The organism is Actinobacillus lignieresii (assembly GCF_900444945.1).
Taxonomy (GTDB): Bacteria; Pseudomonadota; Gammaproteobacteria; order Enterobacterales; family Pasteurellaceae; genus Actinobacillus; species Actinobacillus lignieresii.
On the sequence record NZ_UFRM01000001.1, the window covers coordinates 1,585,172 to 1,642,842 of the forward strand.

The window sequence follows — 57,671 nt, forward strand, 5'->3', positions numbered from 1 at the left end:
AAGAGGCAAATCGACTTATTTTTTAACAATTTTCGCTAAAATTTCAACAAAAACAGACCAACTATTTTATATGGATCCAAAATGATCCCCACTGAAATACTATTTGCCGCTTAATACGACTTAAGCGATAGCCCTAAACGCTCGCCACAATAAGATCCATCAAGTACAGACTGCCACCACTTTTGATTATTCAAATACCACTTGACTGTTTTCCGTAATCCCGATTCAAACGTTTCTTTAGGAGTCCAACCCAGCTGATTTTCTATCTTGCTCGCATCAATCGCATAACGAACATCGTGACCGGGGCGATCCGCCACATAAGTGACTAATTCCTCATATTGCTCGATACCGCTTGGCTTATTCGGCACTAACTCATCTAATAAACGACAAATTGCTTGTACTACCTCGATATTCGTTTTTTCATTATGACCACCAATATTATAGGTTTCCCCCACTTTGCCTCTGCATAATACTTGATAAAGTGCAATAGCGTGATCCTCGACAAATAACCAATCCCGAATTTGCAAACCGTTTCCATAAATAGGCAAAGGTTTACCCGATATTGCATTTAAAATCATTAGCGGGATCAGTTTTTCCGGAAATTGAAAAGGCCCATAATTATTCGAACAATTGGTCACTAAAGTCGGCAAGCCATAGGTACGAAACCACGCCCTTACCAAATGATCACTTGCAGCTTTCGATGCGGAATAAGGACTGCTTGGCGAATATGCGGTATTCTCGCTAAATAATTCATTTGAATCATTCAAATCACCATATACCTCATCCGTTGAAATATGTTGAAAACGAAACGTTTGCTTTCTCTCTAACGGCAAACTCAACCAATATTGGCGACTTGCTTCGAGTAAGGTATAAGTACCGATAATATTGGTTTGCATAAATGTCGCAGGCCCGTCAATCGAACGATCTACGTGGCTCTCCGCCGCAAGGTGCATCACCACATCCGGCTGATATTTGCAAAAAATCTGCGAAATTCGACCGCTATCGCAAATATCCACTTGCTCAAAATGGTAACGTGAACTGTTACTCACACTTGCTAATGAAGTAAGATTTCCGGCGTAAGTCAACTTATCCACATTCACAACTCTATCTTGAGTATTTTGGATAATATAACGAATAACGGCGGAACCGATAAAACCGGCTCCGCCAGTGATAAAGACTGTTTTCATAATCCTATACCTAATTGCATAGATATCCATCGGAACAAAAAAGCAGAAAGAAATCTTTCTGCTCTTAATCCTTATAATTTAATAGGCACCAGCCCGTTTTCGTATGGCAGTAATTGTTTTAAAAAGAATCGCAATATCGTTCCATAGCGACCAATTCTTAACATACCAAGAATCAAAATAAACTCGAGTATCGTAATCTACATCATTACGACCGCTTACTTGCCATAATCCCGTCATACCGGGCTTCGCCATTAAATAATAATCTAAATTTTCTTTATAATAAGCTAATTCATCGGCAATAACAGGACGAGGACCAACTAAGCTCATCTGTCCAATCAAAACATTAAATAATTGAGGTAATTCATCTAAGCTGTTTTGTCGTATAAAAGCACCTATTTTCGTTACTCTAGGATCATTCTTCAATTTAAAATCTTTTTCCCATTCAGCTCTAGCCGCCTCATCACAAGCAAGCAAATCATCTAGAACTTGCTCTGAATTTACTACCATAGAACGAAATTTTAAACATTTAAACGGTTTACCGTTTTTTCCTATACGCAGATGACCGTAAATAGCATTTCCGCCATCTTTCTTAATCGCAAAATAAAGCCAGATTAAAATAGGCGATGTTAAAATAATTAATAAGATAGAACCGACAATATCCATAGTACGTTTCAATACCCTCGAAGATCGTTTAGCTAAGTTATTATTGACACGTAATAACATCACCTCATAGCTAAACAAAAACGACATATCCGTACTATATAACGGCAAGCCTCGTAAAGTAGGAATAACCGAAACCGAACGATAACATTGTTTAGATAAATGCCTTAGCCAACTATCTCGTTGATCATTCTCATAATCTTCCAAAGCAATAATAAATTGATCAGATTTTTTTGTAACCAATTCCCATAAACTCTGACGAGTTTCATTAATAACCGGTATACCTAACTTATCTAAATCAGGATGTTTATCCAAAGCAACAAAATATTTTACTCTAAAACCTAAATAAGGTTCACTTACCAGTGCATGATAAGCATCTATGGCATTTTTACCGCCACCAATAATAATCGTATCTTTTAAATATAATTTAGTTTTAATCAAATAATTTTTAACGAGAATACGTCCTAAAGGCACGAGTATTAAAGAAATAGACCACGTTAATACCCATAAATAACGAGAAAAATAAAGTTTAGAAAATGCGATAGTCGCCAACTCAACAATAGCCAAAATAGCCAATGTTCTAATTATTTCCTTTAATTCAAACCAAAAAGGTTTACGGTAGGTATAATGTCTTAGTCTAAGTGCAAACCAAGATACGCATACAATACCAAGAAATAAATGAATTAATAATCTATCATTAATCTGTTCCGTTGGGAAATATTGATTCAAATCCCCTGTCCATAAGTTTAAAAATTCTAAGGACAATAAAAAAGAAAAATAAAACAGTAAGAAATCAGTAAATGCAAGAATATATTTACATAACGTCTGCTTTTTCATTCTAATATCCCTACTCTCTTATTTAATCTTTCGTGAGAATTTTCTCTTTAAAAGCCCTATAACTTTAAAAAGTATTTTTTCTTTTTCCAGAGATACAACCATTAATTCTTTTTTAGATAAATTATTTTTTAACAACCAAACATTAAATAGACGCTCCGCTAAAAAACCAAAAACACGTTTCTGGTAATTATCATAATCGGTGACATCTATTTGCTTCTCCAATTCAAATAAAATAGAAAATAACCAATTGCAATACTGTTCGAAATATTCTTTTTTCATTACAAACATATTAAATAAATGTAACGAGCTACTTGACATCACTTGATCAAACGCAGAACAATAATCTGGGAAATCCTGAGCAATAATTTCTCTGGTTAAATCTAAATCTTTAATATAATGTGCATTTTTATAATGGCTATAAATCGTTTCAATATAATAATTTCTTTTTTTTGCAACAATAACATCATATTCAACTAGATACGATAATAATTCATTTTCCGAGGCTATTTCTTGATCTTTTAACCGAAGATCCGATCCTTTAAAATAACGGCGATAATGTACTAAACCGACATAATCACTTTCCGCAAAAAAATTATTTCTCCATGCCCAATATAATGCGGTCAATTCACAGAAAGAACCATTTTTTACTGAAATATTATCACCCGTATCATCACCTTGAATAGCTAATTGCTGTCGATGTAATGCTTTTCCGACATAAATCGGCACATAACAAGCCGTATTAGGAAATTCATAGTTTTTATGGGTTGCAATTAGAATTTTAACTCTGCTCATAATTTTTATAAGTATTCTCTATGATGGAAAAAATTCTTTGTTAAACCATGCCAAATGCCTCTTATACCGATTTTTAATTTAGTTATATTCGGCTTAGTAAATAGGAAAAACCAACATACTTTAATACAAAATAAGACTGAAATTAAACTTCCTTTATAATCCAAAAGATTACGAATATTATTTCGACACATACAATAGAGCTTTAATTTAGATTCGGTATCATTAAATTTTAATAAATTAAAAAACATTGGCGTACCTAACGTTAGCTCCTTCGGATGATAAAATTTAGAAGATGTTACGGTAAATATCTTAAACCCGGTTCTCCTAGCTCTCCAAGTATATTCCATATCATCGCCCCAAATAAAATAATCAGCTTTAGGGAAGCCTATTTCCTCTACCATCTTTCTCGAAAATAAAATCCCATTAAATGGCATCACAATATCAGGAATAATATTATCTTTTGTTGCTGTTTCGATATCAGCTAAAGTCGTTAAGACCTTTTTACTATTTGGTAAACGTAGCGTAAACGTTAATTCCTCAGGATTCTTATTATTTAAAACTAAAGGACCGATATAGCTATCTTCACTAGCATACGGTATTAACTTAAATAAACTATCCTTAGCAGGCAATCCGTCATCATCCATTAACCAAATATAATCAAAATCACGTTGATAGGCAAGCTCAATACCGGCATAAAATCCCCCCGCGCCGCCTTGATTAGTAGCTAAAGTTACAAGAGTAAATTTATCATTATCCAACCAGCCTTTATCGCGTAAAAAATCCACAGTCCCATCCGTACTGGCATTATTTACCACCACAATATGAGAAAGTGGATAAGTTTGAGCTTGCAAAGCTTGTAAACAATTTAATAATAATTCTTTTCGGTTGTAAGTGACTACAATGGCACAAATAGATTTATTCTGCATAAGTGATCTATCAATAAAAGACCGCTTCAAAACAAGCGGTCTATTTTCTAAAGAATTTTACACATCCATATTGACATAGAATGGTTTTAAATTCTTATTACTCGCTAATGATTGTTTAATCTCATCAACGGTTTCTAATGCTTCCTTAATGGTTACATCCATATCTAAATAACGATATGTCCCTAAACGTCCGACAAAAGTTACTTGCGTTTCTTTGTTTGCTTTTTCAACATATTGTTGCAATAAGGCTTTATCTTTCACTAAACGAATAGGATAGTATGGAATATCCTTTTCTTCGCATAAACGGCTAAATTCTCGATAGCAAATCGTTTTTTCGTGATTTTCCCACGGTGCAAAGTGTTTGTGTTCCGAAATACGCGTATACGGTACTTCTTCATCGCCATAATTGATGACCGCATTACCTTGGAAATCGCCTTCGGCACGGAACGCTTCAAAATCCAACGTACGATAACCTAAACGCCCCAACTCAAAACCAAAATAAGCATCTAACGGACCCGACCAGAAAATATGATCAAATTCCGCTTTCATACTTTCAACAAATGGGGTCGCTAACCGTACTTCAATATTCTCGTGTTTCAGAATATTTTCTACGATAACGGTATAACCATCCTTCGGCATACCTTGGAATTTATGCGCAAAGTAGTTATCGTCATAATTAAAACGCACCGGTAAGCGTTTTAAGATACTTGCCGGTAACTCTTTCGGCTCTACGCCCCATTGTTTTTTAGTATAGCCGTAGAAAAACGCTTTATATAAATCGTGACCGACAAAACGCATCGCTTGTTCTTCAAACGTTTGCGGATAGGTAATCGACATATCCGCTTGGCTTTCAATTAACGCTTTCGCTTCACTTGGTGAACAAGTTTTACCAAAGAACTGGTTAATCGTATGTAAATTAATCGGCAACGAATACACAGCCCCTTGGCTAATCGTTTTTACTCGATTAACAAACGGCATCCACTCACCAAATTGATTCACATAATCCCATACACGTTCATTATCAGTATGGAAAATATGTGGACCGTAAACGTGAACCATCACATTCGTTTCGGCATCACGTTCAGAGTGGCAGTTTCCCGCCACATGATTACGTTGATCAATTACCGTTACTTGATAACCTTGCTCTGCAAGCCCGCGTGCAATAACCGCATTTGAAAAGCCAGCGCCGACTAGGAGAAATTTTTTCATCATTTGATCCTTAATTATTGATCTTGTTTAAATTGTTTTTTCCAAAATTCTGTACTTGTCAGTTCATCGTATGATGAACGATATTCGTTTTCTAATCTATTATAATTTTTATATAAATTATAAATCGCTTTAGTATAACGTATTAAATGATTAAAGAATTTCTTCTTATCATGTTTAAGAATAAAACCTTTGTTACTAGTCCAATGTATATATAAAACATCATTATATCGGTAAACTTCTCGTAAATTTCCACCAAATCCTTTATGTTGCCATACTCGACCTTTCTTAAAAAACATTTTGGGTAATAAGTGACCATTTAGTGTCAACAATCTGACACATCTTGAGATTCTTGTTTCATGAGGATTTCCATTAATAGCTTGAGAAGCTACATCTAGAAGAATATCTTCCGGCTTCTCATTAATAACCAAACTACTAATTTCTTTTCTCTTATCTGACATACTAACATTATCAATCCAAAAATTTTTTCCTTTTGTACAGTCTTCTACTGCTATAATTGCTGCAAGTGCAGTTTCATAGTGATAAGTAAATAAATTTCGTAAACACATTTTCATAGTAGTTTTCAATATTCCTTTAAATCCTCCGTCTACTAATCCATGGAAATGTTGCATAATATGATTTCTTACATCTAAATAGTATGGTAAAGGTCCGTTTTTTAATGAAAAATCATCACCCCAAGTGGAAATACCATTTAATGTAATAATATTAAATTTATGTTTTAAACCAAAACCAATATCATCTCCTCTCACAAAATAAGGAAATGCTAGATTTGTTACTTTTGATATAGGGAAAGCTAAGAACCACCATCCCCCATAATCAATATGTTCCTCTAATTCATTAACAAGTAAATCATGTTTATTTCTTAAATCCAAGTTACACTTATTTGGTTTACAAATGCCATCAAATCTAGCTCCATTCTCAAATTGCCTAAACATTTCTGCTTCTCTAAGCATCGCCCCAGCTATAGCAGCACTAGGATCTTTAGCGAATTCCAATAAAGAAACCGTTCTTCTAATACTCTCAACTTCACAGGAAGCATCATCATCCATAAATAGACAATGAGTATAATTACCTTGTTCCTTCAGATGAATTAGTCCCCTTGTAAATCCTCCTGATCCTCCTAAATTTTCATTTGAAATAATATTCACACCTAAAAATCCAGGGAGATTACTACTATTATCTACCACATTTAAAGACACTTTATCTCTAAATTCTTCTTGAGTTAATAATTGACTACTTAAGCGTTCAATAGCAGGAATAACATATTGTTGACGATTAAAATGAGTAATAACTATTCCTAACTTTATAGAATTATTCGGAACATCAGATGTTGAAAAACTAAAGTCCTTAATATTGGATTTTGATGATAATGACTCTACATCAAAAAATAACATTCCATCTTCTAAAGCTTTCCAGAAATCTAAAGGAATAGATATTGTTTCCACATCTGTAGAATTTAGATAATTTTCACCTACTATACGATCACTAAAGTTTAATCTATGTACATGCCAAGTTATTTTAATTTGCCCTTTGAATGTTAAATTAAACGTCAATTCTTTAATAGAAGTATGACGTTTCCATTTACCAATACTGATACTATTAAAATAAGTATCAGTATATACTCTGCCCCCTCGACGTAAATCTACTTGTGATTCAGCAATATTTAAAATAGCATTACTATTATGCTTAAAATATAGATCTGTTTGACTACATAAATTAAATGATGGATAAACAGACCTTTGAATAATAACTGACATATTGACTACCTTTAATTTAATTTAAGAATTGTTATACCATTAACATCATACACACCTAAATGATTAGGAACATAATTGCATTCTGCTACTTCTTCTGAGTGTAATACAATATTCTGTCTTTTAAGAAAAGATAAAGATATTGCATTTATATCCCTTGTTACTCCTGTTCCTACTAGTTTACCAATATCTCCACATATAAAAACATCCTTCCTAGGTTGTAAACTCAATAAATTTAATAAATTATTTTCTATCTTAGCAAATTTTGATTCCGAAGTATAAAACTCGTTCCAAGAATTAGCCCCATAAAAAATAAAAAACAAAGGAATTACATAATATAATTTACCTAAATAATTAAAATTCAACATAAAAAATAATAAATTAGAAACTATAATAAATATATCATTTTTTATATATACATATTCTTTAACCAAAAAAGACGAATATACCCATGAAAAGAGAGAATAACCTAAAATAAAAATTATATAATTTGCATTTATAGAAAGCTCTTTTGCTTGATATGACCATAAGAAATTTATCCATCTTCCTTCCCATAAAGTTTTATCCCAAGGGGTTCCATGATGATTCATATTAGGTAATAAATGAGTCATAAATTCCCAATCATCATGCCTAATATAGGTATCAGTAAATTGTCCTGTCGAGTAAATAAAACATATAACTAGAATAAAAAAGATAGGAAACCCATCAAAAATTCTTTTTTTATTAAATTTATCCATTTCTACTCTCTACTTTAATAATTTCTCAATAAAAAATTTAGGTCTATTCTTGCTTTCAATATAAATTTTCCCAACATACTCACCTATCACACCTAAAGAGAGCATTTGTACTCCACCTAAAAAGAAAATCGCAATCATGAGGGACGTCCAACCTTCTACTGTATTGCCAAGTAATTTATCAATAAGGACGTAAAAACCAGCTAATGCTGTAATTCCACAAGTCAAAAATCCAACAATAGAAATTAAACGTAATGGAGTAATTGTTAAAGAAGTAATACCCTCTAATGCTAAGGCTAACATTTTCTTTAAAGGATATTTTGATTCACCTGCAATCCTTTCACTTCTTGAATAAAAAACTTGCTCGCTCTTAAATCCAATTAAAGGAACCATTCCTCTAATATAAACATTCTATTCTTTATATTGTAATAAAGCATTTAAAGCTCGTTTACTTAATAAACGATAATCAGCATGATTTTCTACTTGCTCTACACCTAATTTACTCATTAATTTATAAAATAAACCTGCTGTTCCCCGTTTAAAGGAAGTATCTGTCGAACGATCATTTCTGACTCCATATACAATATCAACTCCTTCAAGATATTTATCAACCATTTGATATATACAATTTGTATCATCTTGAAGATCTGCATCTATACTAATGCAGATATCTGTATTTACTACAGATAATCCTGCCATTAATGCTATTTGGTGTCCCTTATTTCTAGATAATTTTATCCCTTTTACTAAAGTACTACTTTCAGCTGATAGCTCTATCTGCTTCCATGTATCATCTTTAGAACCATCATCAACAAATAATAGACAGCTATCCGATGAGATTTTATTTTTGGAAATTAAATCATTCAAAATTATTGTTAATTCTGTTAAACAAAAGCTAAACACCTCACTTTCATTATAACAAGGTACGACAATCGTTAATGAAGGTATAATATTTTTATTCATTATTTCATCACCCATAATTTATTTAAAAAGAACCCTGAAACTGTATACATAGCCATTCCACATAATTGAGAAATATACATATATATTATATCTTGTGAAAAACTTAAAATAATAGAAATCGTAATAACATTTACCAAATAACATACACTACAGTTTAGTATAAATTTTATAAATCTTATTGTGGTTAGAGTAGTAGAAAAGGTAAACTTAGAATTAATTATAAAACTAACTATAATTCCAATGCTATACCCAATAACATTAGAAATATAAACATCCAATCCCCAATACATTAATATAAAAATAATAAACACTGTTATAACAGTATTTAATAACCCAACTAATATATACTTAGAAAACATTATTTAATATCTCTAATAACGCCATGCTCTAAATAAACATGTTTATTACATACTCGTTCTGCTAATTGATGATCATGCGTAGCCATTACTAAGATACCTGCTTTATCAACAAATTCCGTAAGACGTTTTTCTGCTTTATTTTTAAACTGTTCGTCCCCTACGCTCATCCATTCATCCATCAATAAAATTTCAGGATGTACACAAGTTGAGATTGAAAATGCTAATCGTAATACCATACCACTTGAATATGTTCGTACTGGCATATTGATAAAATCACCAAGTTCACTAAAATCAATAATTTCATCTACTAATTTTTCCGTATCTTTAGGCTTTAATCCTAAAAATAATCCTCGTAATTTAATATTCTCTAACCCAGAAGCCTCTCCATCCATACCCAACATAGAATCAAGCAAACTTGTAATTTTTCCTTGCACGCTAATTCTACCTGTCGTTGGAGCATATACACCTGATAAAACTCTCAATAAAGTTGTTTTACCTGAACCATTATGTCCAATTAGAGAAACTCTATCGCCTTGTTTAATATCTAAATTAATATTTTTCAATGCTTCAATTTCGGTATTATTATTGTTAGCAATAATCCGTCCCCCCGTTGCAGCATTTAATAAAGTTTGTTTAAATGAGCGTTGTTTCGCATCATAAATAGGAAATCTGACCGAAACATTTTCTAATTTAATATGCATATAGATTTCCTTATAACCAATAAGTAATTTTATTTCTTGTTTTTGCTAGTACAATAATTGAAATAACCCCTAAAATAATCGCACTTACAACAACAGTTAGCCATTCTACATTAGCAGGCATTACACCAAGCAGTGGTTTTCTCATTAAATCTAAATAAGTCGCAAAAATATTCCAAACAACAAATCCTTGACGCTCTACTGGTAGCTGTTCCATTCGCCAAATTATAGGGGTAATAAAAAATAGTAATGAGGTGATACTCGTTACCATTTGAGCCATATCTCTGTATCTTGCACAAAAAATAGAAATAAGTAGACTAATAAAAACAAGGTTAACTGTTACTAGAACTACTGCAGGCACTGATAATAAAATTAAGAGTGTAACATCTCTCCAAAGCACTAACATAATAATAGGGTATAGTATCATATTGTGAATTAACACAATTAATTGCCTATATACCACTCTTAATATAAAGATAGGTACGGGAATATAAGTCTGCTTCATAAAGTGAGCTGACTCAGCAAAAGTATGAACAGAATCATTTATTACGGAAGACATTAAAGCCCAAAAAATTAAACCCAATGCTAAATGAGGAATGAAGTCAGAGGGATCGAAATCAAAAAGTGAGCCATATAAAGGCCCCATAGCAGAAATAGTAACTGCCATGCTTAATGTAATCCAAATTGGACCTAATACAGAACGGCGATATCGCCCTAAAATGTCATACCATGCTAAAGTTCTCCATAAATCATGCTGTTTAGCTGATTCACTAAAATCTCTCACGGCAGCAAAAATACTCATTATATATTCCTTAATAACCTTTGAAGAAAAGTTCAATACGCTAATAGTATATTATAGCATTAAGACAGAATTAAATTTGTCCTTTTCAACAATTTACATTTAAAGATTGCTCATAATCTCTTATTGTTAGATAATAATTAAAATTTCTCCAAATTCTTAGATAGAGTATAAAATGAGCGATATTCAAATTCCTCTTATCTTTACCGACGCGGCGGCGAAGAAAGTTAAGAGTTTAATCGAGGGCGAGGATAACCCGAATCTTCGTTTACGAGTGTATATTACGGGGGGCGGTTGCAGTGGTTTCCAATATGGGTTTACCTTTGACGACCAAGTGAATGACGGTGATTTAACCATTGAGAACCAAAACGTTGGTTTAGTGGTTGATCCGATGAGCTTACAATACTTAATCGGTGGTACGGTGGATTATACCGAAGGTTTAGACGGTTCTCGCTTTGTAGTAAATAATCCGAATGCGACTTCAACCTGTGGCTGCGGTTCATCTTTTAGTATCTGAAAGATTTTTGTAAAAAAAGACTGCTTGTTTGCGATATTTCATCCAACAAGCGGTCTTTTTTTGTTTAGAATTTACTCTTATCCCAAGAAAATCCCTAAACTGAATAATAAATTGGTAATCAAAGCCAATCCTGCCATTTGTCCTAAAATCGGGCGTAATTCAATCGGATCTTTATGACGATAGACAAATAAGCCGTGTTTAGCAAGTAACGGGACGGCAAGTAAAAATAAGTAGCTATACCAATTCTGAAATTCACTCATTGCAAAAATCAGATAAGAAACGACCGCTAGCACTAATAACATCACGTGGTACACTCGTCCGTTTTGACTACCGATACGTACAATTAAGGTATTTTTACCGGCTTGTTTATCTTGGTTAATATCTCGTAAATTATTGATATTTAAGACGGCAACCGATAACAAACCACATCCAAAGGCAGGAATAAAAATCATTGCCGGAATACTATGAGCTTGTAAGTAGAACGTGCCGATTACCGCAACAAATCCAAAGAAAATTAGTACAAATAAATCGCCTAAGCCTAAATAGCCATAGGCTTTTTTGCCGACCGTATAGGTAATTGCCGCCACAATCGAAATAACGCCTAAACTAATAAACACTACGACATCTTGAATAGATTGATAAGCGTAAACCGTCAGCCCTACGCCGGCAATAAAGGATAAAATACTGAGTAAAATAACCGCATTTCTTAATTGCCCGCCGGTAATTGCCCCGTGCTGAATCGCTCGTAACGGTCCGATACGCTCTTTCGTGTCGGAGCCTTTGACATGATCGCCATAATCGTTGGCAAAATTAGACAGCACTTGTAATAAAATAGTGGTAATAAAAGCAAGTAACGTAGTGATTATATCGAAATGCCCTGCCCAATATGCCAATGCCGAGCCGACGATAATAGAGGCTAATGCTAAAGGCAATGTTCTTGGGCGAGCGGTAGTAAACCAAATTGAAAAAGCGGAATGTTTATCCATTAATCGTTTTCTTCCTGTTTTTGTTTGAACTGTTGAATCTCTTTCTGAACTTCTTCTAAAAGCCGCTGCTCACTCGGTAGATAGAGCTGATATTGACTCGCATAAATTTGTTGCTGATGTTCAGGCAGCGTAAATTTTACCACAGCATCGTTTTTATGCGTACAGAGTAAAATACCAATTGTTGGTGTTTCATGAGGGAGTTTTTCAATTCGATCAAAATAATTGACATACATCTGTAATTGCCCGATATCTTGATGCGTTAATTTATGTGTTTTGATTTCGACCAGCACAAAGCACTGCAATAAACGGTTATATAATACTAAATCAACAAAAAATTCATCGCCTTCAATATGTAATCGTTTTTGACGAGCCACAAAAGAAAAACCGTTGCCCAGTTCCAATAAGAAGTCTTGTAAATGAGTTAAAATGGCACTTTCCAAATCTTTTTCATAGTAAGCACTTTCTCGTTTCAGCCCGAGGAATTCCAATACAATCGGGTCTTTAATAATTTGTTTCGGATCATTAGGGATAATTTGATTTTTCGCCACGGCTAGAACGCTTTCTTTATCATTACTTAATAATAAACGTTCATAAAGGTTACTATAAATTTGGCGTTCAAGTTGTCGAGAAGACCAATTATTTTTTACTGTTTCCGCAATGTAGAATTCTCTCTTAACTTCATCCGGAATACTTAAAAGTAGCTTATATTGGGTCCAGTTTAATTGCGTCCGCAGTGCGGACACAATTGGGAATGTACGATAAAACTGACGATAACGTTCTAATTGTCTTTTAGAAAATCCACTGCCATATTCGGGTTCTAATTGTGCGGCAAGTGATTTAATTAAATATTTGCCATATTCGGCTCGTTCTTTTTCTTGTTGTTCTTCTTTAAATATACGTTCTCCGATATGCCAATACATAATGACTCGCTGAAAATCAACCGAACGAATCGCCTGCTCACGAGCCCGATGAATAATGGTTTTAATATCGCTAACAATAAGCTGATTTGCTAACATAATTGTCTCCTTTTAATTTTTTAATTATATTGTAAATAAATACAGTCCATGAGTTTACCACAATTAACCCTAAATCCTATCGGGATTATCCATAGCCCTTATGATGAAAAGTTCTCTGTGCCGCGCCAGCCGAATTTGGTGAAAGAAGGCAAAGGCATATTAAAACTGCTTCCGCCTTATAATTCGCCGGATGCGGTACGAGGTATCGAGCAATTCGGTCATTTGTGGCTTATTTTCCAATTTCATCAGATTCCCGAACGTGAATGGCATGCTACGGTGCGCCCGCCTCGTTTAGGCGGAAATGAACGTATCGGCGTTTTTGCCAGCCGAGCGACCCATCGTCCGAATCCGATCGGTTTATCCAAAGTAGCGTTGGAAAGTGTTGAGGTAAGAAACGGAGAAGTCTTGCTAAAACTAGGTAGTGTGGATTTGGTGAACGGTACGCCGATTTTAGATATCAAGCCTTATATTGCGTATGCAGACAGCGAACCTAATGCTCGTTCCGGTTTTGCGCAAACCCAACCTCCGGCAAAACTTGAAGTGGAATTTTCGGAGCAAGCGTTACAAACGGTCGAATTTTGCCGAAATTTTGCAACATTCGGTATTGAGCAACCGCTTACTTTTATTCGTCATGTGATTGAACAAGACCCACGCCCCGCTTATCAGCAAGGTAAGGCGACAGAACGTATCTACGGCATGAATCTGGCCGGATACAACATTCGTTGGCAAATTTGCACGAATAACGTCAATAAAGCTATCGTACTGGATATTGAAAATGAACTTAATCGGGAAATATCGTTCTAAGCAAACACTTTGAGCCATGCTCGTCATATCAAGGACATATCATGAAACTATCAAAAGCCTTTATTATCTTACCGCTGTTCATCGCAAACTTAGCGAGCGCTTCAGAAACTATAGCCGATAAGAATACCTCGGTAGGATCTTCTTTTGAATTTTCAACCGAAGTTCGTCGAGAAGTTGAAAAAGATTTAATGCAAGCAACCGTATTCAGCCGTAAAACCGGTAAATCTTTAGCCGACTTAAGAAAATCCGTTTCAAAAAATCTAAATCAAACCATAGAAAGCGTAAAGCAATACTCTACAATTCAATTGGAATCTGACGGTATAAGAAACGTCGTGAATTACTCGAATAACGGAAAAATTGACGGTTGGATTACCGAAGGGAGGATTCACTTAAAAAGTAAAGATTTTGAAGCTATGGCGAAAGTATTGGAAAATTTAAGCTCGGAAATGGCGATAGACGATATTTATTTTAGCGTTTCACCTGAAAAAATCGCTTCTTTGGAAGATGAAATGACTTTAGAAATTATCAAACAATTCCAACACAAAGCGGACGTAATTCAAAAAGGGTTAAAGCTGGACAAATACCGCTTAACTAACGTACGACTTGAAACGCCAAACGGTGAAGAAAGCTATTTTAACGCCAGACCGTTAGCCGCAATGGCAAAATCAGCCGATTCGTTTGAAAAAGAACGACTCCCTTTGGAAGCGGGTAAAGCAACTATTTCGGCGCGGGCAACCGGTCAAATCGTATTTGAGTAAATGCTATTTTACTCTCAGGTTCAAAAAGAATGTTTAATTTCCTCAAACTATTAAGCATTCTTGGAGATAAACTATCTTAACGGATAGTGATTGGAAAGCACTGGCACTTAAGTGCCATTTAATCTTTAATATTAAGGAAAAAAGAATGAAAAAATATTTTGCCGAATTTTTCGGTACGTTTTGGTTAGTTTTCGGCGGCTGCGGTAGTGCGGTTTTAGCGGCGGGTATTCCTGAGTTAGGCATCGGTTATGCCGGCGTATCATTGGCATTCGGTTTAACCGTATTAACGATGGCTTATGCGGTAGGTCATATTTCCGGCGGCCATTTTAATCCGGCGGTATCTATCGGTTTATTGGTCGGCGGTCGTTTTAACGCCAAAGACTTAGTGCCTTATATCGTTGCACAAGTTATCGGTGCAATTGCAGCGGCGGCGGTGTTATACACGATTGCTTCGGGCGTAGCAGGCTTTGATGTTACGGCAGGTTTTGCAAGCAACGGTTTTGCGGAACATTCGCCGCACGGTTATTCAATGGCTGCGGCATTAGTAATTGAAGTCGTATTAACCGCATTTTTCTTAATTATCATTATGGGTGCGACCGATAAACGTGCACCGGCCGGTTTTGCACCGATTGCGATCGGCTTAGGCTTAACGTTAATTCACTTAATTTCCATTCCGGTAACCAATACTTCGGTCAATCCGGCTCGTTCAACCGGTGTCGCCTTATTCCAAGGTTCTTGGGCGATTGAGCAATTATGGTTGTTCTGGGTCGCGCCGATTTTAGGTGCGATTATCGGCGCATTAGCCTATCGTTTTATTGCCGAAGAAAAATAGGCTCTAATCTCTTATAATACAGTGCCGTTTCGGCACTGTATATCGAACATCGGACAAATAGGATAAAAATGAAATCGCTATTCAAAATCTTTATCATAGCTACGTGTTGTAGTGTATTAAGCGGTTGTTTAGTGACTTCCGTAGTAGGCGGCGTAGTCGGTACCGCCGTTGATGTGGTGGATACGGTTACGCCGGATATTACCGATTAACTTTGCAAATTTCGTGCAAAATCAGACCGCTTGTTTTAACGAAGCGGTCATTTTATTTCTATTTTTTGCAAACCTTTTGCAAATCTACGATAAACCGCTACAATGAATCGTATTTTTACCTAAATAGAAAAAAGGAATCCTTAATGAAAATCGCAAAAAATGTTGTTCCAAGCATTGCTTACCAAGTTCGTACGCAAGACGGTGTGTTAGTTGATGAAGCGCCGGTAAACCAACCGTTAGAATATTTACACGGTCATAATAATCTTGTTGAAGGTTTAGAAAAAGCACTTGAAGGCAAAGCAGTAGGTGATGTTTTTGAAGTTCGCGTTAAACCGGAAGAAGGTTACGGCGAATACAATGAAAACATGGTTCAACGCGTACCGAAAGACGTCTTTATGGGTGTTGATGAATTAGAAGTCGGTATGCGTTTTATCGCAGATACCGATTTAGGTCCGTTACCGGTTGTTATCACTGAAGTGGACGGTGACGAAGTGGTGGTGGACGGTAACCATATGTTAGCCGGTCAAGAATTACTCTTCTCTGTTGAAGTGGTTGCAACCCGTGAAGCGACATTAGAAGAAATCGCACACGGTCATATTCATTCCGGTCATGAACACGAAGGTTGCTGCGGCGGTCACGGTGAAGAAGGCGGTTGCGGTTGTGGCGGTCACCACCACTAATTCTTTTTTATTTCATCATTGGCGCAAGCGTTATCGCTTGTGCCTTTTTAGTTTTTCTTTAAATAATAACCTGACGTATCCTTCAATACGCCGATATAAAAGCATAATAAAATACAGAGCAGTGTTATGAGCAATCCGACAATTCAATCCGGCACCGATTATCTGCGTGCTATCCTCAGTTCAAATATCTACGACCTAGCGCAAGTGACCCCGCTACAAAAAATGGAAAAACTCTCCGAGCGTTTAGGCAACCAAATTCTGATCAAACGTGAAGACCGCCAACCGGTACACAGCTTTAAACTGCGCGGTGCCTTTGCAATGATTTCAAACCTCTCGGCAAGCCAAAAAGCCGCCGGTGTGATTACCGCTTCGGCAGGTAACCATGCGCAAGGCGTGGCGCTTTCATCCAAACATTTAGGATTGCGCGCCTTAATCGTAATGCCGCAAAATACGCCGGCAATCAAAGTGGATGCGGTAAGAGGATTCGGCGGCGAAGTTTTACTGTTCGGCGCAAACTTTGACGAAGCCAAAGCTAAAGCCTTAGAACTTTCCGCCGAATTAGGCATGACCTTCGTACCGCCTTTCGATCATCCGATGGTAATCGCCGGTCAAGGCACCATCGGTATGGAATTGGTACAACAAAGATCCGATTTAGATTATGTATTCGTGCCGGTCGGCGGCGGCGGTTTAGCCGCAGGTATAGCGGTATTAATCAAACAAATTTTACCGAATGTCAAAGTAATTGCGGTCGAATCCAAAGATTCCGCTTGTTTGCAACATGCGTTAAAAGTCGGTAAGCCGGATAACTTGGAGCGAGTCGGCTTATTTGCGGACGGTATCGCGGTAAAACGAATCGGTGACGAAACTTTCCGTTTATGCCAGCAATATATCGATGAAGTGGTATTGGTCGATAACGACCAAATTTGTGCGGCGATGAAAGATATTTTTGAAAACGTACGTGCGGTTGCCGAGCCTTCCGGCGCGACGTCGTTAGCCGGCTTAAAAAAATATGTTAAAGAACATCAACTGGAAGGTAAAAACCTAGCTTGCGTACTTTCCGGCGCAAACTTAAATTTCCATACGTTACGTTATGTTTCGGAACGTTGTGAAATCGGTGAAAAACACGAAGCCCTCTTAGCGGTGACTATTCCGGAGAAAAAAGGCAGTTTCTTAAAATTCTGTGAGATTTTAGGTAATCGTGCGGTTACCGAATTTAACTATCGACACGCGGACGACAGTAAAGCCTGCATTTTCGTCGGCGTTCGTATTACCGGCAGTGTGGAAAAAGCGGACATTATCCGAGATTTACAGCAACACGGCTATGATCTGGTTGATCTTTCGGATGACGATATTGCAAAAACGCATATTCGTTATATGGTCGGCGGTCGTCCTAACACCATTTCCGCCGAACAGCTTTATAGTTTCGAATTTCCTGAGCAAAAAGGCGCATTATTAAAATTCCTACAAACGCTCACCGATTGGGATATTTCTTTATTCCATTACCGTGCGCACGGGGCGGATTACGGCGATATTCTCGCTGCGTTTACTTTAGATGAAAGCGATAAGCATCGCCTTAATCAGCATTTGGATCAACTTGGTTATCGTTACCAAAACGTAACGGATAGCCTTGCATATCAATACTTTTTAAAATAAATCGCAGGAATTATTGGTTAAATCGGCTGTCTAATCGGCAGTTTTCACTCTTCTTTTTTAAGGATCTAACAATGGCAGAACGTAAATATTTCGGTACGGACGGTGTACGAGGCAAAGTAGGACAATTTCCTATTACTCCCGATTTTGCATTAAAACTCGGTTGGGCGGCAGGTAAAATTTTGGCAACCCAAGGTACTAAACAAGTGCTAATCGGTAAAGATACCCGTATTTCAGGTTATATGTTGGAATCGGCATTAGAAGCGGGGCTTGCAGCGGCAGGTCTTTCCGCTGCATTTGTCGGTCCAATGCCGACTCCCGCAATCGCATATCTTACGCGTACTTTCCGTGCCGAAGCGGGTATTGTGATTTCCGCATCACATAACCCATATTACGATAATGGCATTAAATTCTTCTCAAGTGTCGGGGAAAAATTACCGGACGAAGTGGAAGAAGCAATCGAAGCGTTATTAGATCAACCGATGGATTGCGTTGAATCCGCGCAATTAGGTAAAGCCATGCGCATTAATGACGCAGCTGGTCGTTATATCGAATTCTGCAAAGGAACATTCCCGGCAAATGCCAGCCTGAAAGGTTATAAAATCGTGGTGGACTGTGCAAACGGCGCAACTTACCACATCGCACCGAATGTAATGCGTGAACTTGGTGCGGAAGTAATTGAAATCGGTACCAAGCCGGACGGTTTAAATATCAATGAAAAATGTGGTGCGACTGATATTAAAGCGTTACAAAAAGTGGTGGTTGAATCAGGTGCGGACGTCGGTCTGGCTTATGACGGTGACGGCGACCGCATTATGATGGTGGATCACTTAGGTAATAAAGTGGATGGCGACCAAATTCTGTTTATTATTGCGCGTGAGGCATTGCGTTCAGGTAAATTACACGGCGGTGTGGTCGGCACCTTGATGAGTAATATGGGCTTGGAAGTAGCGTTAAAACACTTGGCGATTCCGTTTACTCGTGCGAACGTCGGCGACCGTTACGTGCTTGAGCAGCTAAAAGAAAAAGGCTGGAAATTAGGCGGCGAAAACTCCGGTCATATTATCGTGTTAGATAAAAACACCACCGGTGACGGTATCATCGCTTCGCTTGAAGTGCTTGCCGCAATGGAAGCGCATAAAATGAGCTTAAATGATCTTGCGCGTGCCGTGCCGCTATTCCCGCAAGTGTTAATCAACGTCCGCTTTGAAGGCGGTAAAAATCCGTTGGAAAGCGATGCGGTTAAAGCAGTAGCGGCAGATGTGGAAAAACGTTTAGCCGGTAAAGGACGTATTCTTTTACGTAAGTCCGGCACCGAGCCGTTAATTCGTGTGATGGTGGAATGCGAAGACGGTGCGTTGGCACAAAGCTGTGCGGAAGAAATCGTCGAAGCGGTTAAAAGCAACTAACTGATGACAAGCGGTCGAATTTTTGCAAAAATTTGCGGAAATTCGACCGCTTTTCTTATCACTAACGACTGATGTTTGTACGATAACGAACAAAAGTATCGTGTTTACCTATATCTTAAAATAATACTAATTAAAAAGGATGGATTATGACCCAACAAGAAATGAAAAAAATTGCCGCTCAAGCTGCGCTTCAATTCGTCAAACCGGATACCATCGTGGGGGTGGGTAGCGGTTCTACCGTAAACTGTTTTATCGATGCGTTAGCCTCTATGAAAGATCAAATTAAAGGTGCGGTTGCCGCCTCCAAAGCGTCCGAAGAACGTTTACGTGCGATCGGCATCGAAGTATTCAATGCAAATGAAGTCAGCGAATTGGACGTTTATATCGACGGTGCGGATGAAATTACCCCTCAAGGCGCAATGATTAAAGGCGGCGGTGCGGCATTAACCCGAGAAAAAATCGTTAGCTCGCTGGCGAAAAAATTCGTTTGTATCGTGGACGGTTCAAAACAAGTGGACGTATTAGGCACAACCTTCCCGTTACCGGTCGAAGTGATCCCGATGGCACGTTCGTATGTCGCCCGTCAATTAGTGGCATTAGGCGGCTCGCCGGAATACCGTGAAGGCGTGGTCACCGATAACGGTAATGTAATTTTAGACGTGCATAATTTCCACATTATCGAACCGCTTAAAATGGAACATACCATCAATAACATCGCCGGTGTGGTCACTAACGGAATCTTTGCGCAACGCTATGCGAACGTAACCATTGTCGGTACGCCGGAAGGTGCGAAAATTATTGAATAAATTCGCTATTCACTATCTTAAAACACACGAAAATTTTTCTTGATTTGTTATGACGATAACTTCTATCAAATTCAAAAATTTTTCGTGTGTTTATCTTTATAAAATGGTAAAACAACAAAAGACAAGCACAACAGGAATCTAGTATGACAGTTCAAATTGATAAATCAAAAATTAAATTTCTCTTACTTGAAGGTGTACACCAAAATGCGTTAGATGTGTTACAAGCGGCAGGTTATACCAATATCGAATATCATAAAAAAGCGTTGGACGGCGAAGAATTAATTAATGCGATTAAAGATGCGCATTTCGTCGGCTTACGTTCTCGTACTTACCTAACCAAAGAAGTTCTCTCACACGCCAAAAACCTCGTGTCGATCGGTTGTTTTTGTATCGGTACCAACCAAGTCGATTTAAAAGAAGCGAAACGTCTCGGTATTCCGGTATTTAACGCACCGTTTTCAAATACACGTTCGGTAGCGGAATTAGTGTTAGCGGAAATTATTCTTTTGATGCGTCAAGTGCCGAAAGCGAATGCCGAAGTACATCGCGGTGTGTGGAACAAATCTGCTGCCGGCTCAAACGAAGTGCGCGGTAAAAAATTAGGGATTATCGGTTACGGTCATATCGGATCGCAATTAAGTGTGATGGCGGAATCTATCGGTATGCAGGTTTATTTTTACGATATCGAGAACAAACTGCCGTTAGGTAACGCACAACAAATTGCAAGCTTAAACGAGCTGCTTGCCGGCTGCGATGCGATTTCGCTACACGTACCGGAAAACGCCTCAACCAAAAATTTAATGAATGCGGATCGTATTGCGCAATTAAAAGAAGATTCGGTATTAATTAATGCCGCTCGCGGTACGGTGGTGGATATTGACGCTTTAGCGGCACGCTTAGCGCAAGGTACGTTACGTGGTGCGGCGATTGACGTATTCCCGGAAGAGCCGGCTTCAATCAATGATCCGTTTGAATCACCGCTACGCCAATTCGATAATGTGATTTTGACACCGCATATCGGCGGTTCAACCGCAGAAGCGCAAGCGAATATCGGTACGGAAGTGGCAAACAAATTCGTGAAATATGCGGATAACGGTTCAACCCTTTCCGCGGTGAACTTCCCTGAAGTATCATTACCGATTCTGCATAGCGATGCGAAACGCTTGTTACATATTCACGAAAACCGTCCGGGTATTTTAAATAAGATCAACCAAGTATTCGTCGATGGCAACGTGAATATCGCCGGTCAGTATCTACAAACCGATCCGAATATCGGTTATGTGGTTATTGATGTGGAATTGGACGATGCAAGCGAAGCGTTAGAACGCTTACAACAAATTGACGGCACAATCAAAGCCCGTGTGATTTCATAATATTTATACAAAATGACAAGCGGTGAAATTTGCAAAGTTTTATGCAAATTTCACCGCTTATTTTTTATCTGCCGATTATTTCAAGCACTGGCTGAATTCATCGGCAATCGCTTGTAAGAATTGCGAGTAAGCCGTTTGGCTTAATTCGATTTTCGCACCAAGCGGATCTAATTGTCCGACTTTAACTTGCGTACCTTTGCTGAGACTTTCAATCACTTTCGGGGTAAATTGAGGTTCAGCAAATAAACATTGCGCTTTATGAGCCGCAACATTTTTCTTAATTACGCTTAACGTTTTCGCCCCCGGCGCTACGCTCGGGTTAATCGTAAACGACCCTAATGAGGTTAATCCGTAAGCACGTTCGAAATAGCCGTAAGCATCATGGAAAGTATAATAACCTTTACCTTTTACTGCTGCTAATTGATTGCGAATTTGTTCGTTTTTAGCGATTAAATTTGCTTTAAATGTTGCAAGGTTTTCCGCAATTTTCGCTTTTTGTTCCGGTAATTGTGCGCTTAGACGTGCTGCGATTTGTTCCGCCGCGGCAAGGCTTGCTTCCGGTGAGAACCAAATATGCCAATCTTTATCATGGCTATGCCCTTCGTGATCATGGTGATGATCATGCCCTGCATGGTCGTGTTTATGATCGTCGTGATCATGTTCATGTTTTTCAGTCGCATCAACAATCGCTTTAATTGCCGGTACACCGTCTAAACTAAGCACTTTCTCTTTCGGTAATTTGTCGATACTTTTTTCTAAAAACGTTTCTAAATCTTCACCCACCCAAACTACGAGTTGCGCTGATTTTAACTGTTCTACGTCAGACGGTTTTAAACTGTAATCGTGCGGAGAAGCGGTCACCGGTAATAAAACCTTGCTTTCCGTTACGCCTTCCGTAATTGCGCTTGCAATAAAGCCTAACGGCTTTATCGTTGTGAGTACGTCTGCATTCGATACCGCAGTTGCTCCTAACATGGCTAACGCCAACGTAGTTTTTTTAAACATAGTATTCTCCTCTTAGAATAAAGTTGAGCGATTCTATCAAACTTTTATGAAATTATCATACACTTTCTCATAATTTTTTTATGGGTATTTTTCATTGATTGTTTTCTATATACTAGCGGTCGAATTTTTCTGATTTTTTACCTATATGAAATACAAAGATTTACGTGAATTTTTAACATTACTGGAAGGCCAAGGCGAACTGGTTCGTATAAAACAAGAGATCGATCCTTATCTTGAAATGGCGGAAATTTCCGACCGCACTTTACGTAAGGGCGGGCCGGCGATTTTATTTGAAAACCCGAAAGGCTACCGAATGCCGGTGCTGTGTAATTTATTCGGCACGCCGAAACGTGTCGCATTAGGTATGGGGCAAGAAGATACGCACGCCTTACGAGAGCTGGGGAAATTATTGGCGTTTCTCAAAGAGCCTGAGCCGCCGAAAGGTTTTAAAGAGCTGATCGGGCAATTACCGCAATGGAAACAAGTGCTGAATATGCCGAGCAAAGTCTTGGGTAAAGCGGATTGCCAACAAGTGGTATTAAGCGGCGATGAGGTGGATCTGTATAAATTACCGATTATGCATTGTCACCAAGGCGATGTCGCACCGCTTGTCACTTGGGGATTAACCATTACTCAAGGGCCTTATAAAAAACGCCAAAATCTTGGGATTTATCGCCAGCAGCTGATCGGCAAGAACAAGCTGATTATGCGTTGGTTATCGCATCGTGGCGGGGCGTTGGATTTCCATGAATGGAAGGAAACCAATCCGGATAAACCGTTTCCGGTTTCGGTCGCTATCGGTGCTGATCCGGCAACCATTTTAGCGGCGGTTACACCGATTCCCGATACCTTATCGGAATATGCGTTCGCCGGTTTATTACGCGGTCAGAAAACCGAGGTAACCAAGTCCATTAGTAATGATTTGGAAATACCGGCAAGTGCAGAAATTGTATTGGAGGGTTATATCGACCCGAATGAAACGGCACTGGAAGGCCCTTACGGTGATCATACCGGCTATTACAATGAACAAGAGTATTTTCCAGTATTTACCGTTACGCATATCACTATGCGTCGTGATGCGATTTATCACTCGACTTACACCGGTCGCCCGCCGGATGAACCGGCAGTTCTCGGCGAAGCGTTAAACGAAGTGTTTATTCCGATTTTGCAAAAGCAATTTCCGGAAATCGTGGACTTCTATCTACCGCCGGAAGGCTGTTCCTACCGCCTTGCAGTAGTGACGATAAAAAAACAATACGCCGGTCATGCAAAACGGGTGATGATGGGTGTTTGGTCGTTCCTTCGCCAGTTTATGTACACCAAATTTGTGATTGTTTGCGATGACGATGTAAACGCAAGAGACTGGAAAGACGTGATTTGGGCGATTACCACGCGTTGTGACCCGAGCCGAGATACCACCTTGATTGATCATACACCGATTGATTATTTGGATTTCGCTTCACCGATTGCGGGCTTGGGCTCAAAAATGGGCATTGACGCAACCAATAAATGGCCGGGCGAAACCAGCCGTGAATGGGGTACACCGATTAAAAAAGATCCGAATGTTGTTAAACGTGTTGATGAAATTTGGGATCAATTAGGGCTATAACTTTAACAATACGGTGAAAGATCTGCTGAAAATCACAAGAGCAAGCGGTTAAATTTCCTTAAAAATTTACCAAATAAAAACAGCTTATTTCAGCAGCTTTCGCCGTGTTTGATTTTTATTTTCTATTACCATTTATTAAAGGAGAACTTATGTTACTGGTAAATCTTACCTTTATTAGCTTTTTTATTGTCCGTTTGTATAGTTTGAGCATTTCGATTAGAAATGAGAAAGCACTTATCCAAAAAGGTGCTACGCAACACGGCAGTAAAAATTCAAAACTGTTATCTATTGTACATGTATTGTTCTATTTTTCTACATTATTTGAAGCGAATTATTTTGCTTATCATTGGGATTATCTCAGCACGATCGGTGCAATTACCTTATTTTTCGCCTATATTGCGCTCTTTTGGGTGATCAACGAATTAAAAGAAATTTGGACGGTAAAACTCTATATTTTACCAAACCATAAAATTAACACTTCAACCTTATTCAGAACGATTAAACACCCTAACTATTTCCTCAATATCATTCCGGAATTAATTGGCGTGGTGCTACTTTGTCATGCATGGAACACATTGATGTACTTATTCCCTATTTACCTCGTTGTGTTAGGTATTCGCATTTATCAAGAAGAAAAAGTGATGAAGCCGCTGTTTGAGCAGGTAAAATAAGTAAGGGGACGATATGTCCCCTCTCTTATCACGCTTTATTATCTATATGTAATAATCGATTACTCAGTTCATTTTTTTCTTCAAGTAATAAATTGCGGATAAAACGTATGAGAAATTCCGTGTTTTCATAAATGCCTTTAGCAAGATTATTATAGTTTGCTCGTACCAAGGCATTACGGAAATACCATGCATTTTCGGCAAAAATATCATTGGTTGCATTGAAGCCCAAAGTATGAAGATATTTGATAAAGAATACGGCGGTAGTTCTGGTATTTCCTTCTTCAAAACAGTGAATTTGCCATAATTGTGCGATAAATTGTGCCAAATGCTCAATAATTTGGTCGATTGATAGCCCTTTATAGCTGAATTTACGTTCTTGAGCTAAATCGTATTCTAAAGTTGCCAACAATTCGGAAGCCATGCCGTAAGTCACTGTAGCGCCGTCTAATACCCACTCTTTTTTCGTGATGTTATAAGTTCGCAATTGTCCGGCGTGTGGATAAATATCCTGAAACAGATATTTGTGAATGACTAAATATTGATTCGCATTGAATGAAAAAGCTGGCTCAGAGAGCAATTTGGCAATGCGTACCGAAACTTTATCCGCTTCTTCGGTACGATTTTCAATTTCTTTTGTCGGATTTGCTTGGTAATAACCTTCGATCCACTGTTCCGCAGTTTCAAACGAGATTTGGCCTTCAATATGTTTAATCGCCGTTTCTCGTAAATAGGGAGAAGGTTTTAGCCCATCGACATCTTGTAAACCAATAGCGGTTTGCCAAGCATAGCTTTTCTCTCGTTTGGAAGGTTCGAGATGGCGGATATATTCAGCGAAGGGATCTTGGGTCATATCAGGATTCTCATAAGTTTGAATAGCGATATTTTAATTGGAACAAGAGTAAAGACAAGCGGTTAAATTTGCAAAATTTTCTGCAAATTTGACCGCTTGCTTTTATGGTTTAATTACTCATTCTCGGCTTGGATATGATCTGGGGCTAAATCGTAGCCGTCTTTCGGTTTACGTTGATATTCCGGATTAAGTAACTGATTGATTTCGTACCAAGGCACGGTCAGGCTGATCTCACCTTCAGCGAATGAACCTAACGCATACGGCGGATAAATAAATTTCACCCCATCATCGGTAAACAGGAAATCTTCCGAAACGTAAAAGTCTTGTTTCGGCGTAAATGTTTCGCGCTTACCGTTTACATCCGGTAGAGTACGTTGTTCATAATAACCCCACAACATAGCGAATAATTCCACTTGTTTTGCCGGCGAAAGTAAATCATCCAGTAAAATAATCCGTTTTTTGTTCACATCGACATTAAAATACTTGGTATGGTAATTGTTATGTGCACCGCCGCTGTATTCGTCATAGTTTTGGAAAAAAGTCACGATATTATGACGTTGTCCTAAATAAATGGTTTCGGCGGTGCGGGAAATGCCGAGTGTCATTCCTTCTTTTAAAGTTTCTAAACTTTCCTGATAATCTTTTTCTAATACCGTTTTCAACTGATTTAACTCGTCACCGGTTATTGCATTGCGATCAATTTTACTGTCGGCATCCGCCGTAACAGGCTGGTAGCTGATTAAAATCTGTTTCGCCAATAAATTATCCAACCATTCAAAACCGGTTTTAGCAAGACTGACAAAATAATATTGTTCGGCGGAAAGAATCGCTTGTTCTTGCTTGGCTTGCGACTTGAATTTTACTCGTTCGGTTTTGGCAAAAAACGGATAGATTTCAACATTTAATGCAGGAAAAGAAGCTAATGCGGAATCCGCTTTTCCCGCAATCGATTGCCGAAAAGCGGTCAATTCTTGCTGAGATTTTGCAAGTTGTTCATCTAATTGGATAATTTTTTGTTCCGCTTGTTGTAATTTCTCGGTTAATGCCTGCGTATTTTTATCATCACAAGCGGACAGTACGAATATCCCTGAAAACAGTAGCGCAAGTGCCGTTTTGTTCATCATAAACTCCTTAATTAAAGCGGTTAAATTACCGACAAAAATAACAAAAACACCATAAATTGCAATCATTTTCCTATTTTTCACGCAGCCGAACCTACGATATTTACCTTGCCTATTACAGGGTTAAAATGCGATAATAAAACGCTTTTTTGTCCGGCGAAATTGTCGGACTATTTGCAAAAAACAATGAAAAAAGCACCGCTTGCCAATCAGCAAATACGCAAGTCTAAGTGATTGATTTTGCAGTTCGTTCGAGACAAGAAAAATGAAACGTAAGACAAAAACGTCACCTTGAGCCGGCTTAATTAAAACCTACTTTCGACAGTCGGGAGACTGCCCCTCAAATCCGAGAAGAATACACAGGTATTCTATGTAACAAAATGGATTTAACTTTGCGCATTACTGCCATATAAAAGGACGTTTAATTCTGCCGGCAATCTAAAAACAAAAATGAAAAATGAGAACACAAAATGAAAAGAATGTTAATCAACGCAACGCAAAAAGAAGAGTTGCGTGTTGCGCTCGTTGACGGGCAACGTTTATTCGATTTAGATATCGAAAGCCCGGGACACGAACAAAAAAAATCCAATATCTACAAAGGGAAAATTACCCGTATCGAGCCAAGTCTTGAAGCCGCATTCGTAGATTACGGTGCGGAACGTCACGGTTTCCTTCCGTTAAAAGAAATCTCTCGCGAATACTTCCCTGCGGATTACGTATTCAACGGTCGCCCGAATATCAAAGATATTATCAAAGAAGGGCAAGAAGTGATCGTGCAAGTGAGTAAAGAAGAACGCGGCAATAAAGGCGCTGCGCTCACCACATTTATCTCGCTTGCCGGTAGTTATTTAGTGTTAATGCCAAATAACCCGCGTGCGGGCGGTATTTCTCGCCGCATCGAAGGCGACGAACGCTTGGAATTAAAAGAAGCGTTAGATTGCTTGGACGTGCCGGAAGACGTCGGTTTAATCGTACGTACTGCCGGTGTGGGTAAATCGCCGGAAGAACTTCAATGGGACTTAAAAGTTCTGTTACATCATTGGGAAGCGATCAAAAAAGCAGCGGAATCTCGTCCTGCACCATTCCTTATCCATCAAGAAAGTGATGTGATTGTGCGTGCGATCCGTGATTACCTCCGCCGTGATATCGGTGAAATCTTAATTGATAACAAAAAGATCTTCGAAAAAGCAAAAAATCATATTCGTTTAGTGCGCCCTGATTTTATTAATCGTGTGCGTTTATACGAAGGCGAAGTGCCGCTATTCAGCCATTATCAAATCGAATCGCAAATCGAATCGGCGTTCCAACGTGAAGTGCGTTTACCGTCCGGTGGTTCAATCGTTATCGACGTGACCGAAGCATTAACGGCGATTGACATTAACTCGTCACGCTCAACCCGCGGCGGCGATATCGAAGAAACTGCGTTAAATACCAACTTAGAAGCGGCGGACGAAATCGCACGTCAATTACGTTTACGCGACTTAGGCGGTTTGATTGTCATCGATTTTATCGATATGACTCCGGTTCGTCACCAACGCGAAGTGGAAAACCGTATCCGTGAAGCGACACGCCAAGATCGTGCACGTATTCAGTTCAGTCGTATTTCACGTTTCGGCTTATTAGAAATGAGCCGTCAGCGTTTAAGCCCGTCACTCAGCGAAGCATCAAGCCATGTATGTCCTCGTTGCCAAGGTACGGGTAAAGTACGTGATAACGAATCTATCGCACTTTCAATTTTACGTTTATTGGAAGAAGAGGCGATCAAAGAAAATACCGCACAAGTTCACACCATCGTGCCGGTACAAATTGCCTCTTACTTACTCAACGAAAAACGTAAAGCGATTTCAAGTATTGAGAAACGCCACGATGTACAAGTGGTGGTTGTACCGACAGAAAGCATGGAAACACCGCATTTCAGCGTCTATCGTTTACGTGAAAACGAAGTGCTACCGACACTGAGTTATGATTTAGCGAAGCATTATCATGATCGTGAAGAAGATACTCAACTAAATACACATACAGTTTCAGAAGAAGTATTAGTAACACGTAATGAGCCGGTTATTACGGTGGAATCCGTATTACAAAGTTCCGAGTTAAATCTTCAACCGGCACCGACACCGGTAGAGCCGGCAAAACCTTCGCTCCTAAGTCGCTTAATTGCAAAAGTGAAAAGTTTCTTCGTACCTGAAGAAAAAGCGGAAGAAAAACCGAAGCCGAAAGCACGTAACCAGCGTGATCGTCGTAATCGTCGCGAACGTCCGAATCGTGCTGATCGTCAAGAGCGCAAACAAACGCAAGCGCAAGACGAGCAAAAAGCGCAACGTCAGGAACGTAATCAAGAACGTAATGAGGCGAAAAAAGCGCGCCGCCAAGTAGTTGAAGAAGTTGCCGGTGTTCAAGAAACACAAACGGAACAACGTTCGAACAAAGACAACGCGACGACAGAACGCCGCCAACGTCGTGATTTACGTAAAAAAGTACGCGTAGAAAACGTTGAAGCATCGGTTGCCACCACTGAGCCGAGTACGCAACCGATTGAAGAAAAAGTGCAAAATATCGCGCAAATTCAACCGCTTGTCGCACAAGAAACTCAACCTGAAACAGTTAATGAAGAACGTCAAGATGTTCGTGAAAACGGTCGTCAGCGTCGTCTTCCTCGTCATCTTCGCGTAGGTAACCAACGCCGTCGAGACAACAATAACCGTAAAGAAAATGTTGTGGCGGCAATGCCTTTAGCGGCGGCGGTTGCATCGCCGGAAATGGCAAGCGGTAAGATTTGGGTGAAATTCAGCGAACCGGTTTCTACAAATAAACCGAATAGCAAAGCGGAAGAAAAACCACGTTTCTTATCGGTAGATGAAATGCTTGAGCAACAAACTACGGAAGTAAACGAACCGATTGTAGAAAGCAATATCGAGAACAATAGCGCAAGTTCCGTTGCGCCGGTTGTCGGCTTTATTAAACAGCAATCGGATCGTGATTTGGTTAAAGAAAACAAAGCGCGTTTACACTATCAGGTTGAAGAAAACGAACAAGCGGACGAACAACTGGTTGAAAAAGCAATGGCAAAACACGTTGCGCCGTTAGGCGGTTTTGTTTCTCAACATTCTGATCGTGATCTTGTTAAAGAGAAGAACGAACGAGTACAAAAATTCCAAGCGCAAGCGACACAAGCCCCGGCAATTGGAAATGCTACGGCGGAAGCTATTAGCGTGCCGGTTTCCAATTACCAAAGCGACTATAACTTTAACGGTCGTTTAGGTACATTCTCTCGAGTAATGCACACTAAAGCCGAAATGACGGTTGCTTCTGCGCCGGAAAAAGCGTTGGAAACAGTTACGGTAAACGAATGGACTCAATCAAAATACTATTTCTACGGAAAAGGTTTTGGCGGACATTCAAGTGCGGTGAGCCATGTTCACTCCGCCCCTCGTGTTGCCAATACGGATCATGAATAACAGATAATCTTTTGGATCGAAAGCCGATTGAAACTTCAATCGGCTTTTTTCATCAAAAAGCAATATTTTCGGAAACTTATTTTATAAACTGTGTTCTAAGTACTATGAGCGTGCTTGATTTAAAGTAGGCATTATTAATTTTTTACATAAGGAAACAAAAATGAAAAAATCTCTATTAGCATTAGTATTAGGTGCAACATTAACATTAGCGGCTTGTGATCAAGCTAACCAAGCGAAAGATGCAGCTGCAGCTAAAATGGAAGACGCTAAAGCTGCAACTCAAGACGCTGCTAAAGCAATGGCTGACAAAGCAACCGAAATGAAAGATGCGGCTGCAACTAAAATGGAAGACGCTAAAGCTATGACGCAAGACGCTGCTAAAGCAATGGCTGATAAAGCAACCGAAATGAAAGATGCAGCGGCAACTAAAATGGAAGACGCTAAGGCTATGACGCAAGACGCTGCTAAAGCAATGGCTGATAAAGCAACCGAAATGAAAGATACGGCTGCAACTAAAATGGAAGACGCTAAAGCTATGACGCAAGATGCTGCTAAAGCAATGGCTGATAAAGCAACTGAAATGAAAGATGCGGCTGCAACTAAAATGGAGGCAGGCGCTGAAGCGGTAAAAGAAAAAGCGGCTGAAGTAAAACAAGCAGTTGAAACTAAATAATTCTTGCTAAGGTATCTCCAAACCAAAGCAAAAAGCCCGCAAAAAATTGCGGGCTTTCTTTTAGCTATAAAACAACTGCTAGATAATACAGATAAAAAAGCGGTCAAATTTGACCGCTTTTTTACTACTTACTTCGATCAAAGATTTTCAATCGCTTGGTATTGCGTTTGAAGTTTCTCTAAACCGTTTTGGTACTCTTGCATTTTTTCACGCTCTTTAGCAATGACTGCTTCTGGTGCTTTTGCCACAAAGGCTTCGTTGCTGAGTTTGTTTTCAATGCGAGTGATTTCACCACGCATTTTCTCGATTTCTTTGGTTAATCGAGCAAGCTCTGCTTCTTTGTTGATAAAGCCAGCCATTGGGATAAGCACTTCCACATTACCGACTAATTTCGCGACTGAAAGCGGTGCATTTTCGTCCGCACTTAGCACTTGTACGCTATCTAATTTCGCCATTGCTTTTAACAAGCGGTCATTTTCCGCAAGAATTTTGCGTTGCTCGTCAGATACGTTGCGAACAAGGAATTCTAAGCCTTTGCTTGGTGCAATGTTGCTTTCCGCACGGATATTACGCACAGCGATGATTAACTCTTTAATCCAGCCGATTTGCGCTTCCGCCGCTTCGTCTAATTCGCTTTCCACGACTTTCGGGAACGGTTGTAACATAATGGTATCAGCGTCAATGCCCGCAAAACCTTTCACTTTCTGCCAAATTTCTTCGGTGATGAACGGCATAATCGGGTGTGCTAAACGTAATAATTTTTCAAGTACGCGTACGAGCGTTTGGCTTGCACCACGTTTTTGTGCTTCAGTACCGTTTGCGAATACCGGTTTAGTGAGTTCTAAGTACCAGTCGCAGAACTCATTCCATGTGAAGTCGTAAATGGCATTTGCCGCTAAGTCGAAACGATATTGGCTTAATGCCTCACGGAATGTACCAACTGTGCGGTTGAACGTAGATTCAATCCAGCGATCCGCTAAACTGTATTCTACTTCGCCTGCTGATAAGTCCAGTTTGTCATTGGTTAATACGAAACGGCTTGCATTCCACAATTTGTTGCAGAAGTTGCGGTAGCCTTCTAAGCGTTTCATATCCCAGTTGATGTCACGACCGTTGCTCGCTAATGCAGCAAGCGTGAAACGCAATGCGTCCGTACCGTGAGCAGCAATACCGTTTTCGAACTCTTTGCGAGTTGCTTTAGCAATTTTTTCCGCAAGTTGTGGTTGCATCATATTGCCGGTACGTTTTTCGAGTAAATCTTCAAGGGAGATACCGTCAATCATATCGATCGGGTCAAGTACGTTACCCTTAGACTTCGACATTTTTTGACCTTGTTCGTCACGGATCAAACCGGTTACATATACGGTTTTGAACGGAACTTGCGGTTTGCCGTTTTCATCTTTCACAAAGTGCATTGTGAACATAATCATACGCGCAACCCAGAAGAAAATGATGTCAAAACCAGTAATTAACACGTCAGTCGGGTGGAACATTTTCAGCTCTTTGGTTTGCTCCGGCCAACCTAAAGTTGAGAACGTCCACAAGCCTGATGAGAACCAAGTGTCTAGCACGTCTTCATCTTGTTTTAATGGTAAATCCGCTGGTAAGTTGTGTTTTGAACGCACTTCTTCTTCGCTACGAGCCACATACACATTGCCCGCTTCGTCATACCACGCAGGGATACGATGCCCCCACCATAATTGGCGAGAAATACACCAGTCTTGAATATCACGCATCCAAGAGAAGTAAAGGTTTTCGTATTGTTTTGGTACGAATTGAATTTCGCCGTCTTCCACCGCTTTGGTTGCTACTTCCGCAAGCGGTTTCACGCTCACATACCATTGGTCGGTTAGCATTGGCTCGATTGGCACGCCACCACGGTCACCGTAAGGCACTTTCAAATCGTGCGGTTTGATTTCGTCTAATAAACCTAACGCTTCAAAATCCGCCACTACTTTTTTGCGTGCAGCGAAACGCTCTAAGCTTTGATAATCCGCAGGAATTTTGGCTTCGTAAGTCGTTAACGGTTTACCGTCTGTGCCGATAATTTCCGCTTCGGCACGGATATCCGCATTCATCGTCATCACGTTTACCATTGGCAAGCTGTGACGTTTACCCACTTCATAGTCATTGAAGTCGTGTGCAGGGGTAATTTTCACTACACCTGTACCAAACTCACGATCAACGTATTCGTCTGCTACGATTGGAATTTCACGGTTTGCAAGCGGTAATACCACGGTTTTACCGATTAATGATTGATAACGTTCGTCTTCCGGGTGAACCGCTACCGCCGTATCACCAAGTACAGTTTCAGGACGAGTGGTCGCCACGACTAAATAATCTTTACCGTCTGCGGTTTTCGCACCGTTTGCTAACGGATAGCGGAAATGCCAAAGTGAACCTTTGCTCTCTTTGTTTTCCACTTCTAAATCTGAAATTGCGGTGTGAAGTTTCGGATCCCAGTTTACGAGGCGTTTACCACGGTAAATCAAGCCTTCTTCGTGTAAGCGAACGAACACTTCTTTTACCGCATTCGATAAGCCTTCGTCCATGGTGAAACGTTCACGATCCCAGTCGATTGAGTTGCCTAAACGACGCATTTGTTGGCTGATTGTACCGCCTGAATACGCTTTCCAATCCCAGATTTTGTTGATGAAAGCTTCACGTCCATAATCGTGGCGAGTTTTGCCTTCTTCCGCTGCGATTTTACGCTCTACCACCATTTGGGTTGCGATACCCGCATGGTCTGTACCGGTTTGCCAAAGGGTATTGTTACCTTCCATACGGTTGAAACGGATTAAAGTATCCATCAAAGTTTGTTGGAAAGCGTGCCCCATATGCAATGAACCGGTTACATTCGGCGGTGGAATTGCGATACAGTAACTTGGCAGTGAAGGATTCTCAGTCGGCTTAAAATAGCCCTGTTCTTCCCAGTGTTTATAAAGTGCTTGTTCAACCGCTGAAGAATCAAAGCGGTCTGCCATTTGGAGGTTTTTTGTCATTTATATATGTTCTCTTCGTACTAGATGTAAAATATTTTGTTATTTATTATTACGCCATTTATCTATGTAATATAATACTACACAATTTATTACTACCATAATGCAACAAACGATAAAAAAATCACCAATTTTCCACATAATAATTTTTCCTATTATGATTAATTTCTAAGTTATGAAACTACGAGTTAGTACACTCAAAAGCATATTTTTGAGCTTGCTGTTTAGACAATGCTAAGTAAGTGCCACTAGAATGAAATAATTGCGCTCTATCTTTTAATATATTAAACAGATAGTAATTCCTAAATGTTCCCGCTTGTGTTGCTCCAATAAAAATTTCTGTACTATCTGATAAATCATTTAGTAACATTCTATCGAATCTAAAATCCTGTAAATTATCCAATAAACATTTTTCAACACTATCTTGTTTTTCGGGTTGGAAAAAGTATCAGAATTGCTAAGAATTTATTCATTTTGGTTCTCTCTATTAAACTATTCTTAGCCCACGCACGGCAAGCCGTACGTGGTTACGATCAGCCTTCGGCTGAGTGAGCCACGCTGTGGCTCGGTTTTCAAATCTCTCCCACCCCCTCTTTGCTAAAGAGGGGGGTTGCCTTGTGGCAATGTGGAGATCGCTATTCTTTCTCTAAACTAGTCCCCCTCTTTAGTAAAGAGGGGATAGGGGAGATTTGTCCACCACCATATTCCAATGCGGTATGCTATTTTTCCTGTAAATCGCCGAAACAGCTTAAAATTTCCAGCCTTAGTGGGGCTGAACTATGTGTAACCTAGTACATGCTAGGACTTTCCAATGCTGTTTTGACTTCTTCACACCACTTCGGCAATTCCTCAACCCATTGCGTTAATTCATTTTCACTAAGGTGAAAAACTAAATTTGGGGCTTCGCCTGAATTGTCGTAGATAAATACTTCATCGCAAAGCGGTAAGATTTTGGTTAAATTTTGCAAACTGATGTTGTATCGATTTCGGATAGTTTCCTCATCAATAAAATGTCCGCCGCTTACGACTCTGGCTTTTACTCGGTCTATGTTAATCGAAACGCTATTCACGCAAACATAATTTAAGCGCACAAAAAAGCCATTTTCTTTCGCTGTTTTAATTCTCTGTAAAATGGAATTACCCGATAGCGTAGATTCCATAGAAAACGAAATTTGCTGCCTAATCGCAAATTTAAATAATTCAATCGCTTTCCTGCCTGTTGACTATCTACTGCACGGGGATTTTCAGGGCTAATTTGCATTGCGATATGGTCTGAATCAATCACAATCTGCACTGTATCTTTGTTAAAACCACGCAAGGTTGTTTTTCCTGCACCGTTTGTTCCGCAGTAGAAAATCGCTAAATTATTTTGCATATTCAATCACTTCTTCGTGTCCGTCAGGATAATGTCGAACAATATTTCCATTCGGTCGCTGAAATGTTAGCACTTCACGCTTTTTCTTATCGTCCATCCACGCCTTAAATTGAATTTGTAGTTGGCGTTGTTGTTCTTTAATTTGTTCAATTTTGGTCATTTTCTTTCTCCAAAATTTGTAGATTTTTGCGGAAATTTGACCGCTCTTTTTCCACGCACGGCAAGCCGTACGTGGTTAGGATCAGCCTTCGGCTGAGTGAGCCACGCTGTGGCTCTGTATTTTATCTAGCTTCCAGCCCTAGTGGGGCTGAATTATGCTTAATTAAAAACCATATCAAGATGAGGAATATTATCTTCTAAATAAATTCCGGAAGTCGCTGTGAACCCAAGGCTTTTATAAAATCCTTGTAAATAACTTTGCGCTTGGATTTTGATTGGTTTTACGGATTTCTCGGCAAATTCGACCGCTTGTAACATCAATTCACGAGCTAAACCTGCTCCACGATATTCTTTTGCCACCAATACTCGCCCGATTTTTATATAATCTTTGCAAGGGATTATGCGACAGTAAGCGGTCAAATTCTCATTATTCTTTGCAAATAAATGCGTGGCAATAAGATCTAACTCATCCACTTCCTGATAAGGACAATTTTGTTCCACTACAAACACGGCGGTACGTAACTTGTAAATTTCAAACAATTCTCTTGTAGATAATTGTGAAAAGGTTTTGCAATACCACATTTACGCTTGTTCCGTTTCCAATTGCCAACCCAATTGTCGGTACTGTTTGTAACGCTCGCGTGCCTGTACTTTTTCCGTTTCATTTGCCGGTACGAAGTCAATAATCTGATTAAAACTGTTGATAAAATCCGGTACGGCTGTTTGTAACGAAATCAATAAATCTCGGCGTTGTGCATTACGCTTGCCTTTCCATGAAATTTCTATCGGTGTAGCGTATTGCGTGACTTCGCCGGAAAGATTATGCGGCACAAACGAATCCGGATCTCTTGCCCATAACGCTTCGTCGATATTCAAGGCTTGCTGTTCGGTTTCGCAGGCAATCAGCACACGTTTACCCAAACGCCATGCATTCGCCGCCAAATCACACGCCATTGTCTCAGCGGCGGAAAGGTTTTCCCGTTCCGTCTGGCTTAACAGGTAAAATTTAACTTGTTTCATTGCCTAGCCCTGAATAGAAAAGAATACAAAAGAGTAAGATTTTATCCGAAAATGAGGAAAATTTGAAATGTAAGCGGTAAGTTTTACTCGTTTTTTTGCAAAACTTTCGTGAAAAATAACCGCTTATTAGGGAAAAGAATACCTTGATGGGTTGCAAGCTAAAATTGAACTTATTTTTCCGTCGTTAATCTAACGCAGCGACCGGCTATTTCAATCACGTTAGAATGATGTAGAATATAGTCTCCCTTAAACCTAACTTTAGAGGACTTTACCATGGGTTTATTTGATTTTGCAGCCAATATCGGCAAAAAACTTTTCAATAAAGAAGAAGAAGCGTCACAAGCGGTAACCGAACACTTAAACGAAGATAATCCGGGTGTCGAGAACGTTCAAGTTACCGTTGAAAACGGTGTGGCGAACTTAACCGGTATTGCGGCTACGGCGGCAGCGGTAGAAAAAGCGGTATTAATGGCAGGTAACATCGAAGGTATTTCGGAAGTGAAAATCGACGGTGTTCAAATTGCGAACGGCGAAGCGCTTGCCGGTGACGATGAGTTCTACGTGATTCAAAAAGGCGATACTTTATGGGAAATCGCAACCAAAGCGTACGGTAACGGTGCAAAATATAAAGCGATCGTTGAAGCGAACAAAGAAGTAATCAAAGACGAAAATAAAATCTTCCCGGGTCAAAAAATCCGTATTCCTAAAGGTTTATAATCGTTAAAGTCGGAAAGACAAAACAAACGATATTAATTGCAAAAAATCAGTAAGATTTAACCGCTTAACGGCTAAATTTTGCTGATTTTTTTAATTATTTATTGTTCGGAATCCTATTATCCCTCGACAGATCATTGACATAACGTTACAATGCACGTCTATTTCTGTATCTTTTATATACCCCCAACTTGAGGTTTAAGAATGTCAATTTCTATTGAAACTTTAGAAGGCTTACAACGCCGTGTAACGATTACCGTAGCTGCAGACAAAATCGAAGCGGCTTATAAAGAACAATTAAAAGGCTATGCGAAAAACGCTCGTGTAGACGGTTTCCGTAAAGGTAAAGTGCCGCACGCAATTATCGAACAACGTTTCGGTTTAGCGGCTCGCCAAGACGTATTATCCGATGAAATGCAACGTGCGTTCTTTGATGCGGTAATCGCAGAGAAAATCAACCTTGCAGGTCGTCCTACCCTCACACCGAACAACTACCAACCGGGTCAAGAATTCAGCTTCACAGCAACGTTTGAAGTATTCCCGGAAGTTGAATTAAAAGGTTTGGAAAACATCGAAGTTGAAAAACCGGTTGTAGAAATCACAGAAGCTGATTTAGACAAAATGATCGATGTTTTACGTAAACAACAAGCGACTTGGGCTGAATCTCAAGAAGCTGCGCAAGCGGAAGACCGTGTTGTAATCGACTTCGTCGGTTCTGTTGACGGTGAAGAGTTTGAAGGCGGTAAAGCGACAGACTTCACTTTAGCAATGGGTCAAGGTCGTATGATCCCTGGTTTCGAAGAAGGTATCGTTGGTCACAAAGCGGGCGAACAATTCGATATCGATGTCACTTTCCCTGAAGAATACCACGCTGAAAACTTAAAAGGTAAAGCGGCGAAATTCGCAATCACACTTAAGAAAGTAGAAAACATCGTATTACCTGAATTAACAGAAGAATTCGTGAAAAAATTCGGTGCGGCGAAAACCGTTGAAGAATTACGTGCGGAAATTAAGAAAAATATGCAACGTGAACTTAAAAATGCGGTAACCGCACGCGTTAAAAACCAAGTAATCAACGGCTTAATCGCACAAAACGATATTGAAGTACCGGCTGCAGCGGTAGCGGAAGAAGTGGACGTATTACGTCGTCAAGCAGTTCAACGATTCGGAGGTAAACCGGAAATGGCTGCACAATTACCGGCGGAATTATTCGAAGCGGATGCAAAACGTCGTGTTCAAGTAGGTTTATTACTTTCAACCGTAATCGGTACTAACGAATTAAAAGTTGATGAGAAACGTGTTGAAGAAACGATTGCTGAAATCGCTTCGGCTTACGAACAACCAGCTGAAGTTGTTGCTCACTATGCGAAAAACCGTCAATTAACCGAAAATATCCGTAACGTGGTATTAGAAGAACAAGCGGTTGAAGTAGTGCTTGCGAAAGCGAAAGTAACCGAAAAAGCGGCATCTTTTGACGAAGTAATGGCTCAACAAGCTCAAGGCTAATTCTCAAATAGAAAGCTCTCCGTTTCGGAGGGCTTTTAATTAGCATTTTACAAGCGGTTGATTTTAGGAAAAAATTTGCAAAAATTTCTCTAAAAATGACCGCTTTCTTTTTAACAAGAAGAGAATTTAGTCATGGATTTAACATTTACTCAACAGCTCCAGCAATTTATTGCGGCTCATCCTATTTTAATTTTTGCATGGGTTGCTTTAGTCGTTGCGGTTTTATTTAATTTTTATAAAGGCGTAACCAGCAAATATAAAATCGTTGAAAACGCCCAAGCGACGCAATTAGTCAATAAAGAAGAAGGTATTTTCCTCGATCTACGTTCGGAAGATGAATTCCGTGCAGGTCATATCGTTGAAAGTCACCATATTCTTCCAAGTGAAATCAAAGCAAATAATGTCCACCCGATCGAGAAGTATAAAGATCGTCCAGTTATCTTAGTCGATAGCAACGGTTTCTCCGCTGGCTCAAGTGCGGATTTACTTGCCAAACAAGGTTTCGCTAAAGTATATGTATTAAAAGAAGGTATTTTAGGCTGGAAAGCCGCTAATCTTCCGACGGTTAAAAAACATAAATAATTTAGATAAATTAAAGGAAATATTATGGCTGAAGAAAACCAAGTTGCCGCTCAAGAAGAAGCTCAAACTCCGTTCGAACTTCAAATTCAGCGCATCTATATCAAAGACGTTTCATTCGAAGCTCCGAATCTACCGACAATTTTCCATCAAGAGTGGAAACCTCAGTTAGGTTTTGAACTTGATACGGAAACCAAACAGTTAGATGAAGATCTTTATGAGGTGGTATTGCACATCAATGTTTCGACTACATTAGAAGATAGCGGCGATACCGCTTTCATCTGTGAAGTGAAACAAGCGGGCGTGTTCACGATTAAAGGCTTAGAAGGCATTCAATTGGCACACTGTCTAGCGTCACAATGCCCGAACGTGCTTTATCCTTACGCACGTGAATTAATTGCAAGCCTAGTTAATCGCGGTACCTTCCCTGCGTTAAATTTATCACCGGTAAACTTCGATGCGTTGTTTATGGATTACTTACAACGTCAAGAAGCGGAACAAAACGCGGAAGCACCTGCAGTAAACTAATCTCTTTTAAGGTATGCAAATTGCATACCTTTTCTTTTCTCCACCCAATTCATAACTCAAAACTTTGCATAGGTTTAAATAAGCATAATTGACGGATTTATCTCAAATGATATATTGAGCTTCATTATTTAGCAGCCTATACGAATGCTAATTTCAACATATTTCATCAGATAAGGACAATATAATGAGTGAAATGTATTCGGCGCCCGTTACGGTTTTAGGAGCCGGTTCTTACGGTACAGCTTTAGCAATCGCACTTGCACGTAACGGACATAAAACCTACCTATGGGGACATCAACCTGAAAAAATGGCGATATTAGCGGCTGAGCGTATGAATAACACTTTTTTGCCGGATATTGCTTTTCCCGACGCCTTAGAAATTGAAAGTGATTTGGTTCAAGCTATTGCAAAAGTAAGAGATATTTTAATTGTTGTGCCTAGCCATGTGTTTGCCGACGTATTAACCCAAATAAAGCCGCTACTAAATGCTCATCACCGCATTATGTGGGCAACCAAGGGGTTGGAACGTAATACCGGAAGACTATTACAAACCGTAGCGCAAGAAATTCTTGGCAATCAATATCCGTTAGCGGTACTTTCCGGCCCGACCTTTGCCAAGGAGTTGGCTCAAGGCTTACCGACAGCTATTGCATTGTCCTCAAATAACGACCGATTTGCCGATGAAATGCAACAACGTATCCATTGTTCTAAAGCATTCCGAGTTTATTTAAATAACGATATGATTGGCGTGCAATTAGGCGGTGCGATTAAGAATGTGATCGCAATCGGGGCGGGAATTTCCGACGGTATGGGATTCGGTGCCAATGCAAGAACGGCACTGATTACACGAGGTTTAGCGGAAATCAGTCGTTTAGGCGCATCACTCGGTGCCAATTCGAATACCTTTATGGGTATGGCGGGACTTGGCGATTTAGTACTTACCTGTACTGATAACCAATCACGCAATCGCCGTTTCGGCCTAATGCTCGGACAAGGAAAATCCACCGAACAAGCTATGGCGGAAATCGGGCAAGTGGTAGAAGGCTTCTACAACACGAAAGAGGCATATTTACTGGCGCAAAACCAAGGAGTGGAAATGCCGATTGTCGAACAAATTTACCAGATGTTATTCTGCGCTAAAAACGCACACGATGTTGCTACAAGTCTATTAGGGCGTGAGCGTAAAGGTGAATAAAGAGGTTTTACATGAACGAAAGTGAACTTAATCAAATTTGGAAAAATATCAGAGAAGAAGCGCAAGAACTAGTAGAAAATGAACCGATGCTTGCCAGCTTTTTCCATGCCACAATTCTAAAACATAGTAATTTAGGCGGATCATTAAGTTATATCTTAGCCAATAAATTGGCTAATCCGATTATGCCGGCAATTGCCTTAAAAGAAATTATTGAAGAGGCTTATCAAGCTAACCCGCAGATTATTGCCAGTGCCGCTTGTGATATTGAAGCGGTTCGTACTCGAGATCCGGCGGTAGATAAATGGACAACGCCTTTACTCTATTTAAAAGGTTATCATGCAATCCAAAGCTATCGTGTTACTCATTACCTTTGGCAACAAGGACGTAAAGCGTTAGCTATTTATTTACAAAATGAAATTTCCGTCGCATTTGACGTGGATATTCATCCGGCGGCTAAACTGGGTTGCGGTATTATGTTTGACCACGCAACGGGTATTGTAGTCGGTGAAACAGCGGTAATTGAAAATGATGTGTCGATTTTACAAGGCGTAACGCTTGGCGGTACCGGTAAAGAACACGGTGATCGCCATCCGAAAATTCGTGAAGGCGTAATGATTGGTGCCGGTGCGAAAATCTTAGGTAATATCGAAATCGGGCGCTATTCAAAAATCGGAGCGAATTCGGTCGTGTTACAGCCTGTGCCTGATCACGCAACCGCTGCAGGCGTACCGGCCCGAATTATCGGACAATCCTCCGTGCAAAAACCGGCTTTTGATATGAACCAATATTTTGAAGATATCGAAGGGACTTATGGGGACGGAATTTAGCCGTTAGCAAAATGTCATAAAAATCAGACCGTTTATTCACAACAAGCGGTCTTTTTCATTGCCTTTCTTATCCGTTTCTTATGATTTTCAGCATCTTTATCATAATCGGCATAACTAACCCATTACCTTAACACCCATCATAAAAAACAAAAAGGCGTGCCTTTCAACACGCCTTCTCTTTTAGCATTTCGCTTCAAATATTAAGCTAAAACTTAATTATTTGATGATTTTCGCTACAACGCCCGCACCTACTGTACGACCACCTTCACGAATCGCAAAACGTAAACCTTCGTCCATCGCGATTGGGTGAATTAAGCTCACTGTCATTTTGATGTTGTCGCCCGGCATTACCATCTCAACACCTTCCGGTAACTCGATTGTACCTGTTACGTCCGTTGTACGGAAGTAGAACTGTGGACGGTAACCTTTGAAGAATGGAGTATGACGACCACCTTCTTCTTTTGATAATACGTAAACTTCTGATTCGAAGTCTGTGTGCGGAGTGATTGTACCCGGTTTCGCTAATACTTGACCACGTTCGATTTCTTCACGTTTTGTACCACGTAATAAGGCACCAACGTTTTCACCCGCACGACCTTCGTCTAATAATTTACGGAACATCTCAACACCGGTTACGGTTGTTTTCGTAGTTTCTTTGATACCTACGATTTCAACTTCTTCACCTGATTTGATGATACCACGTTCAACACGGCCTGTTACTACTGTACCACGACCAGAAATCGAGAATACGTCTTCGATTGGTAATAAGAACGGTTTATCAATCGCACGCTCTGGTTCCGGAATATAAGTATCTAAGTGGTGTGCTAACTCAAGAATTTTTTCTTCCCACTCCGGCACGCCGTTTAACGCTTGTAACGCTGAACCACGTACGATTGGTGTGTCATCACCCGGGAAATCGTATTGAGAAAGAAGTTCACGCACTTCCATTTCTACTAATTCTAATAACTCTTCGTCATCTACCATGTCGCATTTGTTTAAGAATACGATGATGTATGGTACGCCTACTTGGCGACCTAATAAGATGTGCTCACGAGTTTGTGGCATCGGACCGTCTGTCGCTGCTACTACTAAGATTGCACCGTCCATTTGCGCCGCACCGGTAATCATGTTTTTAACATAGTCCGCGTGTCCCGGGCAGTCAACGTGTGCGTAGTGACGTGTTTCTGTATCGTACTCAACGTGTGATGTGTTGATGGTGATACCACGTGCTTTTTCTTCCGGTGCATTATCGATTTGGTCGAATGCACGAGCCGCACCACCGAAGTGTTTTGATAATACGGTAGTGATTGCTGCTGTTAAAGTTGTTTTACCATGGTCAACGTGGCCGATTGTACCCACGTTAACGTGCGGTTTTGTACGTTCAAATTTTTCTTTAGACACTTTGATAGCTTCCTAGAAATAAGCCTCCGCCCTATTGCCGAGGCTTTAGTTAAAAGATAAATTATTTAGCTTTACGAGCTTCAATAATTGCATTAGCAACGCTTGTCGGTGCTTCAGCGTATTTTAATGGTTCCATTGAGTAAGATGCACGACCTTGAGTTTGTGAACGTAAGTCTGTTGCATAACCGAACATTTCTGATAACGGTACTTCCGCATTGATCTTAACAACGAACTCATTCGCTTCTTGACCGTTAACCATCGCACGACGACGGCTTAAGTCACCGATTACATCACCCACGTAGTCTGGTGGAGTTTCCACTTCAACTTTCATGATTGGCTCAAGTAATACAGGGTTTGCACGACCGAACGCTGATTTAAACGCTAATGATGCAGCAAGTTTAAACGCTAATTCTGACGAGTCAACATCATGGTATGAACCGAAGTGTAAACGTACACCGACATCAACTACCGGATAACCCGCTAACGGACCTGATTTAAGTTGTTCTTGGATACCTTTATCAACCGCAGGGATAAATTCGCCAGGAATTACACCACCTTTGATCTCGTTCACGAATTCGTAACCAGGACCTTCCGGCTCTAATGGGTATAAGTCGATAACAACGTGACCGTACTGACCGCGACCACCAGATTGTTTTGCGTGTTTACCTTCAACATCGTTAACACGAGTGCGGATAGTTTCACGGTAAGATACTTGTGGTTTACCGATATTCGCTTCTACTTTGAACTCACGTTTCATACGGTCAACGATGATGTCTAAGTGTAACTCACCCATACCTGAAATGATCGTTTCGCCAGATTCTTCATCTGTGTGAACACGGAATGAAGGGTCTTCTTGTGCTAAACGACCTAAAGCTAAGCCCATTTTCTCTTGGTCAGCTTTAGTTTTTGGCTCAACCGCAACAGAGATTACCGGCTCAGGGAATTCCATACGCTCAAGGATGATTGGTGCGTCGATTGCACATAATGTGTCACCTGTACCAACATCTTTTAAGCCGATTGCCGCAGCGATATCGCCCGCACGAACTTCTTTGATCTCTTCACGTTTGTTTGCGTGCATCTGTACGATACGACCAAAACGTTCACGTTTTTGTTTTACTGAGTTGTAAACTGTATCACCAGAGTTGATTACACCTGAGTAAACACGGAAGAAGGTTAAGTTACCTACGAATGGGTCTGTTGCAATTTTGAATGCTAATGAAGCAAATGGCTCATCATCGCTTGCGTGACGCTCGCCTTCAGTCTCATCTTCATTGATACCTTTAATTGCAGGAATATCAGTTGGTGCCGGTAAGTAATCAATTACCGCATCAAGCATTGCTTGTACACCTTTGTTTTTGAATGCAGAACCACAGCATACAGGGATTACTTCACCTGCTAATACGCGTTGACGTAACGCTGCTTTGATTTCATCTTCAGTTAATTCTTCACCAGAGAAGAATTTTTCCATTAATTCTTCAGACGCTTCAGCTGCTGCTTCAACAAGCATCGCACGGTGTTCTTCACAAGCATCAAGCATCTCTGCCGGAATATCTTCGTAAGTGAAGGTCATACCTTGGTCGGCTTCGTTCCAGTTGATTGCTTTCATTTTGATTAAATCAACTACACCTTTGAAGCTGTCTTCTGCACCGATTGGAAGTTGTAATGCAACTGAGTTACCACCTAAGCGGGTTTTGATTTGCTCAACAACACGTAGGAAGTTTGCACCTGTACGGTCCATTTTGTTTACGAACGCAATACGTGGTACTTTATATTTGTTAGCTTGACGCCATACAGTTTCAGATTGTGGTTGAACACCACCTACTGCACAGTAAACCATTACCGCACCATCAAGTACACGCATTGAACGTTCTACTTCGATAGTAAAGTCAACGTGTCCTGGAGTATCGATAACGTTGATACGGTGTTGTGGATACTGTTGTGACATACCTGACCAGAATGCAGTTGTTGCAGCAGAAGTGATTGTAATACCATGCTCTTGTTCCTGTTCCATCCAGTCCATTGTTGCCGCACCATCGTGAACTTCACCGATCTTATGGCTTACACCTGTATAGAAAAGGATACGTTCAGAGGTCGTTGTTTTACCCGCGTCGATGTGCGCACTGATACCGATATTACGGTATCTTTCAATAGGGGTTTGACGAGCCATTTAATTATTACCTTTTTGGTTTAAATTGAAATTCTTAATAAGGGTAAGGCTTCACCGCAAACTGAGATGAAGCCTTCTATAAGCTTACTTAAACGATTACCAACGGAAGTGAGCAAACGCTTTGTTAGCTTCAGCCATACGGTGAACGTCTTCACGTTTCTTCACTGCTGAACCTTTGTTGTCTGCTGCATCTGATAATTCGTTAGCTAAACGTAATGCCATTGATTTGTCACCACGTTTACGTGCCGCTTCAACGATCCAACGCATCGCTAATGCGTTACGACGAGAAGGACGAACTTCAACCGGTACTTGGTAAGTAGAACCGCCAACACGACGAGATTTAACCTCTACTGTCGGACGTACGTTTTCTAACGCTGCTTCGAATGCTTCTAAAGCTTCTTTACCGGTACGTTGTGCTAAAGTTTCTAAAGCACCGTAAATAATTGATTCTGCTGTAGATTTTTTACCATCTACCATTAAAACATTAATAAATTTCGCAAGTAATTCTGAACCGAACTTCGGATCTGGAAGAATTTTGCGTGGTTCAATACTACGACGACGTGGCATTGGAAATTTCTCCGTATATTAAATCTTCAGGATATCCAAAACTCATCTAATCTGCCTTAAGGCATCTTAACTGGAGTTTATGGTTTAAATATTAAAATTTAGACGTTTGGCCTTACTCAACGGAGAACCATTAAGCTTTAGGACGTTTAACGCCGTATTTAGAACGACCTTGTTTACGATCTTTAACGCCTGCACAGTCAAGTGCACCACGTACAGTATGGTAACGAACACCCGGTAAGTCTTTAACACGACCACCACGGATTAATACAACACTGTGTTCTTGAAGGTTGTGACCTTCACCACCGATGTATGAAGTTACTTCAAAGCCATTTGTTAAACGAATACGGCACACTTTACGTAATGCTGAGTTCGGTTTTTTAGGTGTAGTAGTGTATACACGAGTACACACGCCACGTTTCTGCGGGCAAGCCTCTAATGCAGGAACGTTGCTTTTTACAACCTTTTTCACACGCGGTTTGCGTACTAATTGGTTGATAGTTGCCATTTAAAAGCTCCAGTTAAAATTATAAAAATAAAATTAAAAAATATCCTTTCAAAGACGAAAGGACGGTAAATTCTAGTGTTATACGGAGTAAAAGTCAAGCATCCGACAAGGGATAAATTGATTATTCCGTGATCAATGTTTCTAAGGTTTGCAAGACGCGATAAGGTAAAATATTCGCCATACCGTGTCCGGTTAAATAATGCTGATTTTTGCCGTAAGCGCCGATTAATTTCGGGTCGGTTGCACCGTATAAAATTACGTTTGGCTTATCCAATGCCGCCGCTAAGTGACTTAGTCCGGTATCAACCGACAATACGGCCTTCGCACCGGCAATTTGCTCGGCTAATTCGGTAAGTGATAATTTCGGTAATACCGTCACATTGGTATTCGCTTGCGCCAAACGTATCGCGCGAGCTTTCTCTTGTGCATTTCCCCATGGCAAGCGGACTTCAACGCCTTGTACGCTTAATTCTTGAATCACTTCTCGCCAATAGTCTTCTTTCCAATGCTTATCCGCTCGAGTTGTCGCATGAATCGCAAGTAAGTAAGCGGTTGAATTTCCCGATTTTTTTGTAAAATGCGAGGCAATGCCATAATCGCCCAATTCATCGGGAAGCGGATAATTCAGCGCGTTGGCAAATAACTTGCGAATTCGTTCTACAGCGTGTTGTCGGTAAGCGATATGAAACGCTTGATCATAAAACAGGCTGCTTAGCCCTTCTCGAGCGGAATGTTTGTCGTAACCGTATTTCGTTCCCTTTACCTGCTTGGTTACCAATACCGCACTTTTAATCAAGCCTTGCGCATCAATTACCGCATCATATTCTTTTGAGCGAAGTTGCTTTAGATAATGCTGCCATTCCAGCCAAGTTTGGCGTTTACACAGGTTCTTACGCCAACGGCGAATCGCTAACGGGATAACCTTATCTACCGCCGAATGCCAATGCGGAATTTCACTAAAATTTTCTTCCACCGCCCAATCGAATTGGATATTCGAAATCGCATTTTTAGCATCCGTTAATGCCGGTAAAGTATGAATCACATCCCCCATCGAGGACGTTTTTACAACTAACACTTTCATTTCTTTATCTTTCATAATAAATACGAACAAGCGGTCGAAATCTGCAAAATTTTTGCAAAAAATGACCGCTTGCAATTAGCCTAATAACGCGTCTAGTTTCTCAATTACCATTTCCGGCTGAATATCGATTAAGCTTTGGTGATAGCCTTCGGCGGCTTCGCCTTTACGAACTTTAATTAAACCGCCTTCAATTAAACGAATAATTACCGCTTTATCGGAAAGCGGCGGCGTATATTGCGGGCTGGTTGGCCCGTAAAGCGCAACTAACGGTTTGCCTAATGCGGCAGCAATGTGCATTAGCCCGGAGTCATTACTGACTACCGCACGACAATCGGCAATTAAATCAACCGCTTGATTTAAATCGGTTTGCCCCGCTAAATTAACGCAGTAGCGTTGTAAATCGGCCGCTAAACTTGCACGAATTTGCTCGCCGACTTCTTTATCTTTATTAGAGCCGAACAAATGTACCGCATAACCTTTTTCGATTAGCATTTCCGCTAATTTCGCATAATGATAATGTGGCCAACGTTTTGCCGGCCCGAATTCCGCCCCCGGGCAGAAGCCGATTGCCGGACGCTGTTCGGCATATTCAAACTGTTTAGCAAATTTCGCTTTGGTCGCAGTGATCTCAGCCTCTTGCATTTGTAAGTAAGGCACAGGCATCGGTAATGCTTTGGCATCGGGCACGGCATTTTTCTCAAAAGCCAGTGCGACATAACGCTGTACCATCATCGGATAATCTTGCTTGTTATTACGCAAATCATTTAACAAGAAATAGCGACTTTCGCCTTTCCAACCTCGGCGCACCGCAATTTTGGCAAATAGCGGAATAAATGCCGATTTAAGCGAATTAGGTAAAACAATAGCCATATCATATTGATTTTTTAACGATTTTCCTAACTGATAACGCTCGCATAAACGGAACGAACCATGCCCAATCGGCATCGAAATCGCTTTGCGTACCTCAGGCATTCGAGCAAGCAGCGGACGACACCAATCCGGCGCCATCACGTCAATTTGGCAATTCGGATATTGAATTTTGAGTTGTTGATACAGTGCGTGCGACATCATCATATCGCCGACCCAAGACGGGCCAATAATTAAGATATTCATTAAATCCTTTTCCCTAAAATAACAAGCGGTCATTTTTACCTAGAAACTTGCAAAAATCTAAGTAAATTTAACCGCTTATCGTTATTTGGCTTTACAGTCGCTTGCCAATATATTGCCGCTGTTATCAGAAAGTACGGCGATTCCGTCCAGTCCTTCAAACCACGTCCAACGAATATTGTTATATTTTTTGCCGCCGACTTTGGCTACGACCGGTGACAACGTATGTTTAGCATTACCGTACGTTAAAGCAATAGCTTGATTGGCATTTGTTCTGCGCTTACTTTTCGTATCTTTTTTCGGTTGGTAACGTTGAACTTTAATAACCACATCGTCTTTGCAAAGAAACTCGGTTGCCGTTTGGCTTTTTACCACACTAATTTTTTCCGTCGGTTTTATTGCGGTAGGCACAAGTTTATTTACAAATTGTACTCGTTGCACCTGTTCGACCGGCGCTTCCAACGGCTTACAGCCTACCACAGCCAACATACTTATTGAGCATATAACCGCAATTTTCTTTTTAATTAAAAAAGGCACCTCAATAGACCTCTCTTTCTCCTAATATTAAAAGAAAAAGAGCAACGGCTATAGCGTTGCTCTGTGATATATCTTATTTAAAGCTATAGCTGCCATCCGCTTGACGAGTAAACTTACCGCCGGAACCGATATTCATTTCGACTACGCGGTTGTTCTTATCCAAACGAACCGTAATGCGTTCTCCGACTTTGAGGTTACTTACTACATTGTTTACCTTACTCATTGCGTTTACATCCGAAATATTTAACTTATTATCACGGAATACTTGCATTAATGAAGTGCTTTTCGGTACAGTTAAGGTTTTGCTTGAAACGACGCCGACGCTTGTCGTAGCAGGTTTCGCTACTTTAGCGGTCGCTTTTTCTACCGGTTTTCCTTGCTCCACATTCTTCACTAATTGATCTAACTGAGCGTTTTTAGCTTTCTTCGCATTAAACTCATCGGCGGTCATTGCCTTCACTTTAGGTTGCTTAGACTCAACTTTTTTATTATCCGCCTTATTTTCCGATTGGTGAATCACACTACCTTGAGTTTTCGGCTTAGTAACTTCCGCTTGAACGACAGGCTTATTTACAACCGGCGCCGTTTCGGTAGGCGCGGAATTATTTGCCGCAGGCATAGTAGTTTCAGCCGTAGGCGCTGTTTCTGCCGGCATATTTGTCGCTACCGTTCCCGTCAGTTCTGTCGCCGCTTGTTGTGTTTGCTGTGCTGCTTGTTGCTGTGCTAATGCTGCTTCCTGTTCGGCTTTTGCTTGCGCTTCGGCACGTTTCGCTTCTTCTTCATCAACCGGTCGGAACTCAATCGGTAATGAACCGCCTTGCTGAGCTTGTAATTCTTCTACGGTTTCCGGTGCGCTCGGTTTTAACCAAAAGAAGATACCGGCTAAAACGGCCGCCAGCCCGGCAACAAGCCCTAAACGACGGAATTTGGACGGTACTTTTGCCATTGGCGTTTCCGGTTTTTCCGTATTCGATACGGGAATCACACGTTCCATATTATTCGTATTCATAGTCGGTTTTTCCTCTGTTACCGTTTTCTCAACTTTCACAGCTTCCGCTTTGTGTCTTTCCGCTTTGTCTTCGACAGGAGAGAATGTAAAACCGGCATTTTTAGCGGTCGATTTTAATTCGTTAGCTTCCGAAGCGATCACTTTATTTACCGGTTCCGCATCTTTAATCGTATCTGTAGTACCGTTATCTACATTAGTCGATAGTTTTGATTCATTTTTCACTAGTTGAGTTTCCTCGATTGATTTTAATGTGGTCGTTTCATCAACCGGACGTGTCATCGTAGGCGTAAAAGTATAACTAGGCACTTTGGTCGAATGTAACGATACTTTAGCATTTACGGCACTTTTTTCAGTAATGTCCGAATTAATTTGTTCTGCAACTTGTTCCGCCGAATTTACAGTATTTGCTGACGGCTCGCCGAATGTCGGCTCTTTACGGAGATGATTATGTGACATTTAGATATCCAAATATTAGAGTAAAAATAAAACTAAATAAATTTGTTATATTTTAAAGTATTTCCGCTCAATCAGCACACGCTTTTTAGAAAATTTCTCTTAATAAATAAGAATAATAGCGAAATTACTTACCCGTTCTATCCGAATCGCAAATAAAAGCTCAATTTCTCCGTTTATTTTATGACAACAAATTTTATTACTTTCTCGATCCTGATCGCAAAAATATGCCGCTTAAATTGATCAAGACGGTTCTCGCCTGTAAATTGAGCTAAAAATATGATTACTTAAAGGAGAACTTTTATGAAAAAATTTACCCGATTTAGTATTAGCTTCATCATTGCATTGTTATCCGCCAATTCAATCGCAAAGCCTAATAATCCGCTCGTTTCCGAACCGACTCCCGTAGTTCAACAAATGACAACAACGAACAAAACTGCCGATAAACAAAATCAAGTGAATATCAATACGGCGGATGCGGCGGAAATTAAATCCAAACTGGTGGGAATCGGTGAGAAAAAAGCACAAGCGATTGTCGATTACCGCACTAAAAACGGTGCTTTTATTACGATAGAACAACTAACGGAAGTCTCCGGAATCGGTAAAGCGACACTAGAGAAAAATCGCGAACGCATCACGCTAGAATAAAAAAATCCGCTGAGCCGACCGTCAATACTCATACTCTCTTATTAATTTTATCGTTCGGCTCAGTCCCTTCTATAACTATTAGGTAATTCACTTTTCTTTCTGTTATACTTCGCGCCTATTTCTGTAATTGAATAAAAAGGATACAACCTAATGTCTTTAAAGCCATACGCTACTCCGACTTATTGGCAACGAGTGAAAGTCGCATTTCAATATATCTTCCCGCAATTACCCGTTACGCGCTTAGCCGGCTGGCTGGCAGAACAAAAATGGGGTGCAGTAACTCACTTTATTATTCGTACATTTGCTAAACAATATAAAGTGAACTTATCGGAGGCGCAAAAAAGCAACGCTTCGGACTACGCAACTTTTAATGAATTCTTTATTCGTCCGCTAAAAGAAAACGCTCGCCCGATCAATCAAGACGCACAAGCACTTTGCTTACCGGCAGACGGTAAAGTAAGTGAATCGGGCAAAATTGAAGACGATCGTTTACTACAAGCTAAAGGTCATTTTTTCACGCTTGAGACTTTATTAGCGAACGATCAAGAAATGGCAAATAAATTTAAAGACGGTCATTTTATTACCACTTATTTATCGCCGCGCGATTACCACCGCGTACATATGCCGTGCGATGCGACATTACGCAAAATGATTTACGTACCGGGCGAATTGTTCTCGGTCAATCCGTTCTTAGCCGAACACGTGCCGAATTTATTTGCACGTAACGAACGTGTGATTTGTGAGTTTGAAACCGAATTCGGACCGATGGTACAAATTCTGGTCGGCGCAACAATTACCGCAAGTATGAGTACGGTTTGGGCAGGTATCATTAACCCTCCTCGTACGAAAGAGGTAGTAGAATATCACTACGAAACCAGCGGCGAAACTGCCGTACACCTGAAAAAAGGTCAGGAAATGGGGGCGTTCCGCTTAGGTTCAACCGTAATTAACCTCTTCCCGAAAAACAGCGTTGAATTCGAAGCACACCTACAAGCCGGCGTAGAAACTCGAATGGGTGAACGTTTGGCGAAAATTGTCAAATAATTATCTTCTAGCTAAAAAAGCACGATTCTGGTAATCGTGCTTTTTTATAACCAAATCATCTACTATCTTATCAATCGGCTATAAAACCAATCAAAAAAGTATGTTATTTTAGGAGCAGGACTACGTCTAACGCATTTATCGCGAAAGGGAAAGCTATGAAATTACAACAACTGATTAAAACTCATCACCTTGGTTTACTGTTTCAACAAGGTAAATTTGGTATCGAAAAAGAAAGCCAACGCATTGATAATAAAGGGAATATTGTTACTACCGCCCATCCTAGCGTTTTTGGTAACCGCAGTTATCATCCCTATATTCAAACCGATTTTGCAGAAAGTCAGTTAGAACTTATCACACCGCCAAACGATAAATTGGAAGACACATATCGTTGGCTATCGGCTATTCACGAGGTAACGTTACGTTCGTTGCCCGATGATGAATATATTTTCCCATTCAGTATGCCTGCTGGTTTACCGCCGGAATCCGAAATCAAAGAAGCACAATTAGATAACGAATGGGACGTGAAATATCGTGAACATCTTTCCGCCATTTATGGCAAATACAAGCAAATGGTGAGCGGTATTCACTATAATTTCCAAATTTCCGAAGAATTTGTCGAAAGCGCATTTGCATTACAAACGGAATACTGCGATAAAATTGCGTTCCGCAATGCGCTATATATGAAATTAGCCAATAACTTTTTACGTTATCAATGGATTTTAGTTTATTTGCTTGCCGCAACCCCAACTGTAGAAGCGCAATATTTCGGTAAAAACTCACCGCTTGCAGAAGGGCAATTAGTACGTAGTTTACGTTCCGGCCCGTATGGCTATGTCAATGCCCCTCATGTGGTGATCAATCATGATAGCCTACAACAATATGTCGAATCGCTAGAACATTTTGTAGCAACCGGCGATTTGTTGGCAGAAAAAGAATTCTATTCGAACGTACGTTTACGCGGTGCGAAAAAAGCACGTGAATTGCTTAAGAAAGGGGTTAAATATGCGGAATTCCGTTTATTTGATCTCAATCCGCTTTCACCTTACGGTATTGAACTTGTCGATGCCAAATTTATTCATCTATTCTTACTTGCGATGTTATGGATAGATGAAACAAGCGGTCAAAAAGAAGTCGAACTTGGCACACAAAAACTATACCAAGTTGCACTTGAAGATCCTCGTTCGCACACTGCGTTCCAAGCAGAGGGAGAAGCGATCCTTAATCTGATGCTGGCAATGCTGGACGATCTTTCTGTACCACAAAACGAGAAAGATTTATTACAACAAAAACTGGCACAATTTGCTGATCCGAGCCAAACGGTAAACGGTCGTTTATTAGCCGCAATCGAACAAGCCGGCAGCTATAAAGCACTCGGTGCACAACTTGCTCAACAATATAAAGCGCAAGCATTCGAGCGTTTTTATGCGATTTCCGCGTTCGATAATATGGAGCTTTCTACACAGGCCTTATTATTTGATGCGATCCAACAGGGATTACAGATCGAATTGCTTGATGAAAACGATCAGTTCCTCGCACTCAAATTCGGTGATCATCTCGAATATGTGAAAAATGGCAATATGACCAGTCACGATCAGTACATTTCGCCATTAATTATGGAAAATAAAGTCGTAACCAAAAAAGTATTAGCTAAAGCCGGTTTTAACGTACCGAAAAGTATTGAATTTACCTCGCTAGAACAAGCGGTGGCACACTATCCGTTATTTGAAGGTAAAGCGGTGGTAATTAAGCCGAAATCGACCAATTACGGTTTAGGCATTACGATTTTCCAACAAGGCGTGACGGATAAAGCCGATTTTGCCAAAGCGATTGAAATTGCCTTCCGTGAAGATAAAGAAGTGATGGTGGAAGACTATTTAGTCGGTACCGAATATCGTTTCTTTGTGCTAGACGATGAAACTCTAGCGGTATTGTTGCGTGTGCCGGCGAATGTAAAAGGTGATGGCGCACATACGGTGCGTGAATTGGTGGAAGCGAAAAACAGTGATCCGCTACGAGGTGACGGCTCTCGTTCACCATTGAAGAAAATCGCCCTCGGTGACATTGAATTGCTTCAGCTTAAAGAGCAAGGTTTAACGCCTGATTCGATTCCGGCTGACGGGCAAATCGTACAATTACGTGCCAACTCTAATATCAGTACCGGCGGCGACTCAATCGATATGACCGATCAAATGCACGACAGTTATAAACAATTAGCGGTCGGTATTGCCAAAGCGATGGGGGCAAAAGTCTGCGGTGTGGATTTAATCATTCCGGATTTGACCAAAGCAGCTGAACCGTCTCTGCGCTCATGGGGTGTGATTGAAGCAAACTTTAACCCGATGATGATGATGCATATTTTCCCTTACCAAGGAAAATCTCGCCGTTTAACCAAAGCCGTGTTAAAAATGCTGTTCCCTGGACTGCCTTAATAACAATCAAGCGGTCGAATTTGCAGAAAATTTTACAAATTCGACCGCTTATAGCATGAGTCGTATCGCTAAAATAGTGAAAAGTAAGGGTTAATACTTTACTAATTGCGAATTTAAGATATACGGCTTTAATAACAATAAAATATTGAAAAAGTGTTTCAAACGTTCTTCTTGCCCTTCTTCTTGCATCAGAATTTCTCCGCCGATTGTCATCTCTTGACGCGCTAAATTTTTCGCTGTTTCCGCATAACTTTCTAATAATTGGAATTCCTGTGCATCACATTGGCTAAGAATAGCCAACATATCACGATCTTTTTCACTAAACTTCCCATTCGTCGGATTCATTAAGCCCATTTCTACAAATTCATCTAGTTCAACTTCAGTAATACCGAATTCCGAACAAATCTCACTCGCTAACAAATGAGCATCTTCCATACCATTTAGAATATCTAACGATCCCATTAAGCTTTTATAAGGATTATTCAGATCAAAATCCGGCTGGGCAAATACGGTTTTGATCTGTGAAATCGTTGCGTTGAAATTCGTTTGGAGATATTTAATAAATTCAATTAATTGGATATTGCTTTCATCATATAAATGAAAGTTCGGCTTGTCTTTCAACGGCTCCGGTAATAACCCCTCTTTAATATAATAAAGAATGGTTGATTTAGGCGTGTTAGTTAATTTGGAAAGATCGTTCATCTTCAACATAATAAGTTCCTTTGGATCCAATTTCGGATCTATTTTAGATAATCTATTCAAAAGCGTAAAGTTTTAGTATTCACTATTTAGCTAAAAATGGCGTTTTACTACAATAAAATACACTTTTTCTCTATAAGACTATTTTTTAATAGGTTAGTTTATGGCACAATACTATTACTTTATTGTACTACTTCAATAGGATATTTTATGCAAAAACAGCCAACACTTTTTGGTGGCGCTTGTATCATCGCCGGCGTTTGCGTAGGAGCAGGTATGCTTGGACTCCCGACTTCCGGTGCGGGAGCGTGGACAATGTGGTCTATTCTTGCACTGGCTTTCACCATGATTGTGATGACATTTTCCGGCTGGTTACTACTTGACGTCTATAAAAACTACGACCTACGTGCGTCTTTCAATACCGTTACCAAAGACTTATTAGGTAATAAAATTAATGCGTTAAATAACCTTGCAGTCTATTTTGTCGGTGGGATTTTACTTTACGCTTACACAACCGCTTCCGGTGGGATTTTAGAAAATCTCACCAAATCGGTGATTGATTTCGGTGAATTCGGTTCACGTATTTGGTCGGTGCTATTCGTGCTGATTTTCTCGTTCTTTGTATGGCACTCTACTCGTTTAGTTGATCGCATTTCGGTGCTATTAATTATCTTTATGGCACTTTCCTTTGCGTTCAGTATCTCGGGTCTGGTCAGTAATATTGATAGCAATATTTTATTCGATCAGCAAAATGAGAGCGGAGAATACGCCAAATACGCATTAGCGATGCTGCCGGTTGCACTAACCTCTTTCGGCTACCACCACTCAGTCTCTTCAATGCGTGCTTATTACGGCGAAGTGAAAAAAGCAAAATATGCGATTGCCGGCGGTACTTTTATTGCGTTAGTGCTTTATTTACTTTGGGTGATCAGCATTTTCGGCAATTTACCGCGTGCGCAATTTGCACCGGTGATTGCAAGTAACGGTGATTTAGACGTGTTACTCAATACGATTGGCGAAGTGGTGCAGTCGCCGTATGTGAAACAAGCGATTAACGCCTTTTCTATGGCGGCAATTTTGTCTTCTTTTATCGGAGTTGGGCTAGGTACGTTTGACTTCTTGGCGGATTTCTTCAAATTTGACAACAGCAAATTAGGCAGAAGCAAAGCATGGGCAGTAACTTTCTTACCTCCACTAGTATTCTCATTACTTTCACCGCTCGGTTTCTTAAAAGCAATTGGTTACGCAGGTGCGGTGGCAACCCTTTGGACTTGTATGATTCCGGCGCTATTAGCCTATAAAGCGAAAAAAGGTAATCTGGTTATGATTGGATTGGTATTCTTATTCGGTGTTTGTACTGCGGTGTTCCATTTCCTTTCAATGTATGAAATGTTACCAATGTTTAAAGGTTAAATCATAAAACAAAAAATAAGGGCAACCAATGTTGCCCCTTTGTTTTTATCTGACCGCCATTTGGAATAATACCACTTCCGCCTGACAACTAAATTCAATCTGCATTTGCATTAAAAACCCGTCTTCAATCGGGCTAATGCTATGCTGAATAACACAAGCCTCGGTTTCCACCGATTTTGCTTTTTCGATGAAAAATTCGACCGCTTGTTGCGCTTGTGTTTCACTGTCATACACCGCTTCAAAGGCAATTTGACGATCGCTATTATCCAACATTGAATCTCCTTTCAGCTTACACATATTATGTGCTTCCGCCGCTTTTTGTTGCATGGTTTTATGCATAAAT

Annotated in this window: 55 protein-coding genes and 1 pseudogene; 24 read left to right on the forward strand and 32 right to left on the reverse strand. The window is 40.1% G+C overall.

The genetic code is table 11. The features are described from left to right. Positions 1–110 precede the first annotated feature (110 nt). From rfbB to DY200_RS07385, 12 genes are all read right to left on the reverse strand, one after another. Entirely contained in the window at positions 111–1,187 is a 1,077-nt protein-coding gene (gene rfbB, locus DY200_RS07335; protein WP_115587511.1) for a dTDP-glucose 4,6-dehydratase, read from the reverse strand. 78 nt (positions 1,188–1,265) lie between these two features. Continuing rightward, positions 1,266–2,684 (reverse strand): undecaprenyl-phosphate galactose phosphotransferase WbaP, encoded by a 1,419-nt coding sequence (wbaP, locus tag DY200_RS07340; RefSeq protein WP_005615840.1) that lies wholly within the window; start codon positions 2,682–2,684, stop codon positions 1,266–1,268. A gap of 18 nt (positions 2,685–2,702) precedes the next feature. Beyond that, positions 2,703–3,476 (reverse strand): DUF4422 domain-containing protein, encoded by a 774-nt coding sequence (locus tag DY200_RS07345; RefSeq protein ID WP_115587512.1) that lies wholly within the window; start codon positions 3,474–3,476, stop codon positions 2,703–2,705. 5 nt (positions 3,477–3,481) lie between these two features. Beyond that, positions 3,482–4,402 (reverse strand): glycosyltransferase family 2 protein, encoded by a 921-nt coding sequence (locus DY200_RS07350; RefSeq protein WP_115587513.1) that lies wholly within the window; start codon positions 4,400–4,402, stop codon positions 3,482–3,484. 57 nt (positions 4,403–4,459) lie between these two features. After that, positions 4,460–5,611 carry a UDP-galactopyranose mutase gene (gene glf / locus DY200_RS07355; RefSeq protein ID WP_115587514.1) on the reverse strand — a complete coding sequence of 384 codons (1,152 nt, stop codon included), beginning with the start codon at positions 5,609–5,611 and terminating at the stop codon, positions 4,460–4,462. A gap of 14 nt (positions 5,612–5,625) precedes the next feature. Next, positions 5,626–7,386: a glycosyltransferase gene (locus tag DY200_RS07360; protein WP_115587515.1), complete on the reverse strand. Its 1,761-nt coding sequence runs from the start codon at positions 7,384–7,386 to the stop codon at positions 5,626–5,628. 11 nt (positions 7,387–7,397) lie between these two features. Next, positions 7,398–8,120 carry a hypothetical protein gene (locus DY200_RS07365; protein WP_115587516.1) on the reverse strand — a complete coding sequence of 241 codons (723 nt, stop codon included), beginning with the start codon at positions 8,118–8,120 and terminating at the stop codon, positions 7,398–7,400. A 9-nt stretch (positions 8,121–8,129) separates the two neighbouring features. After that, a complete protein-coding gene (locus tag DY200_RS10720; RefSeq protein WP_218565492.1) occupies positions 8,130–8,510 on the reverse strand; it encodes a hypothetical protein in 381 nt (126 codons plus the stop codon). Positions 8,511–8,528: 18 nt separating this feature from the next. Next, positions 8,529–9,080: a glycosyltransferase family 2 protein gene (locus DY200_RS10725; RefSeq protein WP_218565493.1), complete on the reverse strand. Its 552-nt coding sequence runs from the start codon at positions 9,078–9,080 to the stop codon at positions 8,529–8,531. Continuing rightward, positions 9,080–9,439 (reverse strand): GtrA family protein, encoded by a 360-nt coding sequence (locus DY200_RS10910; protein WP_043995350.1) that lies wholly within the window; start codon positions 9,437–9,439, stop codon positions 9,080–9,082. Before DY200_RS10910 ends, DY200_RS10725 begins: the two co-directional genes overlap by 1 nt. Further along, positions 9,439–10,140 carry an ABC transporter ATP-binding protein gene (locus DY200_RS07380; RefSeq protein WP_115587517.1) on the reverse strand — a complete coding sequence of 234 codons (702 nt, stop codon included), beginning with the start codon at positions 10,138–10,140 and terminating at the stop codon, positions 9,439–9,441. The genes DY200_RS10910 and DY200_RS07380 overlap by 1 nt, the downstream gene beginning before the upstream one ends. Before the next feature lie 10 nt (positions 10,141–10,150). Beyond that, a complete protein-coding gene (locus DY200_RS07385; protein WP_115587518.1) occupies positions 10,151–10,939 on the reverse strand; it encodes an ABC transporter permease in 789 nt (262 codons plus the stop codon). A 172-nt stretch (positions 10,940–11,111) separates the two neighbouring features. On the opposite strand from DY200_RS07385, the gene erpA reads away from it, so the two are divergent. Next, positions 11,112–11,453, forward strand: coding sequence for an iron-sulfur cluster insertion protein ErpA (gene erpA / locus DY200_RS07390; protein ID WP_115587519.1), 342 nt, complete (start codon positions 11,112–11,114; stop codon positions 11,451–11,453). 77 nt (positions 11,454–11,530) lie between these two features. Here erpA and DY200_RS07395 read toward each other — a convergent pair whose 3' ends face one another. Beyond that, the gene (locus tag DY200_RS07395; protein ID WP_115587520.1) at positions 11,531–12,439 is read right to left on the reverse strand and encodes a 1,4-dihydroxy-2-naphthoate polyprenyltransferase; all 909 of its coding nucleotides are present in this window, start codon (positions 12,437–12,439) and stop codon (positions 11,531–11,533) included. Continuing rightward, positions 12,439–13,455 (reverse strand): PDDEXK nuclease domain-containing protein, encoded by a 1,017-nt coding sequence (locus tag DY200_RS07400; RefSeq protein WP_009875038.1) that lies wholly within the window; start codon positions 13,453–13,455, stop codon positions 12,439–12,441. The genes DY200_RS07395 and DY200_RS07400 overlap by 1 nt, the downstream gene beginning before the upstream one ends. Positions 13,456–13,503: 48 nt before the next feature. Here DY200_RS07400 and tsaA point away from each other — a divergent pair, with 48 nt between their 5' ends. From tsaA to serA, 9 genes are all read left to right on the forward strand, one after another. Then, positions 13,504–14,259 carry a tRNA (N6-threonylcarbamoyladenosine(37)-N6)-methyltransferase TrmO gene (tsaA, locus tag DY200_RS07405; RefSeq protein ID WP_115587521.1) on the forward strand — a complete coding sequence of 252 codons (756 nt, stop codon included), beginning with the start codon at positions 13,504–13,506 and terminating at the stop codon, positions 14,257–14,259. A gap of 41 nt (positions 14,260–14,300) precedes the next feature. Continuing rightward, on the forward strand, positions 14,301–15,017 hold the full coding sequence (locus tag DY200_RS07410; RefSeq protein ID WP_005602096.1) for an SIMPL domain-containing protein: 717 nt from the start codon (positions 14,301–14,303) through the stop codon (positions 15,015–15,017). A 145-nt stretch (positions 15,018–15,162) separates the two neighbouring features. Further along, positions 15,163–15,849, forward strand: a complete 687-nt coding sequence (gene aqpZ, locus DY200_RS07415) for an aquaporin Z (RefSeq protein ID WP_115587522.1) — start codon at positions 15,163–15,165, stop codon at positions 15,847–15,849. 68 nt (positions 15,850–15,917) lie between these two features. Continuing rightward, positions 15,918–16,058 (forward strand): hypothetical protein, encoded by a 141-nt coding sequence (locus DY200_RS10700; protein ID WP_005598678.1) that lies wholly within the window; start codon positions 15,918–15,920, stop codon positions 16,056–16,058. Between the two features lie 143 nt (positions 16,059–16,201). Then, positions 16,202–16,738: a peptidylprolyl isomerase gene (slyD, locus tag DY200_RS07420; protein WP_115587523.1), complete on the forward strand. Its 537-nt coding sequence runs from the start codon at positions 16,202–16,204 to the stop codon at positions 16,736–16,738. 126 nt (positions 16,739–16,864) lie between these two features. Continuing rightward, positions 16,865–18,391, forward strand: a complete 1,527-nt coding sequence (ilvA, locus tag DY200_RS07425; protein ID WP_115587524.1) for a threonine ammonia-lyase, biosynthetic — start codon at positions 16,865–16,867, stop codon at positions 18,389–18,391. Between the two features lie 71 nt (positions 18,392–18,462). After that, a complete protein-coding gene (gene glmM / locus DY200_RS07430; protein ID WP_005598675.1) occupies positions 18,463–19,797 on the forward strand; it encodes a phosphoglucosamine mutase in 1,335 nt (444 codons plus the stop codon). 146 nt (positions 19,798–19,943) lie between these two features. Beyond that, positions 19,944–20,603: a ribose-5-phosphate isomerase RpiA gene (rpiA, locus tag DY200_RS07435; RefSeq protein ID WP_005598674.1), complete on the forward strand. Its 660-nt coding sequence runs from the start codon at positions 19,944–19,946 to the stop codon at positions 20,601–20,603. Between the two features lie 143 nt (positions 20,604–20,746). Then, positions 20,747–21,976, forward strand: a complete 1,230-nt coding sequence (gene serA / locus DY200_RS07440) for a phosphoglycerate dehydrogenase (RefSeq protein ID WP_115587525.1) — start codon at positions 20,747–20,749, stop codon at positions 21,974–21,976. Between the two features lie 75 nt (positions 21,977–22,051). Here the strand turns inward: serA and znuA are convergent, their stop codons facing one another. Then, a complete protein-coding gene (gene znuA, locus DY200_RS07445; protein WP_115587526.1) occupies positions 22,052–22,981 on the reverse strand; it encodes a zinc ABC transporter substrate-binding protein ZnuA in 930 nt (309 codons plus the stop codon). A 145-nt stretch (positions 22,982–23,126) separates the two neighbouring features. Between znuA and ubiD the strand changes: the two genes are divergently transcribed. Together ubiD and DY200_RS07455 are read left to right on the forward strand one after the other, a co-directional pair. After that, a complete protein-coding gene (gene ubiD, locus DY200_RS07450; RefSeq protein WP_115587527.1) occupies positions 23,127–24,590 on the forward strand; it encodes a 4-hydroxy-3-polyprenylbenzoate decarboxylase in 1,464 nt (487 codons plus the stop codon). Positions 24,591–24,739: 149 nt separating this feature from the next. Then, positions 24,740–25,261 carry an isoprenylcysteine carboxyl methyltransferase family protein gene (locus DY200_RS07455; protein ID WP_115587528.1) on the forward strand — a complete coding sequence of 174 codons (522 nt, stop codon included), beginning with the start codon at positions 24,740–24,742 and terminating at the stop codon, positions 25,259–25,261. A 28-nt stretch (positions 25,262–25,289) separates the two neighbouring features. On the opposite strand, the gene DY200_RS07460 is transcribed toward DY200_RS07455, so the two are convergent. Beyond that, a complete protein-coding gene (locus DY200_RS07460; protein WP_115587529.1) occupies positions 25,290–26,111 on the reverse strand; it encodes a Fic family protein in 822 nt (273 codons plus the stop codon). Between the two features lie 113 nt (positions 26,112–26,224). Next, complete coding sequence (locus tag DY200_RS07465) at positions 26,225–27,301, reverse strand: RsiV family protein (RefSeq protein WP_172539916.1); 1,077 nt, start codon at positions 27,299–27,301, stop codon at positions 26,225–26,227. Between the two features lie 401 nt (positions 27,302–27,702). Between DY200_RS07465 and rne the strand changes: the two genes are divergently transcribed. Beyond that, positions 27,703–30,690, forward strand: a complete 2,988-nt coding sequence (gene rne / locus DY200_RS07470; RefSeq protein WP_172539917.1) for a ribonuclease E — start codon at positions 27,703–27,705, stop codon at positions 30,688–30,690. Between the two features lie 160 nt (positions 30,691–30,850). Next, on the forward strand, positions 30,851–31,363 hold the full coding sequence (locus DY200_RS07475) for a histone H1 family protein (RefSeq protein ID WP_115587531.1): 513 nt from the start codon (positions 30,851–30,853) through the stop codon (positions 31,361–31,363). 137 nt (positions 31,364–31,500) lie between these two features. Here DY200_RS07475 and DY200_RS07480 read toward each other — a convergent pair whose 3' ends face one another. The 5 genes and pseudogenes from DY200_RS07480 to DY200_RS07500 form a co-directional block, all read right to left on the reverse strand. Continuing rightward, complete coding sequence (locus tag DY200_RS07480) at positions 31,501–34,365, reverse strand: valine--tRNA ligase (RefSeq protein ID WP_115587532.1); 2,865 nt, start codon at positions 34,363–34,365, stop codon at positions 31,501–31,503. A 785-nt stretch (positions 34,366–35,150) separates the two neighbouring features. Then, positions 35,151–35,737 (reverse strand): annotated as a pseudogene (locus DY200_RS07485) (ATPase). Beyond that, complete coding sequence (locus DY200_RS10705) at positions 35,727–35,897, reverse strand: hypothetical protein (RefSeq protein ID WP_164550519.1); 171 nt, start codon at positions 35,895–35,897, stop codon at positions 35,727–35,729. The pseudogene DY200_RS07485 and the gene DY200_RS10705 overlap by 11 nt, the downstream one beginning before the upstream one ends. A gap of 158 nt (positions 35,898–36,055) precedes the next feature. Continuing rightward, entirely contained in the window at positions 36,056–36,478 is a 423-nt protein-coding gene (locus DY200_RS07495) for a GNAT family N-acetyltransferase (RefSeq protein WP_115587533.1), read from the reverse strand. Continuing rightward, complete coding sequence (locus DY200_RS07500; protein ID WP_005602168.1) at positions 36,479–36,916, reverse strand: DNA polymerase III subunit chi; 438 nt, start codon at positions 36,914–36,916, stop codon at positions 36,479–36,481. 273 nt (positions 36,917–37,189) lie between these two features. Here DY200_RS07500 and lysM point away from each other — a divergent pair, with 273 nt between their 5' ends. The 6 genes from lysM (at position 37,190) to cysE (ending at position 42,265) form a co-directional block, all read left to right on the forward strand. Further along, complete coding sequence (lysM, locus tag DY200_RS07505; protein ID WP_005598764.1) at positions 37,190–37,633, forward strand: peptidoglycan-binding protein LysM; 444 nt, start codon at positions 37,190–37,192, stop codon at positions 37,631–37,633. Between the two features lie 201 nt (positions 37,634–37,834). Further along, positions 37,835–39,136, forward strand: a complete 1,302-nt coding sequence (gene tig / locus DY200_RS07510; RefSeq protein WP_115587534.1) for a trigger factor — start codon at positions 37,835–37,837, stop codon at positions 39,134–39,136. 132 nt (positions 39,137–39,268) lie between these two features. Next, positions 39,269–39,718, forward strand: a complete 450-nt coding sequence (locus DY200_RS07515) for a rhodanese-like domain-containing protein (RefSeq protein ID WP_115587535.1) — start codon at positions 39,269–39,271, stop codon at positions 39,716–39,718. A 24-nt stretch (positions 39,719–39,742) separates the two neighbouring features. Beyond that, a complete protein-coding gene (secB, locus tag DY200_RS07520; protein WP_115587536.1) occupies positions 39,743–40,243 on the forward strand; it encodes a protein-export chaperone SecB in 501 nt (166 codons plus the stop codon). A 184-nt stretch (positions 40,244–40,427) separates the two neighbouring features. Beyond that, complete coding sequence (gene gpsA, locus DY200_RS07525) at positions 40,428–41,438, forward strand: NAD(P)H-dependent glycerol-3-phosphate dehydrogenase (RefSeq protein WP_115587537.1); 1,011 nt, start codon at positions 40,428–40,430, stop codon at positions 41,436–41,438. Between the two features lie 11 nt (positions 41,439–41,449). Beyond that, complete coding sequence (gene cysE, locus DY200_RS07530; protein WP_115587538.1) at positions 41,450–42,265, forward strand: serine O-acetyltransferase; 816 nt, start codon at positions 41,450–41,452, stop codon at positions 42,263–42,265. Between the two features lie 216 nt (positions 42,266–42,481). Here the strand turns inward: cysE and tuf are convergent, their stop codons facing one another. From tuf to DY200_RS07570, 8 genes are all read right to left on the reverse strand, one after another. Continuing rightward, entirely contained in the window at positions 42,482–43,666 is a 1,185-nt protein-coding gene (gene tuf / locus DY200_RS07535) for an elongation factor Tu (RefSeq protein WP_009875214.1), read from the reverse strand. A 61-nt stretch (positions 43,667–43,727) separates the two neighbouring features. Beyond that, complete coding sequence (gene fusA / locus DY200_RS07540) at positions 43,728–45,833, reverse strand: elongation factor G (protein WP_115587539.1); 2,106 nt, start codon at positions 45,831–45,833, stop codon at positions 43,728–43,730. A 96-nt stretch (positions 45,834–45,929) separates the two neighbouring features. Continuing rightward, positions 45,930–46,400 carry a 30S ribosomal protein S7 gene (gene rpsG, locus DY200_RS07545; protein WP_115587540.1) on the reverse strand — a complete coding sequence of 157 codons (471 nt, stop codon included), beginning with the start codon at positions 46,398–46,400 and terminating at the stop codon, positions 45,930–45,932. Positions 46,401–46,530: 130 nt separating this feature from the next. Continuing rightward, on the reverse strand, positions 46,531–46,905 hold the full coding sequence (rpsL, locus tag DY200_RS07550; RefSeq protein WP_005543325.1) for a 30S ribosomal protein S12: 375 nt from the start codon (positions 46,903–46,905) through the stop codon (positions 46,531–46,533). 121 nt (positions 46,906–47,026) lie between these two features. Continuing rightward, entirely contained in the window at positions 47,027–47,986 is a 960-nt protein-coding gene (gene rfaC, locus DY200_RS07555; RefSeq protein ID WP_115587983.1) for a lipopolysaccharide heptosyltransferase RfaC, read from the reverse strand. Between the two features lie 75 nt (positions 47,987–48,061). After that, entirely contained in the window at positions 48,062–49,099 is a 1,038-nt protein-coding gene (waaF, locus tag DY200_RS07560) for a lipopolysaccharide heptosyltransferase II (protein WP_115587541.1), read from the reverse strand. An 81-nt stretch (positions 49,100–49,180) separates the two neighbouring features. Further along, the gene (locus DY200_RS07565) at positions 49,181–49,585 is read right to left on the reverse strand and encodes an MliC family protein (RefSeq protein ID WP_115587542.1); all 405 of its coding nucleotides are present in this window, start codon (positions 49,583–49,585) and stop codon (positions 49,181–49,183) included. Between the two features lie 121 nt (positions 49,586–49,706). Next, positions 49,707–51,098, reverse strand: coding sequence for a LysM-like peptidoglycan-binding domain-containing protein (locus DY200_RS07570; protein ID WP_115587543.1), 1,392 nt, complete (start codon positions 51,096–51,098; stop codon positions 49,707–49,709). Positions 51,099–51,398: 300 nt separating this feature from the next. Here DY200_RS07570 and DY200_RS07575 point away from each other — a divergent pair, with 300 nt between their 5' ends. From DY200_RS07575 to gshAB, 3 genes are all read left to right on the forward strand, one after another. Beyond that, positions 51,399–51,743, forward strand: a complete 345-nt coding sequence (locus tag DY200_RS07575) for a ComEA family DNA-binding protein (protein WP_115587544.1) — start codon at positions 51,399–51,401, stop codon at positions 51,741–51,743. Positions 51,744–51,893: 150 nt separating this feature from the next. Beyond that, positions 51,894–52,787, forward strand: a complete 894-nt coding sequence (asd, locus tag DY200_RS07580; protein WP_115587546.1) for an archaetidylserine decarboxylase — start codon at positions 51,894–51,896, stop codon at positions 52,785–52,787. 155 nt (positions 52,788–52,942) lie between these two features. Further along, positions 52,943–55,216 (forward strand): bifunctional glutamate--cysteine ligase GshA/glutathione synthetase GshB, encoded by a 2,274-nt coding sequence (gene gshAB / locus DY200_RS07585; RefSeq protein ID WP_115587548.1) that lies wholly within the window; start codon positions 52,943–52,945, stop codon positions 55,214–55,216. 90 nt (positions 55,217–55,306) lie between these two features. Here the strand turns inward: gshAB and DY200_RS07590 are convergent, their stop codons facing one another. After that, positions 55,307–55,927: a MerR family transcriptional regulator gene (locus DY200_RS07590; protein WP_115587549.1), complete on the reverse strand. Its 621-nt coding sequence runs from the start codon at positions 55,925–55,927 to the stop codon at positions 55,307–55,309. Positions 55,928–56,125: 198 nt separating this feature from the next. Between DY200_RS07590 and DY200_RS07595 the strand changes: the two genes are divergently transcribed. After that, on the forward strand, positions 56,126–57,328 hold the full coding sequence (locus DY200_RS07595; protein ID WP_115587550.1) for an aromatic amino acid transporter: 1,203 nt from the start codon (positions 56,126–56,128) through the stop codon (positions 57,326–57,328). A gap of 45 nt (positions 57,329–57,373) precedes the next feature. Here DY200_RS07595 and DY200_RS07600 read toward each other — a convergent pair whose 3' ends face one another. Further along, a complete protein-coding gene (locus DY200_RS07600) occupies positions 57,374–57,667 on the reverse strand; it encodes a YfcZ/YiiS family protein (RefSeq protein ID WP_115587551.1) in 294 nt (97 codons plus the stop codon). Positions 57,668–57,671: the final 4 nt, after the last annotated feature.

What these genes read in the sequence shown, in the direction of transcription:
- DY200_RS07600 (WP_115587551.1), bottom strand. Translation starts at nt 57,667, where the DNA reads ATGCATAAAACCATGCAACAAAAAGCGGCGGAAGCACATAATATGTGT.
- DY200_RS10705 (WP_164550519.1), bottom strand. Translation starts at nt 35,897, where the DNA reads ATGACCAAAATTGAACAAATTAAAGAACAACAACGCCAACTACAAATT.
- DY200_RS10700 (WP_005598678.1), top strand. Translation starts at nt 15,918, where the DNA reads ATGAAATCGCTATTCAAAATCTTTATCATAGCTACGTGTTGTAGTGTA.
- serA (WP_115587525.1), top strand. Translation starts at nt 20,747, where the DNA reads ATGACAGTTCAAATTGATAAATCAAAAATTAAATTTCTCTTACTTGAA.
- rfaC (WP_115587983.1), bottom strand. Translation starts at nt 47,986, where the DNA reads ATGAAAGTGTTAGTTGTAAAAACGTCCTCGATGGGGGATGTGATTCAT.
- secB (WP_115587536.1), top strand. Translation starts at nt 39,743, where the DNA reads ATGGCTGAAGAAAACCAAGTTGCCGCTCAAGAAGAAGCTCAAACTCCG.
- ubiD (WP_115587527.1), top strand. Translation starts at nt 23,127, where the DNA reads ATGAAATACAAAGATTTACGTGAATTTTTAACATTACTGGAAGGCCAA.
- DY200_RS10910 (WP_043995350.1), bottom strand. Translation starts at nt 9,439, where the DNA reads ATGTTTTCTAAGTATATATTAGTTGGGTTATTAAATACTGTTATAACA.
- tig (WP_115587534.1), top strand. Translation starts at nt 37,835, where the DNA reads ATGTCAATTTCTATTGAAACTTTAGAAGGCTTACAACGCCGTGTAACG.
- waaF (WP_115587541.1), bottom strand. Translation starts at nt 49,099, where the DNA reads ATGAATATCTTAATTATTGGCCCGTCTTGGGTCGGCGATATGATGATG.
- rfbB (WP_115587511.1), bottom strand. Translation starts at nt 1,187, where the DNA reads ATGAAAACAGTCTTTATCACTGGCGGAGCCGGTTTTATCGGTTCCGCC.
- slyD (WP_115587523.1), top strand. Translation starts at nt 16,202, where the DNA reads ATGAAAATCGCAAAAAATGTTGTTCCAAGCATTGCTTACCAAGTTCGT.
- lysM (WP_005598764.1), top strand. Translation starts at nt 37,190, where the DNA reads ATGGGTTTATTTGATTTTGCAGCCAATATCGGCAAAAAACTTTTCAAT.
- aqpZ (WP_115587522.1), top strand. Translation starts at nt 15,163, where the DNA reads ATGAAAAAATATTTTGCCGAATTTTTCGGTACGTTTTGGTTAGTTTTC.
- DY200_RS07350 (WP_115587513.1), bottom strand. Translation starts at nt 4,402, where the DNA reads ATGCAGAATAAATCTATTTGTGCCATTGTAGTCACTTACAACCGAAAA.
- erpA (WP_115587519.1), top strand. Translation starts at nt 11,112, where the DNA reads ATGAGCGATATTCAAATTCCTCTTATCTTTACCGACGCGGCGGCGAAG.
- DY200_RS07400 (WP_009875038.1), bottom strand. Translation starts at nt 13,455, where the DNA reads ATGTTAGCAAATCAGCTTATTGTTAGCGATATTAAAACCATTATTCAT.
- DY200_RS07515 (WP_115587535.1), top strand. Translation starts at nt 39,269, where the DNA reads ATGGATTTAACATTTACTCAACAGCTCCAGCAATTTATTGCGGCTCAT.
- DY200_RS07380 (WP_115587517.1), bottom strand. Translation starts at nt 10,140, where the DNA reads ATGCATATTAAATTAGAAAATGTTTCGGTCAGATTTCCTATTTATGAT.
- DY200_RS07455 (WP_115587528.1), top strand. Translation starts at nt 24,740, where the DNA reads ATGTTACTGGTAAATCTTACCTTTATTAGCTTTTTTATTGTCCGTTTG.
- rpsG (WP_115587540.1), bottom strand. Translation starts at nt 46,400, where the DNA reads ATGCCACGTCGTCGTAGTATTGAACCACGCAAAATTCTTCCAGATCCG.
- DY200_RS07465 (WP_172539916.1), bottom strand. Translation starts at nt 27,301, where the DNA reads ATGATTGCAATTTATGGTGTTTTTGTTATTTTTGTCGGTAATTTAACC.
- DY200_RS07395 (WP_115587520.1), bottom strand. Translation starts at nt 12,439, where the DNA reads ATGGATAAACATTCCGCTTTTTCAATTTGGTTTACTACCGCTCGCCCA.
- DY200_RS07595 (WP_115587550.1), top strand. Translation starts at nt 56,126, where the DNA reads ATGCAAAAACAGCCAACACTTTTTGGTGGCGCTTGTATCATCGCCGGC.
- rpsL (WP_005543325.1), bottom strand. Translation starts at nt 46,905, where the DNA reads ATGGCAACTATCAACCAATTAGTACGCAAACCGCGTGTGAAAAAGGTT.
- DY200_RS07480 (WP_115587532.1), bottom strand. Translation starts at nt 34,365, where the DNA reads ATGACAAAAAACCTCCAAATGGCAGACCGCTTTGATTCTTCAGCGGTT.
- DY200_RS10725 (WP_218565493.1), bottom strand. Translation starts at nt 9,080, where the DNA reads ATGAATAAAAATATTATACCTTCATTAACGATTGTCGTACCTTGTTAT.
- DY200_RS07345 (WP_115587512.1), bottom strand. Translation starts at nt 3,476, where the DNA reads ATGAGCAGAGTTAAAATTCTAATTGCAACCCATAAAAACTATGAATTT.
- DY200_RS07460 (WP_115587529.1), bottom strand. Translation starts at nt 26,111, where the DNA reads ATGACCCAAGATCCCTTCGCTGAATATATCCGCCATCTCGAACCTTCC.
- cysE (WP_115587538.1), top strand. Translation starts at nt 41,450, where the DNA reads ATGAACGAAAGTGAACTTAATCAAATTTGGAAAAATATCAGAGAAGAA.
- gpsA (WP_115587537.1), top strand. Translation starts at nt 40,428, where the DNA reads ATGAGTGAAATGTATTCGGCGCCCGTTACGGTTTTAGGAGCCGGTTCT.
- ilvA (WP_115587524.1), top strand. Translation starts at nt 16,865, where the DNA reads ATGAGCAATCCGACAATTCAATCCGGCACCGATTATCTGCGTGCTATC.
- DY200_RS07475 (WP_115587531.1), top strand. Translation starts at nt 30,851, where the DNA reads ATGAAAAAATCTCTATTAGCATTAGTATTAGGTGCAACATTAACATTA.
- glf (WP_115587514.1), bottom strand. Translation starts at nt 5,611, where the DNA reads ATGAAAAAATTTCTCCTAGTCGGCGCTGGCTTTTCAAATGCGGTTATT.
- znuA (WP_115587526.1), bottom strand. Translation starts at nt 22,981, where the DNA reads ATGTTTAAAAAAACTACGTTGGCGTTAGCCATGTTAGGAGCAACTGCG.
- rpiA (WP_005598674.1), top strand. Translation starts at nt 19,944, where the DNA reads ATGACCCAACAAGAAATGAAAAAAATTGCCGCTCAAGCTGCGCTTCAA.
- DY200_RS07365 (WP_115587516.1), bottom strand. Translation starts at nt 8,120, where the DNA reads ATGGATAAATTTAATAAAAAAAGAATTTTTGATGGGTTTCCTATCTTT.
- DY200_RS10720 (WP_218565492.1), bottom strand. Translation starts at nt 8,510, where the DNA reads ATGGTTCCTTTAATTGGATTTAAGAGCGAGCAAGTTTTTTATTCAAGA.
- DY200_RS07565 (WP_115587542.1), bottom strand. Translation starts at nt 49,585, where the DNA reads ATGTTGGCTGTGGTAGGCTGTAAGCCGTTGGAAGCGCCGGTCGAACAG.
- DY200_RS07590 (WP_115587549.1), bottom strand. Translation starts at nt 55,927, where the DNA reads ATGTTGAAGATGAACGATCTTTCCAAATTAACTAACACGCCTAAATCA.
- glmM (WP_005598675.1), top strand. Translation starts at nt 18,463, where the DNA reads ATGGCAGAACGTAAATATTTCGGTACGGACGGTGTACGAGGCAAAGTA.
- fusA (WP_115587539.1), bottom strand. Translation starts at nt 45,833, where the DNA reads ATGGCTCGTCAAACCCCTATTGAAAGATACCGTAATATCGGTATCAGT.
- tsaA (WP_115587521.1), top strand. Translation starts at nt 13,504, where the DNA reads ATGAGTTTACCACAATTAACCCTAAATCCTATCGGGATTATCCATAGC.
- DY200_RS07385 (WP_115587518.1), bottom strand. Translation starts at nt 10,939, where the DNA reads ATGAGTATTTTTGCTGCCGTGAGAGATTTTAGTGAATCAGCTAAACAG.
- asd (WP_115587546.1), top strand. Translation starts at nt 51,894, where the DNA reads ATGTCTTTAAAGCCATACGCTACTCCGACTTATTGGCAACGAGTGAAA.
- DY200_RS07575 (WP_115587544.1), top strand. Translation starts at nt 51,399, where the DNA reads ATGAAAAAATTTACCCGATTTAGTATTAGCTTCATCATTGCATTGTTA.
- wbaP (WP_005615840.1), bottom strand. Translation starts at nt 2,684, where the DNA reads ATGAAAAAGCAGACGTTATGTAAATATATTCTTGCATTTACTGATTTC.
- rne (WP_172539917.1), top strand. Translation starts at nt 27,703, where the DNA reads ATGAAAAGAATGTTAATCAACGCAACGCAAAAAGAAGAGTTGCGTGTT.
- DY200_RS07410 (WP_005602096.1), top strand. Translation starts at nt 14,301, where the DNA reads ATGAAACTATCAAAAGCCTTTATTATCTTACCGCTGTTCATCGCAAAC.
- DY200_RS07495 (WP_115587533.1), bottom strand. Translation starts at nt 36,478, where the DNA reads ATGTGGTATTGCAAAACCTTTTCACAATTATCTACAAGAGAATTGTTT.
- DY200_RS07570 (WP_115587543.1), bottom strand. Translation starts at nt 51,098, where the DNA reads ATGTCACATAATCATCTCCGTAAAGAGCCGACATTCGGCGAGCCGTCA.
- DY200_RS07360 (WP_115587515.1), bottom strand. Translation starts at nt 7,386, where the DNA reads ATGTCAGTTATTATTCAAAGGTCTGTTTATCCATCATTTAATTTATGT.
- gshAB (WP_115587548.1), top strand. Translation starts at nt 52,943, where the DNA reads ATGAAATTACAACAACTGATTAAAACTCATCACCTTGGTTTACTGTTT.
- DY200_RS07500 (WP_005602168.1), bottom strand. Translation starts at nt 36,916, where the DNA reads ATGAAACAAGTTAAATTTTACCTGTTAAGCCAGACGGAACGGGAAAAC.